Source organism: Paenibacillus sp. NPDC058071, assembly GCF_042885235.1.
In the GTDB taxonomy this organism is placed as follows: Bacteria; Bacillota; Bacilli; order Paenibacillales; family Paenibacillaceae; genus Pristimantibacillus.
On record NZ_JBHVSK010000009.1, the window covers coordinates 173014 to 230684 of the forward strand.

Annotated in this window: 59 protein-coding genes (1 of these 59 running past the window's edge); 3 read left to right on the forward strand and 56 right to left on the reverse strand. The window is 52.3% G+C overall.

All coding sequences use genetic code 11. The annotated features are described in order from the left end of the window. The 40 genes from ACFVTB_RS16570 to sucC all read right to left on the reverse strand — a co-directional run. Window positions 1–131: the 5' end (the start) of a hypothetical protein gene (locus ACFVTB_RS16570; RefSeq protein ID WP_387751196.1), read on the reverse strand. Its footprint begins 325 nt before the window's first position; 131 of the gene's 456 nt are visible here — the first part of the coding sequence; its start codon is at window positions 129–131; its stop codon lies beyond the left edge, outside the window. Window positions 132–135: 4 nt separating this feature from the next. After that, on the reverse strand, window positions 136–630 hold the full coding sequence (locus ACFVTB_RS16575) for a chemotaxis protein CheD (RefSeq protein WP_387751199.1): 495 nt from the start codon (window positions 628–630) through the stop codon (window positions 136–138). Further along, window positions 627–1247, reverse strand: coding sequence for a chemotaxis protein CheC (locus ACFVTB_RS16580; protein WP_387751201.1), 621 nt, complete (start codon window positions 1245–1247; stop codon window positions 627–629). Before ACFVTB_RS16580 ends, ACFVTB_RS16575 begins: the two co-directional genes overlap by 4 nt. Before the next feature lie 2 nt (window positions 1248–1249). Continuing rightward, window positions 1250–1711 (reverse strand): chemotaxis protein CheW, encoded by a 462-nt coding sequence (locus tag ACFVTB_RS16585; RefSeq protein WP_387751204.1) that lies wholly within the window; start codon window positions 1709–1711, stop codon window positions 1250–1252. Between the two features lie 16 nt (window positions 1712–1727). After that, window positions 1728–3800, reverse strand: coding sequence for a chemotaxis protein CheW (locus tag ACFVTB_RS16590; RefSeq protein ID WP_387751207.1), 2073 nt, complete (start codon window positions 3798–3800; stop codon window positions 1728–1730). Between the two features lie 30 nt (window positions 3801–3830). After that, the gene (locus ACFVTB_RS16595) at window positions 3831–5207 is read right to left on the reverse strand and encodes a protein-glutamate methylesterase/protein-glutamine glutaminase (protein ID WP_387751210.1); all 1377 of its coding nucleotides are present in this window, start codon (window positions 5205–5207) and stop codon (window positions 3831–3833) included. 25 nt (window positions 5208–5232) lie between these two features. Next, complete coding sequence (locus ACFVTB_RS16600; RefSeq protein ID WP_387751213.1) at window positions 5233–6108, reverse strand: MinD/ParA family protein; 876 nt, start codon at window positions 6106–6108, stop codon at window positions 5233–5235. After that, on the reverse strand, window positions 6105–7349 hold the full coding sequence (flhF, locus tag ACFVTB_RS16605) for a flagellar biosynthesis GTPase FlhF (protein WP_387751216.1): 1245 nt from the start codon (window positions 7347–7349) through the stop codon (window positions 6105–6107). Before flhF ends, ACFVTB_RS16600 begins: the two co-directional genes overlap by 4 nt. Then, window positions 7346–9379 (reverse strand): flagellar biosynthesis protein FlhA, encoded by a 2034-nt coding sequence (gene flhA, locus ACFVTB_RS16610; RefSeq protein ID WP_387751219.1) that lies wholly within the window; start codon window positions 9377–9379, stop codon window positions 7346–7348. The genes flhF and flhA overlap by 4 nt, the downstream gene beginning before the upstream one ends. 20 nt (window positions 9380–9399) lie before the next feature. Then, the gene (gene flhB / locus ACFVTB_RS16615; protein WP_387751222.1) at window positions 9400–10497 is read right to left on the reverse strand and encodes a flagellar biosynthesis protein FlhB; all 1098 of its coding nucleotides are present in this window, start codon (window positions 10495–10497) and stop codon (window positions 9400–9402) included. Window positions 10498–10512: 15 nt separating this feature from the next. Further along, window positions 10513–11304, reverse strand: a complete 792-nt coding sequence (fliR, locus tag ACFVTB_RS16620) for a flagellar biosynthetic protein FliR (protein WP_387751225.1) — start codon at window positions 11302–11304, stop codon at window positions 10513–10515. 16 nt (window positions 11305–11320) lie between these two features. Further along, a complete protein-coding gene (fliQ, locus tag ACFVTB_RS16625) occupies window positions 11321–11590 on the reverse strand; it encodes a flagellar biosynthesis protein FliQ (protein WP_387751228.1) in 270 nt (89 codons plus the stop codon). 21 nt (window positions 11591–11611) lie between these two features. Beyond that, on the reverse strand, window positions 11612–12319 hold the full coding sequence (fliP, locus tag ACFVTB_RS16630; RefSeq protein ID WP_387751439.1) for a flagellar type III secretion system pore protein FliP: 708 nt from the start codon (window positions 12317–12319) through the stop codon (window positions 11612–11614). A gap of 37 nt (window positions 12320–12356) precedes the next feature. Then, window positions 12357–13028: a flagellar biosynthetic protein FliO gene (locus tag ACFVTB_RS16635; protein WP_387751230.1), complete on the reverse strand. Its 672-nt coding sequence runs from the start codon at window positions 13026–13028 to the stop codon at window positions 12357–12359. After that, the gene (locus ACFVTB_RS16640) at window positions 13000–13362 is read right to left on the reverse strand and encodes a response regulator (protein ID WP_156280733.1); all 363 of its coding nucleotides are present in this window, start codon (window positions 13360–13362) and stop codon (window positions 13000–13002) included. The genes ACFVTB_RS16635 and ACFVTB_RS16640 overlap by 29 nt, the downstream gene beginning before the upstream one ends. Window positions 13363–13384: 22 nt before the next feature. Then, complete coding sequence (gene fliY, locus ACFVTB_RS16645; RefSeq protein WP_387751234.1) at window positions 13385–14608, reverse strand: flagellar motor switch phosphatase FliY; 1224 nt, start codon at window positions 14606–14608, stop codon at window positions 13385–13387. Then, window positions 14598–15599 (reverse strand): flagellar motor switch protein FliM, encoded by a 1002-nt coding sequence (gene fliM / locus ACFVTB_RS16650; protein ID WP_387751237.1) that lies wholly within the window; start codon window positions 15597–15599, stop codon window positions 14598–14600. The genes fliY and fliM overlap by 11 nt, the downstream gene beginning before the upstream one ends. A gap of 37 nt (window positions 15600–15636) precedes the next feature. Further along, on the reverse strand, window positions 15637–16107 hold the full coding sequence (locus ACFVTB_RS16655) for a flagellar basal body-associated FliL family protein (protein ID WP_387751240.1): 471 nt from the start codon (window positions 16105–16107) through the stop codon (window positions 15637–15639). Beyond that, complete coding sequence (locus tag ACFVTB_RS16660) at window positions 16104–16331, reverse strand: flagellar FlbD family protein (RefSeq protein WP_387751243.1); 228 nt, start codon at window positions 16329–16331, stop codon at window positions 16104–16106. The genes ACFVTB_RS16655 and ACFVTB_RS16660 overlap by 4 nt, the downstream gene beginning before the upstream one ends. A gap of 59 nt (window positions 16332–16390) precedes the next feature. Then, window positions 16391–17206, reverse strand: a complete 816-nt coding sequence (flgG, locus tag ACFVTB_RS16665) for a flagellar basal body rod protein FlgG (RefSeq protein ID WP_387751246.1) — start codon at window positions 17204–17206, stop codon at window positions 16391–16393. Window positions 17207–17303: 97 nt separating this feature from the next. Further along, window positions 17304–17684, reverse strand: coding sequence for a TIGR02530 family flagellar biosynthesis protein (locus ACFVTB_RS16670; RefSeq protein ID WP_387751248.1), 381 nt, complete (start codon window positions 17682–17684; stop codon window positions 17304–17306). After that, the gene (locus ACFVTB_RS16675) at window positions 17681–18172 is read right to left on the reverse strand and encodes a flagellar hook capping FlgD N-terminal domain-containing protein (protein ID WP_387751251.1); all 492 of its coding nucleotides are present in this window, start codon (window positions 18170–18172) and stop codon (window positions 17681–17683) included. The genes ACFVTB_RS16670 and ACFVTB_RS16675 overlap by 4 nt, the downstream gene beginning before the upstream one ends. A 34-nt stretch (window positions 18173–18206) precedes the next feature. Then, window positions 18207–19550 (reverse strand): flagellar hook-length control protein FliK, encoded by a 1344-nt coding sequence (locus tag ACFVTB_RS16680; protein WP_387751254.1) that lies wholly within the window; start codon window positions 19548–19550, stop codon window positions 18207–18209. Window positions 19551–19602: 52 nt separating this feature from the next. Further along, entirely contained in the window at window positions 19603–20517 is a 915-nt protein-coding gene (locus tag ACFVTB_RS16685; RefSeq protein WP_387751257.1) for a MotE family protein, read from the reverse strand. 40 nt (window positions 20518–20557) lie between these two features. Next, window positions 20558–21004, reverse strand: a complete 447-nt coding sequence (fliJ, locus tag ACFVTB_RS16690) for a flagellar export protein FliJ (protein ID WP_387751260.1) — start codon at window positions 21002–21004, stop codon at window positions 20558–20560. A 7-nt stretch (window positions 21005–21011) separates the two neighbouring features. Next, the gene (fliI, locus tag ACFVTB_RS16695) at window positions 21012–22337 is read right to left on the reverse strand and encodes a flagellar protein export ATPase FliI (RefSeq protein WP_387751262.1); all 1326 of its coding nucleotides are present in this window, start codon (window positions 22335–22337) and stop codon (window positions 21012–21014) included. Next, entirely contained in the window at window positions 22324–23163 is an 840-nt protein-coding gene (locus ACFVTB_RS16700) for a FliH/SctL family protein (RefSeq protein ID WP_387751264.1), read from the reverse strand. The genes fliI and ACFVTB_RS16700 overlap by 14 nt, the downstream gene beginning before the upstream one ends. Next, window positions 23156–24169 carry a flagellar motor switch protein FliG gene (fliG, locus tag ACFVTB_RS16705; RefSeq protein WP_387751267.1) on the reverse strand — a complete coding sequence of 338 codons (1014 nt, stop codon included), beginning with the start codon at window positions 24167–24169 and terminating at the stop codon, window positions 23156–23158. The genes ACFVTB_RS16700 and fliG overlap by 8 nt, the downstream gene beginning before the upstream one ends. A gap of 11 nt (window positions 24170–24180) precedes the next feature. Continuing rightward, window positions 24181–25749 (reverse strand): flagellar basal-body MS-ring/collar protein FliF, encoded by a 1569-nt coding sequence (fliF, locus tag ACFVTB_RS16710; protein ID WP_387751270.1) that lies wholly within the window; start codon window positions 25747–25749, stop codon window positions 24181–24183. 42 nt (window positions 25750–25791) lie between these two features. Beyond that, the gene (gene fliE / locus ACFVTB_RS16715; RefSeq protein WP_387751272.1) at window positions 25792–26103 is read right to left on the reverse strand and encodes a flagellar hook-basal body complex protein FliE; all 312 of its coding nucleotides are present in this window, start codon (window positions 26101–26103) and stop codon (window positions 25792–25794) included. A 28-nt stretch (window positions 26104–26131) separates the two neighbouring features. Continuing rightward, window positions 26132–26581, reverse strand: a complete 450-nt coding sequence (flgC, locus tag ACFVTB_RS16720; RefSeq protein WP_387751275.1) for a flagellar basal body rod protein FlgC — start codon at window positions 26579–26581, stop codon at window positions 26132–26134. 5 nt (window positions 26582–26586) lie between these two features. After that, on the reverse strand, window positions 26587–27000 hold the full coding sequence (gene flgB, locus ACFVTB_RS16725; RefSeq protein WP_387751278.1) for a flagellar basal body rod protein FlgB: 414 nt from the start codon (window positions 26998–27000) through the stop codon (window positions 26587–26589). A 225-nt stretch (window positions 27001–27225) separates the two neighbouring features. Beyond that, window positions 27226–27996, reverse strand: a complete 771-nt coding sequence (gene codY, locus ACFVTB_RS16730) for a GTP-sensing pleiotropic transcriptional regulator CodY (RefSeq protein ID WP_387751281.1) — start codon at window positions 27994–27996, stop codon at window positions 27226–27228. 28 nt (window positions 27997–28024) lie between these two features. Then, on the reverse strand, window positions 28025–29428 hold the full coding sequence (gene hslU / locus ACFVTB_RS16735) for an ATP-dependent protease ATPase subunit HslU (RefSeq protein WP_387751283.1): 1404 nt from the start codon (window positions 29426–29428) through the stop codon (window positions 28025–28027). Window positions 29429–29443: 15 nt separating this feature from the next. Next, the gene (gene hslV / locus ACFVTB_RS16740) at window positions 29444–29989 is read right to left on the reverse strand and encodes an ATP-dependent protease subunit HslV (protein WP_387751286.1); all 546 of its coding nucleotides are present in this window, start codon (window positions 29987–29989) and stop codon (window positions 29444–29446) included. Between the two features lie 132 nt (window positions 29990–30121). Next, window positions 30122–31459: an FADH(2)-oxidizing methylenetetrahydrofolate--tRNA-(uracil(54)-C(5))-methyltransferase TrmFO gene (trmFO, locus tag ACFVTB_RS16745; protein WP_387751289.1), complete on the reverse strand. Its 1338-nt coding sequence runs from the start codon at window positions 31457–31459 to the stop codon at window positions 30122–30124. A gap of 93 nt (window positions 31460–31552) precedes the next feature. Beyond that, on the reverse strand, window positions 31553–33649 hold the full coding sequence (gene topA, locus ACFVTB_RS16750) for a type I DNA topoisomerase (RefSeq protein ID WP_387751291.1): 2097 nt from the start codon (window positions 33647–33649) through the stop codon (window positions 31553–31555). 26 nt (window positions 33650–33675) lie between these two features. Then, complete coding sequence (gene dprA, locus ACFVTB_RS16755; protein ID WP_387751294.1) at window positions 33676–34848, reverse strand: DNA-processing protein DprA; 1173 nt, start codon at window positions 34846–34848, stop codon at window positions 33676–33678. A gap of 173 nt (window positions 34849–35021) precedes the next feature. Continuing rightward, on the reverse strand, window positions 35022–35954 hold the full coding sequence (sucD, locus tag ACFVTB_RS16760) for a succinate--CoA ligase subunit alpha (RefSeq protein ID WP_387751297.1): 933 nt from the start codon (window positions 35952–35954) through the stop codon (window positions 35022–35024). Window positions 35955–35998: 44 nt separating this feature from the next. After that, entirely contained in the window at window positions 35999–37159 is a 1161-nt protein-coding gene (gene sucC, locus ACFVTB_RS16765; protein WP_387751300.1) for an ADP-forming succinate--CoA ligase subunit beta, read from the reverse strand. 340 nt (window positions 37160–37499) lie between these two features. On the opposite strand from sucC, the gene ACFVTB_RS16770 reads away from it, so the two are divergent. Further along, window positions 37500–39059 carry a YifB family Mg chelatase-like AAA ATPase gene (locus ACFVTB_RS16770; protein WP_387751303.1) on the forward strand — a complete coding sequence of 520 codons (1560 nt, stop codon included), beginning with the start codon at window positions 37500–37502 and terminating at the stop codon, window positions 39057–39059. A gap of 219 nt (window positions 39060–39278) precedes the next feature. Here the strand turns inward: ACFVTB_RS16770 and ACFVTB_RS16775 are convergent, their stop codons facing one another. The 8 genes from ACFVTB_RS16775 to rplS all read right to left on the reverse strand — a co-directional run bounded on the left by ACFVTB_RS16775 (window position 39279) and on the right by rplS (window position 46017). After that, window positions 39279–39770: a nucleoside deaminase gene (locus tag ACFVTB_RS16775; RefSeq protein WP_387751305.1), complete on the reverse strand. Its 492-nt coding sequence runs from the start codon at window positions 39768–39770 to the stop codon at window positions 39279–39281. Between the two features lie 543 nt (window positions 39771–40313). Further along, window positions 40314–40709, reverse strand: coding sequence for a YraN family protein (locus ACFVTB_RS16780; RefSeq protein WP_387751308.1), 396 nt, complete (start codon window positions 40707–40709; stop codon window positions 40314–40316). Next, window positions 40702–41007 (reverse strand): EscU/YscU/HrcU family type III secretion system export apparatus switch protein, encoded by a 306-nt coding sequence (locus ACFVTB_RS16785; RefSeq protein ID WP_387751311.1) that lies wholly within the window; start codon window positions 41005–41007, stop codon window positions 40702–40704. The genes ACFVTB_RS16780 and ACFVTB_RS16785 overlap by 8 nt, the downstream gene beginning before the upstream one ends. After that, window positions 41004–43094: a hypothetical protein gene (locus tag ACFVTB_RS16790; RefSeq protein WP_387751314.1), complete on the reverse strand. Its 2091-nt coding sequence runs from the start codon at window positions 43092–43094 to the stop codon at window positions 41004–41006. The genes ACFVTB_RS16785 and ACFVTB_RS16790 overlap by 4 nt, the downstream gene beginning before the upstream one ends. 227 nt (window positions 43095–43321) lie before the next feature. After that, complete coding sequence (locus tag ACFVTB_RS16795; protein ID WP_387751441.1) at window positions 43322–43933, reverse strand: ribonuclease HII; 612 nt, start codon at window positions 43931–43933, stop codon at window positions 43322–43324. Between the two features lie 67 nt (window positions 43934–44000). Continuing rightward, window positions 44001–44879: a ribosome biogenesis GTPase YlqF gene (gene ylqF, locus ACFVTB_RS16800; RefSeq protein ID WP_387751317.1), complete on the reverse strand. Its 879-nt coding sequence runs from the start codon at window positions 44877–44879 to the stop codon at window positions 44001–44003. A 19-nt stretch (window positions 44880–44898) separates the two neighbouring features. Then, window positions 44899–45573, reverse strand: a complete 675-nt coding sequence (gene lepB / locus ACFVTB_RS16805) for a signal peptidase I (protein ID WP_387751319.1) — start codon at window positions 45571–45573, stop codon at window positions 44899–44901. A gap of 102 nt (window positions 45574–45675) precedes the next feature. After that, window positions 45676–46017 (reverse strand): 50S ribosomal protein L19, encoded by a 342-nt coding sequence (gene rplS, locus ACFVTB_RS16810; RefSeq protein WP_387751322.1) that lies wholly within the window; start codon window positions 46015–46017, stop codon window positions 45676–45678. A 211-nt stretch (window positions 46018–46228) separates the two neighbouring features. Between rplS and ACFVTB_RS16815 the strand changes: the two genes are divergently transcribed. Further along, entirely contained in the window at window positions 46229–47671 is a 1443-nt protein-coding gene (locus ACFVTB_RS16815; RefSeq protein WP_387751325.1) for an S-layer homology domain-containing protein, read from the forward strand. A gap of 231 nt (window positions 47672–47902) precedes the next feature. On the opposite strand, the gene trmD is transcribed toward ACFVTB_RS16815, so the two are convergent. The 8 genes from trmD to smc form a co-directional block, all read right to left on the reverse strand. After that, complete coding sequence (gene trmD / locus ACFVTB_RS16820) at window positions 47903–48682, reverse strand: tRNA (guanosine(37)-N1)-methyltransferase TrmD (RefSeq protein WP_387751443.1); 780 nt, start codon at window positions 48680–48682, stop codon at window positions 47903–47905. A gap of 10 nt (window positions 48683–48692) precedes the next feature. Then, window positions 48693–49214, reverse strand: a complete 522-nt coding sequence (rimM, locus tag ACFVTB_RS16825; protein ID WP_387751328.1) for a ribosome maturation factor RimM — start codon at window positions 49212–49214, stop codon at window positions 48693–48695. Between the two features lie 96 nt (window positions 49215–49310). Then, a complete protein-coding gene (locus ACFVTB_RS16830; protein ID WP_387751330.1) occupies window positions 49311–49541 on the reverse strand; it encodes a KH domain-containing protein in 231 nt (76 codons plus the stop codon). Between the two features lie 25 nt (window positions 49542–49566). Then, window positions 49567–49839 (reverse strand): 30S ribosomal protein S16, encoded by a 273-nt coding sequence (gene rpsP, locus ACFVTB_RS16835; protein WP_387751333.1) that lies wholly within the window; start codon window positions 49837–49839, stop codon window positions 49567–49569. 82 nt (window positions 49840–49921) lie between these two features. Beyond that, the gene (gene ffh, locus ACFVTB_RS16840; RefSeq protein ID WP_387751335.1) at window positions 49922–51298 is read right to left on the reverse strand and encodes a signal recognition particle protein; all 1377 of its coding nucleotides are present in this window, start codon (window positions 51296–51298) and stop codon (window positions 49922–49924) included. Further along, window positions 51285–51635, reverse strand: coding sequence for a YlxM family DNA-binding protein (gene ylxM / locus ACFVTB_RS16845; RefSeq protein WP_387751445.1), 351 nt, complete (start codon window positions 51633–51635; stop codon window positions 51285–51287). The genes ffh and ylxM overlap by 14 nt, the downstream gene beginning before the upstream one ends. A gap of 228 nt (window positions 51636–51863) precedes the next feature. Next, window positions 51864–52862, reverse strand: a complete 999-nt coding sequence (ftsY, locus tag ACFVTB_RS16850; protein ID WP_387751338.1) for a signal recognition particle-docking protein FtsY — start codon at window positions 52860–52862, stop codon at window positions 51864–51866. Window positions 52863–52954: 92 nt separating this feature from the next. Next, window positions 52955–56536 (reverse strand): chromosome segregation protein SMC, encoded by a 3582-nt coding sequence (gene smc, locus ACFVTB_RS16855; RefSeq protein ID WP_387751341.1) that lies wholly within the window; start codon window positions 56534–56536, stop codon window positions 52955–52957. 157 nt (window positions 56537–56693) lie between these two features. On the opposite strand from smc, the gene ACFVTB_RS16860 reads away from it, so the two are divergent. After that, complete coding sequence (locus ACFVTB_RS16860; protein ID WP_387751344.1) at window positions 56694–57245, forward strand: DoxX family protein; 552 nt, start codon at window positions 56694–56696, stop codon at window positions 57243–57245. Window positions 57246–57671: the final 426 nt, after the last annotated feature.

A 57671-nucleotide genomic window follows, 5' to 3' on the forward strand; every position in this document is an offset into this window, starting at 1 on the left:
GCAAAGGCGATGAATGCGTATAAGCTGCGCAGCAGCATTACGTCAAGCGGGTTTTTCCCCAAAGAGAACAAGATCGTCAAAAGTGCGCCAACTATTCCCAAGCCTAAATTCCATCGCCAGTTTCCTATCATTGTTTCAAATCTCCTTTACTCCAAGCTGCACGCTTCTAATCGTTAAAATGCCGCTCCTGCTGTCTATTTCGATCGTGCGTCCATAGTTGCCGCCTACATCCTGCGCAATAATAGGAAGTGAGTATCGCGTTGCCATCGCCAGGCAGGATTCGACGTTACGGGGACCGATGCGCAAGGAATCGGATTGCCCGGAAAAGGCGAACATCTGAGCGCCGCCTGCCATTTTGACGACGGACCGTCTCAGGACCGCACCCACTCCGGCCATCCGCTCAATAAGCTCTGGTATGGCCGTATCCGCATACTTCGCGATATTAATCGTCGTTTCCCGGGCGATTTCCGAGGATGGCAGCATGACATGCGCCATACCGGCAACTTTTGCGATGGGATCGTAAATCGTCATGCCGACGCAAGAGCCAAGCCCTGTCGTTTTCAAAATATTCCCGTCTGTTGCTATGTTCAGATCTGCCATGCCTACCTTGATCACGGTTTGCTCATTCATTCTGTAACTACTCCTAGAGCCTTGAAAATTTTATTGAATGATTCCGGATCCGGAATAAGAAAGAAGTGCCCCTCCAAATCTTGTCGGTCCTCCAAGAACGTCGTCTCGATCAACAAAGCGGAATCGCCCATTTCACCGTATTGCACAATCCCATAGCTCAGAATGGCTCCGGCCATATCCATCACCGCAGAAGGAACGGACGGCGTCATCGACAATCTCGTAAAATCGGCAAGCGAGGACAGATAGGAACCGGCCAAAATATTGCCGATCTCACAGAGGGTCGACCATTCGAGCTCGGTGTAACCAACCCTCCCCGCGTCCGGGACGGACAGCAGCTGCCCAAGAAGATTTCTCGCCGAATGCTCTTGAATGATAAAAAACATATTGCCCGGCGCATCGCCCTCCACCCTTAAAAACACGGCAATGACGACCTGCTCCGAGCCGCCTACGCGTTCGGCGATTTCCTCGAAGGGCAGTAAACTAACCTTCGGCACGGCCATATCGACCGGCTTGTCCAGCAGTCTCGATAAGGCGGTCGCGGCGTTTCCGGCCCCTATGTTGCCTACTTCTTTCAATACATCAAGTTCGAATTCTTCAAATCTACCGAATGAGCTCACTGCTATACCTCAAGCTGCTCAAGCTGAATAATTTCGTTCTTGTTAAGCACTTCGTTCAGGTTAAGCATAACGAGCAGCCGGTTCTCGCCAAGCTTCGCGATGCCATGCAAATATTTCGCTTTAATGCCGCCTACGATTTCAGGAGGGCTGTCGATCTTATCCGTATCGATATCGATAACGTCATTGGCTGCGTCTACGATAAAGCCGACTTCTAGATCCGCTACCGCAACGACGATAATGCGGGTGTTCTCGGTAGGAGCCGCTTCGGCCAATCCAAACCGGCCGCGCAAATCGATAATCGGAACGACGATGCCGCGCAGATTGATAACGCCTTTAATGAAACCCGGCGTTTTCGGAACGCGAGTGATCGGGGACAGCCGTTCGATGGTCCGGACTTTGTCCACCTCGATGCCGTATTCTTCATCTCCAAGACCAAATACAATTACTTTCAATTCTTCTCCCATCTTGAAACCCTCCCTATTATTTAATTAGTGCGTTTGTATCGATAATCAAAGCCACTTGCCCGTCGCCTAGAATAGTCGCGCCAGAGATCGCTTCGATGTTCGTTAAATATTTACCCAGCGATTTCAGCACGATTTCGCTTTGGCCGATAAATTCGTCGACCGTCAGCGCCGCCCATTTGTCTCCCTTGCGGATAACGACGATTTCCGTCTCTTCCTCGTCCTTCTCGCTATAGTCCGGCGATTCGAACACGCGGCTGAGCGAAATGAGCGGAATAACCGAACCGCGGAACTCGATCATCCGATTGCCGTGCACGTTCAATATTTGTTCCTTACGGACAATACCCGTCTCGATAATCGAAGAGAGCGGAATCGCATATTTCTCGGAGCCCAGCTTGATGAGCATTGCCGAAATGATCGACAGCGTCAACGGCAGCTGAACCGAAAACTTCGTCCCTTTACCAAGCGCCGAATCGACGGTAACGTTGCCGCCGAGCGACGTGATTTTGGAACGAACAACATCAAGACCTACGCCACGACCTGAAATATCCGAAATTTTATCCGCCGTACTGAAGCCAGCCGCGAAAATAAGCATATGAATCTCGTCATTGCTCAGTCTCTTCGCTTCCTCTTCGGTCACGACTCCGTTCTTGATAGCCGTCTTTAGCACTTTCTCGCGGTTGATACCGGCGCCATCCTCTTCCACTTCGATAAACACATGATTGCCGCTGTGGAATGCTCTCAGATGAATCGTGCCGTTTTCCGGTTTGCCCGCCGCGAGCCGATCCTGCACTGTCTCAATGCCGTGATCGACCGAATTGCGAAGCAAGTGGACGAGCGGATCGCCGATCTCGTCGATGACGGTACGATCAAGCTCCGTATCCGCGCCTGTAATAATGAGATCGATTTTCTTGTCGAGCGACTTGGCCAAATCGCGAACCATCCGCGGGAAGCGGTTGAATACGGTGTCGACCGGTACCATTCGAAGCTTCAGTACGATGCTTTGCAGATCCGAGGTGACGCGAGACATATGCTCAACCGTTTCTGATAGTTCGCTGCGCTTGATTTCGCTGGAAAGTTGTTCCAAGCGGCCGCGATCGATGACAAGCTCGCTGAATAAATTCATGAGCGTGTCAAGCCGATCAATGTCGACGCGAATCGTTCTGGACACGGGAGCCGATGCTCCGGCAGCAGCGGTCTGGCTGCGCGCCGCGGCCGCTTGTGCGACAGGTGCTTCGCTTGCCGCAGCCGATACTGCAGTCGCAGGTTTCTCGGCCGGCGCTTCCGGTTCTTTCGGTTTCGTGCCTAGCAATGTGAGAGACTCCTCATCCAGCAGCGTCACCGCAGCCGATTCAATCTCGGACACCGACAAAATTTGCTTTTGCAGTTCCTCCGAAGAAAGCTTCGAAATCGTAAAGACGACGAAGGAACGGTCAAATTTCTCTTGCTCCAGGTCCTGTACCGAAGGCTCGGACTTGACAATCTCTCCCGCTCGCTCCAGTAAATCGAACACCATATAAGAGCGCGCCGCTTTCAGGACGCAATCCTCGTTAATATGAACTTGAATATGGTAAGCTTGCAGGCCGCTCTCGATCGATTGCAGCAAAATCGACATTTGGAATTCATCCAAGTCGACCGCGCCGCCGCTCTGAGACGTTCCTTTGCTTGGCGTGCCGGCTGCTGTTGCTGCAGCGCCCCCGCCCGTTTTGTACTCGCCTTTAAAAATCGATTGCAGCGAAGCGACGATCGCCGTAACATCGGCCTTGCCCGTCCCGCCGCCAACAATGTCCTGCACCATCGCTTCCAGCGCGTCCAATCCTTTGAACAACGTATCGAAAATAAAGCTGTCCATCTTCAGCTTGCTGTTCCGCACAAGATCGAGCACGTTCTCCATCTCGTGCGTCAGCGAAGCCAAATCCTCGAAGCCCATCGTTGCCGACATGCCTTTCAGCGTATGGGCCGAACGGAAGATAGACTGTACAATCGTCAAATCTTCCGGCTCGCCTTCCAGTCGCAGTAAGTTTTCATTCAAAGCTTGCAAATGATCGTTGGACTCGTCGATAAACATCGACAGATAAGCATTCATATCCATGGTGCTGCACCTCCTGTTTCGACTTTGGCTTTACGATTTCGTTACGAGCTGACCGAGTTCGGAAGCGATTCGGTTCAGCGGCAAAACGACGCTTGCAGCTCCGGCTTCCACCGCGCAGCGCGGCATGCCGTAGACGACGCAAGTTTCTTCCGACTCCGCAATTGTCGATTCCGCCCCGCTCTCGGCAAGCAACTTCATTCCTTTAGCGCCGTCACTGCCCATGCCGGTCATAATAACGGCATGACGCTTCAGCTCCTGATAAGGAACGAGTGATTCGAACAGCACATCCACCGAAGGCCGGTGTCCATTGCGCGGCGGCTGCTGGTTCAACTGAACGCTGTAACCGTTCGCGTCCCGCGCGACCTCCAAGTGATAGCCGCCTGGCGCAACATAGACAACTCCCGGCTGCAGCCGCTCTCCTTGCGTCGCCTCGACGACCTGCAAAGCGCTAAAGCTGTCGAGCCGCTGCGCGAGGGACTTTGTAAACTTAGGCGGCATATGCTGGACAACAAGCACCGGCGCCGGCAATCCGGCCGGCAGAGAGCTGATTACCTCATGCAAAGCGCGCGGGCCGCCTGTCGACGTGCCAATGGCAATAATATGGCGGAAGTCGCCGGCACGGACAGATGCGACCTCGCTTGGCGGTGCAAGCTTCTTTCCTTGCTTTTGCCGCTCGGTCCGTGCCGGAGGTAAAGCTTCGGCCGGCCGTTTGAGCGCGCGCTCCGGCAGCGGCTTGAACGTTGCTTCCCCGCCAGTTAACGGCGTTGTCGTATCCCGTTTCCTCGACTTCGACTCCCCTTGCTTGTCTGCCTGCTTGTCCAGCGGCCCAGTCTGTGGCTTCGAAAGCGGCTTCGCTGCCGGCTTCACAGGCTTCTCCACCGCTTCCTTCGCCTGCTCGAGCGCCTCGCCAAGCGCTTGCAGCCGCTGTTCCTGTTGCTCGCGCTTCAGTCTCAGCAACTGCTGATCCGGATCGGGCTCGCGCGTTTCGAAGGACGAAGCGTGACGCTTCGTCAGCACGGCTATGGTCAGCTTCTCAAGCAGCAGCTCGCTGACTTGCACGATATCGTTGGAGTTCGCGCCGGACGGCTTTCGAATAAAGTCGAAAGCACCGTACTGAAGCGCTTTGATTGTCTCCCGGGTGTTCTCTTCGCTGATGCCGGACAGCATGATAACGGGAAGCGGATACCGCTTCATGATGATCTGGAGCGCGTCGATACCGTTCATCTCTGGCATCTCCAAGTCGAGCGTGATCGCATCCGGCTTTAGCGTCTCTACCGCCTGGATCGCTTCAAGACCGTTCGCTGCGGTGCCCGCTATCGTAAACTGCTCGTCTTGTAAAATGAAATCGCTAAAAATTTTTCGCATGAACGGTGAATCGTCCACGACGAGAATGCGATAAGGAGCCATTGTTTTCCCCCTTGTTGGCAAAGGACTATCTCGATAGCCTGAACATTTTATGTAAAAATCCTTTGACGCCTCCGGTTGTCTCGGAGACATCGGAAGCCGCTGAAACATCCGATTCCAGATAACGTTTCGCAATGTCTTCGATCGCTCTTGCTGCATCCGTTCCGGGATAGGCGATCGTAAAAGGCACTTGCCGTTTGACCGCTTTGGACACGTTCGGATCGTCCGGCACGATGCCGAGAGAAGGCAATTCCGAGTGGAGAAAACGCTGCGCCACCATAGCGATCTTATCGATCGTCTGTTTGCCCTCTTTCCGGTCAACCGCCCGATTGACTACGAGCTTAAAGCTTGCATCAATGCCCATGCCCTTCACCATCTTGATCAGTGCGTATGCATCCGTGATCGATGTCGGCTCCGGCGTCGTCACGACAATGGCCTCCTGCGCCGCCGCAATGAACCTTGCCGTTTCCTTCGACAGCCCTGCTCCCGTATCGAACAGGATGACATCGTACATGCCGTGAAGCTTGCCTATCTGATCCATAAACTTATGCAGCTCTTCGTCGGACAAATCTAGTAAATCATTGAAGCCCGATCCTCCAGCGATAAAATGAAGTCCGTTTGGTCCGAGCTGGATAATGTCCCAGATCGTTTTGTCCAGCTTGAGCAAATGATAGAGATGGTAGGGAGAGCTGACGCCAAGCAGCACGTCGATATTCGCCATCCCGATGTCAGCGTCAAAGAGGAGAACCTTTTGCCCTAGCCGCTGCAGCGACAATGCAAAATTAAGGCTGAAATTCGATTTGCCGACGCCGCCTTTACCGCTTGTTACTGTGACGATGCGCGTCGCTCTGCTGTTGCCCGATTGCTTGACGAGGTTGCGTAGCGCTTCGGCTTGATCATTCATGGCCCTGGCGCTCCCAACAGCTCGCTCACATATCCGGCCAGCTCGAACGGAGCAATGTCATCCGGCACATTCTGACCGCGTCCGACATAGGTCGGCTTCAGTCCGTACTGCAGCGTCAAATTTAAAATGGAACCAAAAACCGACGTTTCATCGAGCTTCGTATAGAGCGCTTTGCCTACTCCGTATTTAACGAAATTGTCCGCAACCGCCGTCATGTCCTTCGTTTTGCCGGTCAAGCTGAGCACCAGCACCGTTTCGCTTGCTTCGCTCGTTTGGAGCAGGCTGTACGCTTCCGAAACATGCAGCTCATTTCGGAAATTTCGTCCCGCCGTGTCCATATAGATGAGCTCGCGGTCTTCCAGTTGAACAAATGCTTTCGGTAAATCCATCGGTGAAAATACGACTTCGATCGGTACGTTCAAGATGTTGGCGTATGTCCGCAACTGATCGACGGCCGCAATTCGGTAAGTGTCAGAAGTAACGAAACCGACGCGACGGCCCAGCTTGATCGTCTGTTCGGCCGCCAGCTTGGCGATCGTCGTCGTCTTGCCGACGCCGGTAGGTCCGACGAAATGAACGACTCTGGCATCCGCTTTCAGCAACTCGCCGCAATACGGCGTCATCCATTCTGTGATGAGCTCGCGCGCGCCGTTCCATGCCGCCACCTCGTCGAAGGAATCCGGCTGTTCCTGTCTCCTCAATTCCAGCTCGTCCAACAAGCGGCGTATCAAGTCAGGCTCTACTTCCTGCTCGGTCAATCGTTCGTACAGCGCCTTCAAAGGCACTGGCATTTCTTGTCCCGGTTGTTTCGTCTGCAACTGCAGCAGCGATTGCTTAATAACTCGTATCTCATCCATCAATTCGTCATTAATCCGATTAAGCGCCTGCGACGGCAACGGGCGGTCCATGACCGCCGTCGCCGCTGCCGACGCATTCGGAACGGGCTCTGTAATTGGTTGGGCGGAAGCAGCTGAGCTCTGCTTCCGGACCGTTTCGTTGATGGCGCTTATGACCGCCTCATATTCAGCGGGAGGCTGCTTCCGCGGCTGCGCCGCTTTCTCCTGCCGGCCGTTCGATTCGACGGCGGCGATCACTTCCATCTTCTTCTTTTTGAACATTCCAAGAAATCCGCCTACGCGAATTTCCTTCGTGTTCAAAATAACGGCATCCTTGCCGAGCTCGCTGCGAATCATCGGCAAAGCTTCCGGCAAAGCATTAACGATGTATCGTTTCACCCTCATAAGTTCACCACCCCAACGCTTTGAACTTCAATGTTAGGCTCCAGCTCGCTGTAGGAAATAACCGGTACGTCCTGCATCGTGCGCTCGACAATTTGCCGCAAGTACATCCGTATAGTCGGCGAAGTTAATACGACAGGCTGCTGGCCGGTTTGAATTTGCTTCATCACCTGCTCGTTTAATCTGGAGTAGATTTGCTGCGTCACGATCGGATCGAGAGCGATATAGGTTCCCTGTTCCGATTGCTGCACCGATTCGGCGATTTTCTTCTCCAGCGCCGGGCCGACTGTAATGACACGAAGCGTATCTCCCGCAGCAGAGAATTGCTGGGTGATTTGACGAGACAACGCTTGACGCACATACTCGGTCAATATATCCGTATCCTTCGTATAGGCGCCTTGATCGGCTAGCGATTCGAAGATCGTTACCAGATCCCGGATCGACACTTTCTCGCGAAGCAGCTTTGCCAGCACCTTCTGTAAATCGCCGATTGTTAGTATGGAAGGAATCAATTCTTCGATCAAAGCCGGATACGAATCCTTCACGTTCTCGACAAGCGCTTTCGTTTCCTGGCGGCCAATCAGCTCATGCGCATGGCGCTTAATAATTTCCGTCAAATGGGTCGCCACGACCGAAGGCGGATCGACAACCGTATAGCCCGAAAGCTCGGCTCGTTCCTTCATGGCCTCGTCGATCCAAACGGCAGGCAGGCCGAAGGCCGGCTCTGTCGTCTCGATGCCGATAATCGAATCATCTTCGATACCTGGGCTCATCGCGAGGTAATGGTTCAGCAGTAACTCGCCGCGAGCAACGACGTTGCCTTTAATTTTAATGACGTATTCGTTCGGCTTGAGCTGAATGTTATCGCGTATCCGGATGACCGGCACGATAAGACCGAGCTCAAGCGCGCATTGCCTCCTGATCATAATGATCCGGTCTAGCAAATCGCCGCCCTGCTGCGTATCTGCGAGCGGGATAAGTCCGTAGCCAAACTCGAATTCGATCGGGTCGACCTGAAGCAAGGACACGACGCTCTCAGGGCTTCGAACCTCTTCGATTTGCTGCTCCTCGACAAGCATTTCTTCCTGTTCCTGCTGCTTGTCGAGCGACTTCTGCATTCTCCATCCGCCATAGGCGAGCAGCGCCGAGAACGGAAGCGTGCGAAGCAGGCCGATCGGCGTGAACAATCCCAGCATCAGAATCGTTCCAGCAACGATATACAGCAGCTTTGGATATTTAAACAGCTGACTGGTTAGATCGTCGGCCATGTTGCCATCAGAAGCGGCTCTCGTTACGATTAGGCCGGCCGCTGTGGAAATAAGCAGCGCCGGAATTTGGCTGACGAGACCGTCACCGATCGTCAAGATCGAATAAGTTGACAACGCCTCTTGGAAGCCAAATCCATGTACGGCCATACCGATAATGAAACCGCCGATCAAGTTGATTAACAAGATGATGATTGACGCAATGGCATCGCCTTTTACGAACTTGCTCGCGCCGTCCATTGCGCCGTAGAAATCCGCTTCCCGCTCGATTTTAGAGCGGCGCTCGCGCGCTTGCTGCTCATTAATGAGGCCGGCGTTCAAATCAGCATCGATACTCATCTGTTTGCCGGGCATCGCGTCGAGCGTAAATCTCGCCGCAACTTCGGCTACGCGCTCGGAGCCTTTCGTAATGACGATAAACTGAACGACGACCAGAATGAGGAAGACGATAAAGCCGATGGCCACCTGTCCTCCGGCAACCCAGTCGCCAAACGTCTTTACGACCTCGCCCGCATGGGCATGAAGCAAAATATTGCGGGTCGTCGAGACGTTCAGCGCCAGCCGGAATAAGGTCGTGATAAGCAATATAGCCGGGAAGATCGAGAAATCGAGCGCTTCCTTCGTATTCATGGCGATAAGCAGAATAACCAACGCGATCGATATATTCAAAATAAGCAATATATCTAGCAGGAGAGGCGGGATGGGAATTACCATCATGAGTACGATACCGATGATCCCGAGCAGGATAGTTAGATCTTTTATTTTCATGATGCTGCCTCCTCCCTTTCTTAAGATGATTTCGTACGGCCTTTCAATTTGTATACATATGCGAGCACTTCCGCCACAGCCTGGAACAGATCTGCAGGTATGGAGTCTCCGATGTCAGCCCGTTCATACAGCGCTCTGGCCAGCGGTTTGTTTTCCATTGTCACAACGCCGTGCTCCTTCGCGACCTCTTTAATTTTGAGCGCCACATGATCCATCCCTTTAGCGAGAATGATCGGCGCCTCCATTTTTGTCGCGTCGTACTGTATGGCAATTGCAAAGTGCGTTGGGTTCGTAATTACGACATCCGCTTTTGGAACCTCCTGCATCATCCGCTGCATCGCCATACGGCGCTGCCGATCGCGAATCCGCCCTTTGATCAGCGGATTGCCCTCGGTTTTCTTGAATTCATCTTTTATGTCCTGTTTGGACATCCGCAAGCTTTTCGCATGCGAGTAGCGCTGGTACATGTAATCGGCAAATGCGATGACGACCAGTACTGCGCCAATCTGAATGCCGAGCTTGACGGTGACGCTTGCCGCGAAGCTGAATATTTGCTGAAGAGGCAAGCTGGAGAGTACCATCACGCGCTCCCAATCGGAGGCAATCGCCTGATAGACGAGTATTCCGATGATAAGCAACTTGGTGATGCTCTTTAGAAATTCCACTAACGAACGAGTGGAGAAAATTTGCTTGAAACCATTAATCGGATTCAGCTTGTTAAGCTTCATCTTGAGCGGCTCTCCCGTTAAGAGAAAACCAAATTGCATTACATTTCCGACTATTGCGACGATTACAGCTACCGCAAAAATCGGGACGAGCATAAGCAGCATATCGATGAGTAAATTATTGAACAGGACAAATACCGTGCTTCCGTTCAAATCCATCGTCAGCCAGTTATGAAACAACAGATCGAAAATAGCCATGATCCGTTCCTTGTAATAGTTACCGAGCATGGCGAAGGTCATGAAGACAAACAGCAGGATAAAGGCGCCCGGCAGCTCTGCCGATTTCGACACCTGGCCCTTTTTTCTTGCCTCCTGCACTTTCTTCGGCGTCGCTTTTTCCGTCTTTTCTTGGTTAAACAGCTGCAAGTCGAGCTTGAAACGATAGTTATGCACCGGTTGCAGCCTCCCCTATTGACTATCCGCTCCCCGAATAATGCCAAGCAGCTGATTCAAATTGTCGAACATAATGCCGAGCAATCGTTCGAACAGCATGGCCATTCCAGGCATCATCAGAAAGAGAACGAACAGACCGACAATAATTTTAAGCGGAATACCGACGACGAATACGTTGTATTGCGGCGCCGTTTTGGCGAGAAACCCAAGCCCAACGTCCGTCAGGAACAGCGCGATGACGATTGGAGAAGCCATCTGAAGCGCCAGCACGAACGTATTGCCTAATGCTCTCGTCAAATATTCGGTTAAGTTTCCTTCGGCGAACCTTCCGAACAACTCATTGCTTAACGGCACCCATTGATAGCTGTCCATCAGCGCCGTTAATAAGTAGTGATGACCGTTCATTAGAAGGAATACCATAATGAGCAGCATGTATTTGAAGTTGCCTAGCATTGGCGACGAAATGCCCGTCATCGGATCGACGATATTAGCCATCGCAAATCCGATTTGCAAATCCATCAGCGCCCCCGCCGTTTGTACGACGGTAAAAAACAGATAGACCAGAAAGCCCATCAGTAAGCCTAGCAGCACTTCACGTATAACAAATAGTATGTATTGCGCATCCGCCGGAATCGATTGGTTCACCCCGTACGTCAGAAAGACGATAAGGGAAATGAAAAAACCGAGGCCGATCTTGAAGGTGTTCGGTACTCCGCGCAATGAAAACGGAGGCACGACTACAAAAAATGCGGTAATGCGGCAAAAAATCAACAGAAATACAGGAAAACTTTGCAAAAACTGCTCCATCGCTCCGATTCACAGCCTATCCGATGTATTTATGCAAATTATTCAGCAGATTGTAAGTGAAATCGACGATCGTATTCAAAACCCATGGACCGAAAACGAGGAGAGAAATAAATACCGCTACGATTTTGGGCACAAAAGCTAACGTCTGCTCCTGGATTTGCGTGGTCGCTTGAAATATACTGACGATCAGACCGACGACCAAAGCAAGAATGAGCATAGGCGCGCTGGCTTTCAATACCGTATAGACGGCTTGTCCGGCCAAACCGATGATGAAATCAACACTCATTCCGTTCCTCCCTCTCTGCCGTCAAGTGTTAAAGCTGAGCAGCAGCGATTTGACGATTAAGTACCAGCCGTCTACCAGGACGAACAGAAGCAGCTTGAACGGCAGCGATATCATAACCGGCGGAAGCATCATCATCCCCATCGCCATCAGTGTACTGGATACGATCATGTCGATGACGAGAAACGGAATAAAGATCATAAAGCCCATCTGAAACGCTGTTTTCAGCTCGCTTATCGCATAAGCGGGGACGAGCACCGTCAGCGGTATGTCTTCATACGTTTCCGGCTTCTCCGTCTTCGTATAATTCATGAACAGCAGCAGGTCTTTCTCGCGAGTATGGGAAAACATAAACTTTTTCATCGGCACGGCGGCCTTCTCGAACGCTTCCGTCTGCGAGATTTCTCCCTTCATATAAGGCTGAAGCGCAACCTCGTTCACTTGCGAAAATGTCGGCGCCATAATAAAAAAGGTTAGAAAAAGAGCCAGGCCGATCAACACTTGGTTGGGCGGCATTTGCTGTGTACCGATTGACGTGCGGACGAAGCCGAGCACGACCACGATGCGGGTAAAGCTGGTCATCAGAACAAGAATTGCCGGCGCGATGCTAAGTACTGTAATTAACAGCAGAATCGACAGCGTACTCGTTCCCGAGCCTTCCGCGCCGTCTCCGATATTAATCTCCACATTCGGCAGCGGTTCGGCGTATGCATGCGGCAGGAAAAGCAGCATGACGGCCAACTGTACGACGGCAATCGAGATCCACCATTTATTTTTCATTGTCATCCATCAACCGTTCATTAAGTTTGTCGTCTTTAAACAGCGACTCCAGCTGCTGCTTACGATCCGCTTGCCGATACAGGTTATCGTTCAGCATCGATTGAAACGAAGACGCCTCCTGATTCCACTGTTCGTTGGACGGCTCCTTGCCGTCGCGCTTGCGAAACTTGCTGAGCAGATCCGTGAAGGCGGCAGGCGACCATCCGTTTCCAGCCGGTCGGTCCATGGCCTCCAGAATGGCTTGCACTTGTTCGGCATCTTCGACTTTGTCGAGCAGCGTCACATTTTCGCCGACGCCGACGACGTAGATTTTGCCGGCAAGCTCCACGACTTGCAAAGAATTGTTTTGTCCAAGCGCAACACCGCCGAGCGAACGGACCGAACGGTTCGTTCCCCATACCCGGTTGCGCTGAGACAACCATTTCATTACGAAAACAATAAGTACGATTACGATTGCCAACGAGAAGAAAACCCATATTAAATTGCTTGTAATATTGCTTGGACCGCTATAAGGAAGCGGATCGGAGCTATCGTTTATCGCTTCGGCGGCCGCAAGGGCCGGCCAAGACGCGATACCCGCCGAAGACAGCATAAGAAGCTTGGCAATCGGTTTTAAGCGGAAGCTCATGCCACTACCCGAGCGTTTTCTTAATCGCTTCAATCACTCGGTCCGCTTGGAAAGGCTTAACGATGAAATCTTTCGCACCCGCTTGAATCGCGTCGATGACCATCGCTTGCTGTCCCATCGCGGAGCACATTATCACTTTGGCGTTGCCGTCGAGCTTTTTGATCTCTTTCAGAGCGGATATTCCGTCCATCTCCGGCATCGTAATGTCCATTGTGATCAAGTCCGGCTTTAATTCCTTGTACTTCTCCACCGCTTGCGCGCCGTCTTGCGCCTCACCGACGACTTCGTAGCCGTTCTTGGATAAAATGTCTCGGATCATCATGCGCATAAAAGCTGCGTCGTCAACGATTAGAATGCGGTTTGCCATCTTCTTTTTTCCTCCTAGGGTGTTATTGTAATTTTTGAATACGGTCCCATTGGCTTACGATATCCGTTACCCGAACGCCGAAGTTCTCGTCGATGACGACAACCTCGCCTTTGGCAATCAGCTTGTTGTTCACCAATATATCAACAGGCTCGCCAGCCAGCTTGTCCAGCTCGATAATCGAACCTTGCGACAATTCCAAAATATCCTTAATTTGCTTCTGGGTCCTTCCTAATTCTACGGTAACCTTGAGCGGTATGTCGAGAAGTAAATTAAGATTTGTGTCATTTGTTGGCATAAATTGCGGTTGATTGAAATTCGAGAACTGAACCGGCTGCACATTAACGTTTCGCCCTACCGGATTGCCGTAAGTTTGCGGTCCTTGAGGACCTTGCGGCGCTGCCGGCATTTCATAGTAGGCTTGCGGAGCTGGCTGCTGGTGCGACTGCGCCGCAGCTGCCGTCTGGGCTTGCGCTTGAATTGGCTCTTGAACGGCTGCCGCGTAAGGAGCAGCCTGCTCTTGCACAGGTTCAGCCGGCGCCGCTAGCTCCTCTGCTCCTCCGCCCATCAGCGTGGATACCATTTGCTTGGCAAACGTGACCGGAAGCAGTTGCATAATGGTAGAGTCAATAAGATCGCCAATCATCAAACGGAACGAAATTTTAATAAAAACGTCGACCGGAGGCAGCTGTGCCATGCCGTTTCCGTTATCAACATCCAGAATGTCGATTCCTGGCGGAGAAATATTGACCAACCGGTTGAAGATCGTCGACATGGATGTCGCCGACGAACCCATCATCTGGTTCATCGCCTCTTGTACCGCACTAATATGTATTTCGTTCAATTCCTCGGAAGTGACGTTGCCTTCTCCGCCAAGCATAAGATCGGCGATCACTTGCGCGTCTTTCGTCTTGATGACCAGCGAGTTAATGCCCTCAAAACCGTCTACGTACTGTACACTGACCGCTACATGCGGCTTCGGAAACTCGTCGGAAAGCTGATCGCGCTTAATAAACGTCACTTGCGGCGTCGTAATGTCGACTTTTTTGCCGAGCAGTGTCGAAAGAGCCGTTGCGGCGCTTCCGAACGTAATGTTGCCGATCTCGCCCAAAGCGTCTTGTTCGATCGAGGTGAGCAGGTCGGACAGTTCAAGCGCGTCGCTCTGCTGAACGCTTGCATCCGAGTCGCCTGCAGACTGGTTCAACAACGCATCGATTTCCTCTTGCGATAAATAATCTTTACTCGTCATATTCTTCTTCCGCCCCTTCGCTGACAACTTGATCCACTTGAACGGCTAACCGATCTTTGACCGAGCCGGCGCTGCCGATAAATTTCAACTTCTCTCCCACTTTGATCTGCAATCCATCATTGATCGGTTTATTTAATGAAATAACGTCGCCGACGGACAAGCCCAGAAACTCTTGAATCGTAAGCGAGGATTCGCCAAGCTCAGCCACAATTGGCAGCTTCGCTCTACTGACCCGATGCTCCAGCATTTCCACTTCCTCTTGAATCCGTTCCTTCTTCTGGGATACGAACCAATGGTGAGCGGATAAATGCGGCATGATCGGCTCCAGCACGACATGAGGAATACAAAGGTTGATCATCCCCGTCGTATCGCCGATTTTCGTGCTAAGCGAGATAAGCGCGATCGTCTCGTTTGGAGAAACGATTTGCATAAATTGCGGATTCGTTTCCAGCGAATCTAACCGAGGAGAAAGATCGATGACCGTCTTCCAAGCCTCTTGCAAGCTTTCGAACGTTCCTCTAAAAATGCGTTCCATAACGATCGTTTCTATTTCCGTCAAACTGTTGATTTTTGCAGGCGCGATGCCTTGTCCGCCCAATAACCGGTCCACCATCGCATAAGCGACGTTCGGGTGCACTTCGAGCACCATGCGGCCCTCTAGCGGCTCGGCTTCGAAAATGTTCAAAATGGTCATTTTCGGAATAGAACGGATAAACTCGTCGTACGGCAGCTGTTCGACCTGCACGACGCTAATTTGGACAAATGTGCGAAGCTGCGCTGAGAAATAGGTTGTTAGATATCGCGCGAAGTTCTCGTGTATGCGCGTCAAGCTTCGGATATGATCCTTCGAAAAACGAACGGCGCGCTTAAAATCGTAAATTCTGACCTTTTTCGTGACTTCTTCCTTCTTCAGTTCGTCAGCATCCATTTCACCGGATGATAACGCGGCCAGCAGCGCGTCAATCTCATTCTGCGATAGTACGTCAACCAACTTTCTCACCCCCTTCAAGGCATGTCGGCATCAAGTTTTAAATCTGCGTAATAATAAAGTTCGTTATTTCCACCTTGATCAGCTTCTTGCCTTCAGGCAAAATCGGATTGATCAGATTCAACAGCTTCGATTCGAGCATGTCCTCGCCTTCGGATCCTTGCAAGTCCTCGGCTGACATATCAGCAATCGTACGGTTAATAATCGGTCTGATTTCAATATCGAGCAGTTTGTCGAATTGTTCTTTCGTTTTTTTGCTGTCTAATTGGAAAGCGAAGCTCATCAAAACGACGTACTCCGGATCGCGCAAATTACGCTTGAAGTCCTTCAGTTCGGAAGTAACCTCCACCCGCTTCTCCGCCGAGAGCTTTTTGACGGCTACCGGCTTTGTATCTGTACCTTTATCGCTACCGATGCCTTCAATAACTGGCTTAATCAAAATAATTGCTACGATGACAATCAGCGTGATCGCCAGCAAAGTAGAAACCAACCATGGCAACATTTTTCTCATGACAATGGACCCTCCGTTTGTTCGCTCTTCTGGGTCGCCGCGTAAACGCCGATCGTGCGCAAATAACTCGAGACCAACAGCTGAAGTTCGGACGATTTTTCCGCCACTATGATTTTTTTGCCTGTCGTTAACGTAATGATCGTATCAGGCGTCTCCTCGACCATTTCGATCAGAAGAGCATTAATCATCACTTTCGTGCCATTTAACCGAGTTACGGTGATCATAAGCTGCCCCCTCACATCTTTGGGAGGCGTTGCGCCTCCCGCGGATTAATTAGAAGCGATTATCGCTTCAGGTTTACAACTTCTTGCAGGATTTCGTCAGACGTTGTGATGATACGGGAGTTCGCTTGGAAGCCGCGCTGCGCGACGATCATCTCAGTAAACTCCGCCGTCAGGTCGACGTTCGACATTTCAAGCTGACCGGAAATGATAGCGCCCGTTCCCAGGTCAGGATCATTTGCGGTTACAATGTCAAATGCGCCGTCTGGATTGGCATTCGGTGTAATTTGGTACATATTGCTGCCCACTTTAAGCAAACCGCTAGGATTGACTACCTTCACCAAGCCGATTTGCGCGATTTCTACAACTTCGTCCTCGCCAGTGATGCCGCGAATCCAGCCGTCTTGGCCGACGCTGAAGGAAACAACGTCTTCAGGAATCTCAATAAGTCCCCCGCCCGCTTCAAGCACAAACATACCCTCGTTCGTTACGAGTTGTCTCGCCGCATCCACGGTGAAATTGCCTGCGCGAGTGAAAAATTGAGGAGCGCCGTCGCCCTGGCTGACGACAAAAAAGCCGTCGCCGTCAATCCGGAAGTCACGAGGATTGTTCGTCGTCATCGCGCTGCCGGGCGTATGCATCGTGTCGATAGATGCGACCGACACGCCGAGACCGATTTGCTTCGCATTGACGCCTGCCGTTTCGCCTTGAACCGCGCCGGTAACACCGGCTGTCGTCTGGCTGAGAACGTCGCTGAACATAACGCGGCCGCCTTTAAAGCCAACCGTATTTACGTTTGCAATGTTGTTGCCGATCACGTCAAGCTTAGTTTGAAAACCGCGCATGCCGGACACGCCGGAATACATCGATCTTAACATGGGTAAATCCCCCTCTTGGTTTTTGATTCCGCTATCCGCGGATAAAAGGCTGCTTCAGTCGGTCCGCAGCTCTAGGGCTTCCTGTCGGTCCGGCCCTTTAATTGATAATGACCGCGCTGTCGATTTGAGTGAAAACGTTGCTGTGAAGTTGAGTACCATCCATCGCCGTTACTACGGTTCGACTAGGCACGTTGACGATCATCGCAACATCTTTCAACACGATTAACGAATCTACCGCGCCTTTCGTTTCCGCCTCCTTCACCGCGTCCATAATTTTGGACAACGCTTCCGGCTGCAGTTGAATGCCTCTTTGCTTCATACGCGTCTCCGCATGGTGGCTAAAATTCAGCTCCGACGCCTTCAACAGCTTATTGAACTCGCTGGCGGGGGCGGTGTTTGCCGTTTGCGCCTTCTGCTGGTTCTGCAGCAGCGAAGCTTTGACCGGTAAAATATGACCGATTCTCATGCTCTCACTCATTCGGCTTCGCCTCCGCTTCCGGAAGAGTCCGAAGGCTTCTCGCCCGGTTCAGAAATGGAAATCAAATGATCGATTAGAACCATCGTGTCATCGCCAAACTTCGCGTATTGCTCGCCATTCTTGATAACGATGCCTTGCACTACCGCCGATTGAATGACAGCTTCACCCTTATCGTTCATTTCGTTCCACTGTACTTCCTTACCAATCATGCTGGAAGCCGAACCGAGATTTTGCCTGAGCAGCGTCAACTGTTTCGACACGTTCATCATTTGTTCTACCGAAGTAAATTGCGCCATTTGAGCAATGAATTCACGGTCCTGCAAAGGCTGCGTCGGATCCTGATTTTGAAGCTGAGTAATTAAGATTTTAAAGAAATCGTCCTTGTCCAATTGCTGATTTTCTTCAGCCGTTTTTTGCGGCTTGTTCGCCGTGTCGTAATCGGGCCATCTTAATCTCGAAGAAACGCCTGCAGTTGCCACTTCATTCACCCCCGTCCTACTCTCGCACCGTCTTATGGCTTATCTAGGCAGTTGCGTTGACCGCGCGGCCAAAGCCCAAATCCTGAATTGCAATTTGCTCGGTTACGTCCTCTTCGAAGCTGCCGTCGTCACCAACCCAATCGCCCTTCGACTGTTCGCGGTTGGAGAACGATTGCCTGCTGTCGCCTTGGCCCAAATAACCGTTCGAAAGCTGAGAAGCCGTTTCGCTGTGCGTTACTTCAAGCTTGTCCACCGATAGACCTTGCGCCTGAAGCGAAGCTCTCAATTGCGCCATTTGATTGTCCAGCATGTCCTTTGCGCTTGCTGAGTCAGCTCGGAATACAGCTGTCAAAATACCGTTCTGCACCGAAATGCGAACGTCGACTTGACCAAGCTGTTCCGGGAACAGCTGCAGCTTCGCTTCCGATAACCCATCTCCCAATATGCTGAAGTTAAGCTTTTGTACGAAGCTGGTCATCTTATCGGCAAATGCATCGACTTGCACATAAGGTTGCAGCAACGCTTTTGCTGCCTGATGAATGGACGAGTGACGCGCCGTATCAGCTAGAATTACGGCTGGTTGCTGCACCGTTTGCGATTCTTCGCCGGTTAACGCAGTCAGACGGCCGGTTAATTCCGTTTCAGTCGACTCTACAGCCGCAAGCAGTACGGACGGATGTCCCGCCTTATCGCTTAAGCGCTGAAGCCATGCCGATTGCGATGCGGTTGGAGCAGCTGTCGTTTCGACTGCTTGTGTAAGCTTTGCCTCCGCGCCAGCCTCCTTGCGAGTTTGGAGCGCTTCGCCAAGCGTTTGCAACTGTTTGAGTACCAATTGCGTAGGTTCTTGCTGCTGTACGCGCTTCATCGTGCCGTCTTGAAGCAGTTCTTGGAGTTGGAACAGCGACGTTTGCAGATGCTGTTTTACTGATTCCAGTTTGCCTCCGCCATTCTCTGGGTCTTGCTCGCCTTGACCTGCCGCTGTGTTTGACGGATTCATGGCCGGAGCGCCAAGCAGCGCAAGAAGCGCTTGCAATTGCTCCAGCATCGCTTGCAGCTCTTCGGCTGCCGCATCCTGCTCGTCTTGATTTGGCGCCTGCTCTTGGACTGCCGTTAACTCAGCAATCAAATGATCGATAATAGCGAGCAAATCGGTAGCTTCGGCCGATCCAAGCGTTGTGCCTACAGCGGTTGGAGCGATGGACGACAGTATTGTAGCGGACGCCGAACCCGCTTTATCGGTTTGCGCCGATGCGGATCCGTTCATCTGTCCAGATAGCGTTTGCTGAAATTGTCCTGCGTTCGCTTTCGTCTGGCCTCCTCCGGTTGTGGAGGATGCGGCGGACGTTGTAGTCTGACTTGTTGTTGCGCCGGAAATACCCATTTCCATGATTTTCACCTCCTTTCCATACAAGGCGATGGAAGAACGGTCGTACTTTGGTCTATTTGCCTGGCATGAGATTGGATATAATTTTGGCTGTCAGTTTCTCGTTGACCGTGGACATTTCCGCCAGTATCGCGGAACGCGTCGTGTTGTCAACGGCGTTCAAGATGCGGTGCACTTTACTTGGGCTGACCTCTGCCATCGAAACGAGCAGCTTGCCGGCACTCTTGGCATCCATCGCTTTGAAAGTTGCGCTCAACTGATCGTTATCGAGCAAGGCCGATTGATCTTTTTCCTTCGTGGTCGCTGCAAGGAGTTTCTTCTTTTCCGCTTGCAGAGCCGCTATCTGACGATCCTTAGCCGACTTTGTATCTTTCAATTGAACAGTCGCGTCGGCTGCGATTTTTGGATTCATCTTCTCCATCACGCGAACGCGATCATCGGGACGCATTGCCTCTAGCACAAGCACCATATCCTCAAGCGTCATCGCTTGCAGGATCGGCGCCGCCTTGCTTGGCGTTATTTTGCCATACATGGAGGCAAGCTCTTGTATTTTGGCATCATATTCTTCGTTCTCTAGCGCTTTTTTGGCATTAGATTGATTGAGCTGCTCGATTTCAGTCTCCAGCTTTTTTATTTCCTGCTCCTGCTGTGTCTTGAGATTGGCCGTACTGGCCAGCTCGTTTTCTTTCTCCGTCAGTTGAGCCTGCAAGTCCGCAATTTTGCGTCCCATGTTTTCCGACCTGATTTTGTTATCATCGGTGGCCGCACTGCCCGTGCTTTTTTCATCGGGAAGCAGTTCCTTCAGCAGCGGAACCTTGTTGCCGTAATGAAGCACCTGATTGCGGATATCGCCGTTAAACAAGATGATCAGAACGCCCAGCATGACGACGGCAAACAAAATCGGCGTCAAAATAAACATCAGCCGCTCGAAGCCGCTGTAACTCTCCTTTTCCGTTTCCAAGTCTGCCACTATTCATTCACTCCCTCTAGCCTTCGCGCAAAAAACAGCCTTAAGGGCCTGTTGCGGCGAACCTCACGGTAGCCATTTCGTCCAGCTCGTTTTGCTCTCTATGCTGCATTACTTGCCGGAACCGGTCATGCGCATGCTCCTTCGCCTTCATCCAAACCTTCTCGTCCTTCATTCGATCAGCGAGCAGCGACCGGTTCTGGTCCACCTTATGTTGAGCGCGTCTTATATCACCGAGCTTTCTCTCGATGCATGCGTCCAAATAATCGATATAATGCTGCATGATTTGCAGCTCTGCAAGCGAAACAGCTTGCTCGGAAGCACCGAGCTGCTTGAGCTCCCACTCTTCCCTCTTACCCCGAAGCTCCGACAACGTCAGCTCCTCAGCTTGCAGTACGCCGATCGCAGACGAAAGCAGCCATTCCGCCTGCGTCTTCTCGCTCGTTTTCAGATCGACGATTTTTTGATACGAATAACGAAAGGATGCCATTTACAGATCAACTCCTGTGGAAATCGCTAATTAACTGCTGTTGGGCCTCTTCCAGGACGACCTTTTCATTCGTTTTTTGTCTCGTAAACCGATTGATCGTATCGATATAATCGATGGCTGCATCAATTTCTTTATTGGAACCGTGCTGGTACGCCCCTATATTGATAAGGTCCTCCGAATCTTTATAAACAGCTAATAACCGTTTCAATTCGTTGGCGGCGTCCTGCTGTTCTTCGGTGACAATTTCCTTCATTACGCGGCTAATCGAAGCCAGTACATCGATAGCGGGAAAATGTCCTTTATGCGCCAGCTGTCGACTGAGTACGATGTGACCGTCCAAGATGCCGCGCACCGCGTCGGCGATTGGCTCGTTCATATCGTCGCCGTCTACCAATACAGTGTAGAAGGCGGTAATCGATCCGGTCGGTCCCGTGCCCGCCCTTTCGAGCAGTTTCGGCAGTGTAGCGAAAACCGAAGGCGTGTAACCGCGCGTTGCCGGCGGCTCGCCAATGGCAAGCCCAACCTCGCGCTGGGCCATCGCATAACGGGTGACGGAGTCCATCATCAGCATGACGTTCAGCCCTCGATCCCGGAAGTATTCGGCAATCGAGGTTGCGATGAGCGCGCCCTTGATTCGAATTAATGCCGGTTGATCCGAAGTCGCCACGATGACGACGGAACGGGCCAGTCCTTCTGGACCGAGATCCTTCTCGATAAACTCGAGCACCTCTCGTCCGCGCTCGCCGATCAGTGCGATAACATTCACATCCGCTGACGTATTGCGGGCTATCATGCCAAGCAGCGTACTCTTCCCTACCCCGGAACCGGCGAATATACCTACCCGCTGTCCCTGTCCGACGGTCAGCAAGCCGTCGATAGCGCGAACGCCGATACTAAGCGGTTCGGTAACTCGCGGTCTTTGCAGCGGATTGCTCGGTTCGTTGTGGGTCGAATATTGCTGCATCCGGCTTGGCAATAAGGAACCGTCGAGCGGCTGACCCAGGCCATCCAACACTTTGCCGAGCAACTCGGAGCCCACTTGTACCGTGAGCGGTTTGCCGGTGCCTACGACGTCGCAGCCCGGGCTGATTGCATGCAAATCGCCGAGCGGCATGAGAATGACTTTGTTTTCACGGAACCCGACGACTTCCGCTTTAATCGGTTTAGCGTTTTTGGCAGGGTAGATGTAGCATACGTCTCCGATGCTGGCATCCGGTCCTTCTGATTCAACCGTCAATCCGATGACTTGCGAAACTTTTCCATTTACCCGAACTGGATCGATCGGCTGTAAATGTTCAATGTATTTCGAAACATCCAGCTTAATTCCGTTCATCCGCCAAACCTCGCTCTTCGTTGCTGTGATGCGCAAGTTGGATGAGCTCGCGCTTGATCTCGGTCAACTGTGTATCGATACGAGCGTCGACGCTGCCGAAGCTGGAACGGATGACACAGCCGAAATCTTTCACTTTCGCATCCGGCAAGATTTGCAATTCAGCTTGCGAATCGATGGCCAGATTGAGTTCCTCGCGGGCAGCCTGCACAAAAGCAAAGTGCTCCGGAGCGACACAAAGCGTAATGACGCCTTGCTCTCTTCTTCGGGAAAGCGATTTGCCAATTAGTTCTAGCGAGATGGCCGGCGTATCGGCCAATTGCCGCCCGATCACTTTCTCGGAAATAGCGCAGCTCAGTTCGACCAGAAAAGGCTCCGATTCCTGAATGATTTGCTCGCGCATTTCATAGGCCGCCTTCAGAATGGCGCTCGCTTCCTCGAGCTTTTGCTGCCATTCCTGCTGCAATTGCTGACGCGCTTGCTCGCTGCCTTCTGCGATGCCTTGGGCAAAGCCTTCTTCTTTGGAAGCTTGAAGAGCCTCCTCGTCCTGCAGCCGTTTTTCAAGCCACCAGGCGTCGATTTGTTCCTCTGCTTCGGCCAGCATTTGCTCGCTCTGGCGTCCTGCTTCGCGAACTTGCTCCTCGGCGAATGCTTTGGCATCCGTCAATATTTGGTCGCGCAGCGAGACCGTTTCCTGATCGGGACCTTGAGGCTCGTCCGCCTCTATCGTTCCCGGCTCTTCTGAATGGAGCACATAACTGTGCAAAGTCATCAATGATTTATGTTGTCCAAGCGAAATCACACTGCCGGATTTGATCAGATTAGACAATGATATCGTCTCCTCCGCCGCGAGCGATAATGATCTCTCCGGATTCTTCTAGCCTGCGAATCGTAGCGACGATACGGGTCTGCGCTTCCTCGACGTCGCGCAACCGAACGGGACCCATAAACTCCATTTCTTCCTTGAAGGATTCGGACATCCGTTTGGACATGTTGCGGAAGATCGCTTCGCGTACTTCCTCGCTCGCCACTTTAAGCGCAAGCTGCAAGTCCGCTGTTTCGATATCGCGGATGATGCGCTGAATGGAACGATTGTCGATGTTGACGATGTCTTCGAAGACGAACATCCGTTTTTTGATCTCTTCGGCCAGCTCTGGATCTTGAATCTCCAAAGCGTCGAGAATGGTACGTTCCGTTCCTCGGTCGACGCCGTTCAAAATCTGAACGATAGAATCGATGCCGCCGGCATTCGTGTAATCCTGTGTAACGGTCGCGGACAGCTTCTGTTCGAGCACACGCTCGACCTGATTGATTACTTCCGGAGACGTACTGTCCATGAGCGCGACTCTACGTGCAACTTCCGCCTGCTTCTCCTGCGGCAATGAAGACAGGATATGCGACGATTGCTCCGACTGCAAATAAGAGAGTACGAGAGCGATCGTTTGCGAGTTTTCGTTTTGGATAAAGTTTAAAATTTGCATCGGATCAGCTTTGCGGGCAAAGTCGAACGGCCGCACTTGAAGTGTTGCAGTTAAGCGGTTGATAACTTCCACCGCGCGCTGCTCGCCGAGCGCCTTTTCCAATATTTCTTTGGCGTAATTGATGCCGCCTTGTGTAATGTATTCCTGCGCGAGACAGATTTGATGGAACTCGCTGATGATTGTTTCGCGTTCGGAGCTGTCAACCTTGCGTACGTTTGCAATCTCCAGCGTCAACTGCTCGATCTCTTCTTCACGCAAATGCTTGAAGATTTGAGCCGAAACCTCAGGTCCCAGCGTAATAAGTAAGATAGCAGCCTTTTGCCTGCCGGAGAGTCCGGTTGCCGCTCTTGCCATTTGAACCACCTCTATTCTTCCGCGAGCCAGGTGCGAAGAAGATTAACGAACTCTTCCGGTTTGCGTTTGGCCAGAGTTTCAAGATTTTTCCGCGCTTGGCTGTCGTTCGTAATATCAAGATCCAGCGACGGGTATTCTACGTTAGCCGGCGGTTCCATAGCGAATTGCTCTTCCACCGCTTGCCGTTGTTTCCGTCTGCGGACAAGCATGATGGACAATGCTGCGATAATAGCCAAAGCCGCTGCACCGATACCGATCATCCAACCGGTCGATAAGAAGCCATTCGATTGAGCCGCACCGCCGTTTGCTGCAAACGTTTGTGTAATAATTGAAACTTTTTTGTCAATTAGAACGTCATCATTTACATCCTGACCCGAATCGGCGAGCTGTGCTCTAACGAGTGAAGCGAGATACGCTTTCACATTGTCGATACCGTTCTGGTCCAGCTTGTCTTGATCGATGCCGATGGAGACCGACAGGTCTTTGATTGTATACGGACCGGATTCAATTAAATTATTGATCCGACTTGGCTCGTAGTTCGTCACTCGCGAGCTGTTCTCCGACTCGCCGCTGCCGCCCTGTCCGGCCGTATAGCCCGGAACGTCCGTATCGCCCGTACCCGCAACCCCGCCAGATCCGTTATTTGTTGAACTCGACGTATCGACTTGCTCGCTAATGATGATGCCGTTGTTATTGTTGTTGTCCAGCGGCTTCACAAGCTGTTCTTCCGATTTTTTCTTATCGAAATTGAAACTGCTTGCTACGCTAATGACCAAGTTGTCGCCGACAATAGGTCCTAGGAACGATTGAATGCTTTTTCTCAGCTCCGCTTCGTATTTACGCTGAATTTGGAACTGCGTTTCGGCCGCTTCCGTCGTTCCCATTCCCGCTTGGCCTCCGGCCTGCGAAGAGCTAAACTCGCCCTGCGGACTGGTGATCGTAATATCTTCCAGTGCAAGCTTCGGAACCGCTGTTTTTACGAGGTTGTAGTAACCGTCGATTTCTTTCTGCGACGGACGATAACCCGATAAAAAATTCATCATAATCGAGGCCGAAGCCTTTTCTTTATCTACAGGACTTAAAAATACCGACTCCTCCGGAAGGTTTACAAGCACCTTCGTGGACTCGACGCCTTGCATGCCGTTCAGCAATTGCTGAATCTCGCCGTTCAATGCATTTAAGTATTTGACGTTGAACTCGTTCTCCGTGCTTCCGAACGCAGACGAGCCCTTCGAGAACGCTTCGAATCCCATCGATCCATTCTTAACGAGTCCTTGCGAACCGACCTCAAGTTTGATGCGGGTCGCTACCGCGCTTGGAACAGAGATGCTCTTTCCATTCGGGCTAAGCTCGTAGCTGATGCCGCTGCCTTCTAAGTAGTTGACAATAGCCGCAGCATCCGTTGAATCCAGGTTTTGAAATGCCAATTCGTAATCCGTTCTCGTGAATATGTAAGTTAACAGAATTATGGACAAAAGCAGTACACCAATCGATGCCCCCAGCCCAATTTTTTGTTTTCTGCCCATTTGGCCCCAAAATTGCTTGAGCCTTTGCGATGACTGGGCGATTTTTTCGTTCACGTTGTCACCTCACCCAATTTCTATGCTTGGTCCTAAGCCGGATTACACTTGCATCCTCATAATTTCCTGATAGGCCTCGACCACTTTGTTGCGGACTTGTGAGGTTAGACTCAAGCCCAATTGGGCCTGGGACGCGGCAATCAACACCTCGGAAGCGTCAACTTCGCCGATCATAAATTTATCATTCAACGTATGTACATTCTTTTCTTGCGCGCTAACGCTATTCAGCGCTTGCTCTAAGTATTGGCCGAAAGATTGCGTAAATTCGGCGGGCGTCGCAGCCTGCTTGGCCGCATTCGTTTCGAACGGCTTGCTGACAAGCTGAACTTGATTAAGCTGCAAAGGTTGAATCATATCAGTACCTCCGAATGTCTAGTCTCGTTTATTTGCCAATCTCCAGAGCCTTCATAAACATGGCTTTCGAAGCATTCAACGCCGTTATATTGGCGTCGTACGAACGTGTTGCAGCAATCAGGTCGACCATTTCCTTTAGTGGGTCTACATTAGGCATGCTTACGTAGCCGTCAGCGTTGGCGTCGGGGTGGCTCGGGTTGTACACCAACTTGTTCGGAGCCTCATCCTCGATGATTTTCGCGACCCTTACGCCTTGCTGCGACTTGCTTCCAGCAAGCTTGCCGTTCAGCATATCGGCGAAACTTTGCTGCGCTGGCTCCAGAACGACCATTTTTCTTTTATAAGGGACGAATTGCCCATTGACAAACCCTGCTCTGGTCGTTTCGGCGTTCGCCATATTGGATGCGATAACGTCCAGCCGCATGCGCTGCGCGGTAAGTCCAGATGCGCTTGCGTTAAATCCGTTCGAAATCTTCAACTCATTTATCTCCCTTCTATCGCCAGCCGCATCATCGAAACGTCATGATTGATTTGTCCGATATAATAGTTGTAGGCCATTTGATTTTTGGCAAGCAACGACATTTCTCTTTCCTGATCGACGTTATTTCCATTATTATTCATAAACGTCTGATCCTCCGTCGTCAACTTGGGAGCGGGATTGCTGAGCGTTGATTTGCCGATCGGGATATGCTTGGAATCCGTTCGTTTTCCCGCAAGTTTTACTGTCGAATGCTGTCCTATTTGCTGCTCCAGCAGCTCCTCGAACAAGATTTCCGATCTCTTGAAGCCCGGTGTTTCCGCATTTGCGATATTGTTCGACAGTATCGTATTTCGCAATTCCGCAGCCTTCACCCCGCTCTCCAATCTCTGAAATGATGCGCTGTTCAACAGTTTCAAGTTATATCACCACTTTCAATTTAGAAGATCTTACCTGTACTATTCAACAGATTGTATACCAATCCTTCTTTCTTCGACACATTATTATGAAAAAAATGAGACGAAGCTGTCGATATTTGCCGACAAGATAATATTCAACAATTCCCTAAAATATTACAATAAGAAAAAAGCCCTATCTTTAACAAAAGATAGGGCTTAAATGGGCTGTTTGTCCCAAATGGGATATTATGCTTTCACTTTCTCCAGTTCCAGCAGCAGCTGTGCGTTGAGAATCTTAATATAGGTGCCTTTCATCCCGAGCGATCTTGTCTCGATTACGCCCGCGCTCTCCAACTTGCGCAGCGCATTCACGATGACCGAACGAGTGATGCCGACACGATCGGCAATCTTCGACGCGACGAGCAAACCTTCCTTGCCGTCCAGCTCTTCGAAAATATGCTCAACCGCTTCAAGCTCGCTAAACGATAATGAACCGATCGCAACCGAGACGACTGCGCGGCTGCGCACCTCCTGCTCCACCTCGTCCACCCGCTCACGGACGATCTCCATTCCGACAATCGTCGAACCGTACTCTGCCAGCACGAGATCGTCGTCGTCAAACGTTCCGCTTTTGCGCGTCAAAACAAGCGTTCCGAGTCGATCTCCGCCTCCCATAATTGGGACTACCGTCATGATCTCCTGCTCGCCTAGCGCTGGAAACGCTTCATAGACGCTTTTATCCGGAGCAACGTTCGTTACCGGCTCCAGCATGTCCAAAAAAACGCTGTTGCTTTCCATCGAGAAGCGAAGCTCCTCGACAGGCAGCGCGCGCAGCGCATCGTGATCGTAAGGGTTGACGGCAGCGCAGCCGAGCACCTTCCCTTTGCGGCTGACGACAAATACGTTCGTTTGGATCGTGCTGCAAAGCACCTCTGCCATCTCTCGGAAATTAACCGCCTTACCGGCCGCTCGTTGGAGCAGCCGGTTCAACGTTCTTGTTTTTGTTAATAAAGTCATGCTTACTTCCTCCCAAAGCTCTTGCCAACTACAATATATATTGACTTAAATCGCGGTTTTGCGCAATGCCTCCTACTTTTTCCTTCACATACTCCGGCGTAATCGTCATCCGGTCGAGGGTGATGTCCGGCGCTTCAAACGACAAATCTTCCAGCAGCTTCTCCAGAATGGTATGCAGTCTGCGCGCGCCGATATTCTCCGTATTACGATTGACCTCGGCGGCAATCGACGCCAATTCGCGAATCGCGTCGTCGGAAAAGTCGATCGAAATGCCTTCCGTTTCAAGAAGGGCGGCATATTGCTTGGTAAGAGCGTTTTTCGGCTCCTTCAAAATGCTGACGAAATCGTCCAGACTTAACGACGTCAGTTCCACCCGAATCGGGAAGCGGCCTTGCAACTCCGGAATCAGATCCGAAGGCTTCGCGATATGAAACGCTCCAGCTGCAATAAATAAAATATAGTCCGTTTTGACCGGGCCATACTTAGTCATGACCGTTGAACCTTCTACGATTGGCAAAATGTCGCGCTGTACGCCCTCGCGGGAAACATCAGGCCCCGAGCCTCTTGACGGACTGGCGATCTTATCGATTTCATCAATAAAGATAATACCAGACTGTTCTGCCCGCGTCACGGATTCTCCAATAACTTCATCCATATTAATCAGTTTATTGGCTTCTTCCTGCGTTAATATTTTGCGTGCTTCTTTTACCGGGAGCTTCCGTTTCTTCGTTCTTTTCGGCAGCAGCTGACCGAACAGCTCCTGCATATTCATACCCATGCCTTCCTGCCCTTGACCGCCCAGCATATCAAGCACATTCGGCGCAGCATCCTCAACCTCGATTTCGACAAGCTCGTTCTCCAGCTTGCCTGCGGCTAGGTCTTCCTTCACTTGCGAACGTTTAGCGACGATGTTCTGATCCTGCTCAGGCTCTTGATCTGTCTCGTTTTGATCGTTTTGCCCGCCGCCAAAGAGCATTTCAAACGGATTTTTGCCCTGCTTCTCCTTGGTCTTCGAAGGTACAAGAAGTTGAACAAGCCGTTCGTTAGCCTGTTTCTCCGCTTTATCCTTCACCTGCTCGGTTTTCTCCGCTTTGACCATGCGAATAGCGGTTTCCACCAAATCGCGGACCATGGACTCCACGTCACGGCCGACATAGCCGACTTCCGTGAACTTTGTCGCTTCCAGCTTGACGAAAGGCGCTTTGACCAATTTCGCCAAACGGCGAGCGATCTCGGTTTTACCGACGCCAGTCGGTCCGATCATCAAAATATTTTTCGGCACAATCTCATCGCGAATATTATCATCCAGCTTGCTTCTCCGATAACGGTTGCGCAGCGCGATAGCGACTGAACGCTTGGCTTGCTTCTGACCGACGATATATTTATCCAGTTCGGCAACGATTTGTCTTGGTGTTAATGCATCATTGACCATTTGAATTCCCTCCGATCAGCCGATTTCTTCTACAATTATATTATGATTCGTATAGACGCATATGTCGGCAGCTACTTCCAAAGAAGCGCGAGCGATCTCCTTGGCTTCCAACTGCGGAGCGTGCTTGAACAGCGCCCTTGCCGCAGACAGCGCATAATTGCCGCCCGATCCGATCGCCAAAATGCCGTCGTCAGGCTCAATAATTTCCCCGTTGCCGGAAATAAGCAGCAGTCCAGTACTGTCCATGACAATCATCAACGCTTCCAGCTTGCGGAGAACGCGGTCGGATCTCCACTCCTTCGCCAGTTCTACGGCGGCCCGCTGCAGATTGCCCTGATGCTCCTCCAGCTTCGCTTCGAACTTTTCGAATAACGTAATAGCGTCGGCAACCGAGCCGGCAAAACCAGCGATCACTTGCCCGCGGTACAGCCTGCGTACCTTTTTCGCTTTATTTTTCATGACGACGCTGTTGCCGAACGTCACTTGACCGTCGCCTGCAATCGCGCCCTTGCCTTCGTGTCTGACCGCGCATATGGTCGTTGCGTGAAATTCCATTTCCATGGTCGCACTCTCCTAAAAAGTTTAACAGAACGGCAACTCACCGCTCCGTCTTACACATACGTTTCAAACGAAACGGCGTTTCTTTCCGTGCTTGCTCCACACAAAAGAAAAGCGAAAAATCGCTCCTCTTGTTTACTTTACGGCTAAATGCTCGAAGTATTCCTGCTTAAAAGCTGCGATGCCCTCAAGTGCGCGGTTCGCAATCGCCTCGTTTTTCTCTTTTTTGTTGCGGATGCGGCTTTCAAGCGGCGGGAACAAGCCAAAGTTGGCGTTCATCGGCTGAAAATGTTTGAAGTCGGCAGTTGTAATATAGTTCGCCATACTTCCAAGCGTCGTATCGACAGGGAGCACGACCGGCTCCAGTCCTTTTGCAAGCCGAGCGGCGTTGAAACCGGCGATTAGGCCGGAAGCGGCCGACTCGACGTATCCTTCTACGCCCGTCATTTGACCGGCGAAAAACAGCGTGCTGCGATTTTTTAATTGATACGTCGGTTGCATGACGCGCGGCGAGTTGATAAACGTATTGCGGTGCATGACGCCGTAACGGACGAACTCGGCGTTTTCCAGTCCAGGAATGAGCTGGAACACGCGCTTCTGCTCGCCCCATTTCAAATGTGTCTGGAAGCCGACCATGTTGTACAGCGTGCCTGCCGCATTGTCTTGACGCAGCTGGATAACGGCATGAGGCAGCTTTCCTGTATGCGGATTGACGAGACCGACCGGCTTCATAGGACCGAACAGCACCGTCTGCTTGCCTCTGCCTGCCATGACTTCGATTGGCATGCAGCCCTCAAAGTAGACCTCTTTCTCAAATTCTTTCAACTCGGCCTTTTCGGCCGTCGTCAGTGCTTCATGAAAACGGTCGAATTCCTCTTCCGTCATCGGGCAATTCAAATAAGCAGCTTCTCCCTTGTCGTAACGGGATGCTAAGTATACTTTACTCATATCGATCGAATCTTTCTCGATAATCGGCGCAGCTGCGTCGTAGAAGTAGAAATACTCCTCTCCCAGCAAATCGCGGATTTGCGTCGATAGCGAAGGCGCCGTAAGCGGTCCGGTCGCAATGACGACGATGCCGTCCTGCGGAATCTCGGTTACTTCCTCATTGCGTACTTCAATGAGCGGATGCTCGCGAAGCAAGCGCGTCACTTCACCCGAGAAACCGTCGCGGTCGACAGCCAGCGCCCCGCCCGCCGGCACAGCGTTGCGGTCTGCACTGCCGATAACAAGCGAATCGAGCTGACGCATTTCTTCTTTGAGAACGCCGACGGCGTTCGTTAGACCGTTAGCGCGCAGGCTGTTGCTGCACACAAGCTCGGCGAATTGATTCGTATGGTGGGCCGGCGTTTTTGTGACCGGACGCATTTCATATAAGATAACGGGAACGCCTTGCGACGCGATTTGCCAAGCGGCTTCGCTGCCCGCCAGACCCGCGCCGATGACGGTTACGGTTGCATTCGTTTGAGACAATGTAAGTACCTCCAGTATATGGATCAATTGGCGGAATAAACAGAGCCGTCCTCCCTGTTAGAGGAGGACCGGTGTCTGTGCCATGAGCCTTTTTTATGCTTGTTCTTGTTCGTCGTCCGCGATCTCTTCTGAATAGTCGCAGGATGGACATTGCAAACGGGCGCCGTTGCGGTTCCGTTTCTCGACGAGCATCGTTTCGCATTTCGGACAAGGCTTGCCCGACGGTTTATCCCAAGAGACGTAATCGCATGCCGGATATGTATCGCAGCCGTAAAAAATCCGTCCCTTTTTGCTTCTTCTTTCAATAATCTTACCTTCGTGGCATTTCGGGCAAGTAACGCCGATATCTTTGACGATTGGCTTTGTGTTGCGGCATTCCGGAAAGCCCGAGCAAGCGAGAAATTTTCCGAAGCGCCCCATCTTGTATACCATGTGGCGTCCGCATTTTTCGCAAATCTCGTCCGACACCTCGTCTTGAATCTCGACTTCCTTCATTTCCTCTTCAGCGACTTCCAGCCTCTTCTCGAAGGAATCGTAGAAGGACGCTAGCACCTTGACCCAATCCTGGCTGCCTTCTTCGACATGGTCAAGGTCGCCTTCCATATTAGCCGTAAATTCCGCATCGAGGATTTCCGGGAAAAACTCCTCCATTAGCTGGATAACCAGATCCCCAAGCTCGGTCGGAATAAACTTTTTCTCTTCGATCGCCACGTAGCCGCGCTTCTGAATCGTCTCTAGCGTCGGTGCGTACGTACTCGGGCGGCCGATACCCAGCTCTTCCAGCGTTTTGACTAGTCTTGCCTCGCTGTAACGCGGCGGCGGCTGTGTGAAATGCTGCTTCGGCTCAATCGACTCAGACTTGACGGTGTCGCCAATGGCGAACGGAGGCAAAAACTTATGTTCTTCTTCCGCACCGTCGTCGTTGCCTTCTACATAGACCTTCATAAAGCCAGGGAACTTGATTTTCGAGCCGTTCGCACGGAACATCGCATCACCCGACGAGAGATCGACGGTCATCGTATCCAGCACCGCAGACGACATTTGACTCGAAACGAAACGCTCCCAAACAAGCTTATACAGCCTCAGCTGATCGCGGCTTAAAAATGGCTTCATCGTCTCTGGATCGCGCAATACCGATGTCGGACGAATCGCTTCGTGAGCATCCTGTGCATTGCTGTTCTTTTTCGTATACACGCGCGGCTGCTCAGGGAAAAATTCCGGGCCGTATTTGCCGGAGATGAATTCCTTTGCTTCTTCCTGGGCAATCGGCGATATACGTGTCGAGTCGGTTCTCATGTAGGTAATTAAACCGACAGTGCCTTCTTTGCCGAGCTCGACGCCTTCATACAGCTGCTGCGCAACGGACATCGTCTTCGATGCGCGGAAGCCAAGCTTACGGGCCGCCTCCTGCTGCAGTGAGCTTGTAATGAACGGAGGAGCCGGATTGCGCAGCCTTTCCTTCTCCTTCACCTCAGCGACGGTAAATCCGTCCTTAGACAGCGCTGCAAGCACTGCTTGCATTTCCTGCTCGTTGCCAAGCTCCTTCTTCTCGCCGCCGATCGAATAATATTTCGCCTCGAACGGAACGCCGTTTTGGAGCAGCTTAGCAGTAATCGACCAGTATTCTTCTGGAACAAAGGCGTCGATCTCGTTTTCGCGGTCGATAATCAGCTTGACGCAAACCGATTGTACGCGGCCTGCCGACAAGCCTTTCTTGACCTTTTTCCATAAAAGCGGACTGATTTTATATCCGACAAGGCGATCCAAAATACGTCTCGCCTGCTGGGCGTTGACCAAATCCATATTAATTTTGCGCGGCGTCTTAAATGCGTCCTTAACCGCCTGCTTCGTAATTTCGTTGAATACGACGCGGCAAGTGTCCTTCTCGTCCAATTCGAGATAGTGAGCCAAATGCCAAGCGATCGCTTCGCCTTCGCGATCCGGATCGGCCGCGAGATAGACGTTTTTCACTTTTTTGCTTGCATCCTTCAATTCCTTGAGGACTGCACCTTTGCCGCGTATCGTAATATATTTCGGCTGAAAATCATTGTCGACCTCGACGCCAATTTGACTTTTTGGCAAATCGCGAATGTGGCCCATCGATGCTTTGACAATATATTTGCTGCCTAAATATTTGCCGATGGTTTTGGCTTTGGCCGGTGATTCGACGATTACGAGTGAATCTGCCATGGTAGGCGCCCCCTCTCTACAACTAGTTACAATCCTATATAAAATGATCCTGATTGCTGCTCTATTTTCCGTTTTATACATAAATTTATCAGAAGTGCGCTCAAATGTCCAAACGGGATTCCCGTCAGCCGATGCAAATCATCCACCGACAGCGGCGAATCGCGCAGTAGCTCAACGACTCGACGCTCTTCCGCATCGGTTCCATTCCGCTCTGCAGCAGCCTCTTCTACCGCCGTCGACCGCTCGTGCCGCCTAACGATTCTAAGCAGTTCGGGGATTCGATAACGAAACTCTTCTATTATATGTTCGGCATGGCTGACCAGTTTCGCGCCGTGTACGATCAGTTCGTTCGTACCCGCGCTCTTCGGAGATGAAATGGGACCGGGTACCGCAAAAACCTCCCTTGACATGTCTAGCGCCTGATGCGCCGTAATTAACGACCCGCTCTTAACCGCAGCTTCGACGACAAGTGTGCCGATTGAGAGACCTGCAATAATCCGGTTTCGGAGCGGAAACATGCCTGGATGCAGCTTTGCGCCTATCGGCGTTTCGGACAGCAGCAGTCCCCGCCTTTCAATCTCGCGATATAACTGCCTATTCTCTGAAGGATAACAAGTATCGACCCCGCATGCAAGCACGGCGACCGTAGAGCCCGGACCCTTCAGGGCAGCCTCGTGAGCGATTCCGTCTACACCGCGTGCTAGTCCGCTGATCACGGTTACCCCGCGCGCTGAAAGCTGTTCGGCAAAGGAGGCAGCCGAATGCCTTCCGTAGGCGGTAGGATGGCGCGTCCCGACGACCGCTATCGCTGGTCGTTGCAGCAATTCGATCTGACCAAGCGCATATAGTACCCAAGGCGGCTGCGGAATTCCCTTCAAGTAACGGGGATATCGTTCGTCAAATGGCGTTATAACGGCCGCACCGCGCTCCTGCGCCTTCATATAAGACGATCCCGGCGCCGCCAGCGGCTGGCGCATGCGAGCGGCAGCAGCCTGCGCCTGGGCTTTCTGAAAGCCTGCAGCGGCAAAATGCTTTTCCTCAACCTGCTCACCCAGCCTCCATAGCTCGCCGTCAATCGCTTTACGTATCGAGTGCCAGCCAACCCCAGGCACCTCGTGCAGCCGGATAGCCATCGATCTGTATTGCTCCAAATCGGATTTCGATCTCAATCCCGCTTCGCTACCGCTTTCCATTTCCATTAGACTCTCTCCCTCGAGGTCTGCCGGCATCCTTTCCTATTTTGCGTTACCGGAAGGTAGAATGCAAGCGGACTAATTATTTTCATAGCCGAAATGTAAAAAAAAGCAACCTTCCAAGCCCCGATAGGGGATCGAAAGGTTGCTTACCTTTTACGCATACTGATATGCGATTATTATTTCACGTTCGTGCATTTCTCAAGCAAGCCTTGCTCTTCCAGAACAGCAACGAGCGTCGAGCCCATTTCGGAAGGCGTTGGCGCTACGCGAATGCCGCAAGCTTCAAGCGTTTCGATTTTTTCAGCCGCTGTACCTTTGCCGCCGGAAATGATCGCGCCTGCGTGACCCATGCGTTTGCCCGGAGGCGCCGTTGCGCCGCCGATGAAGCCGACAACCGGCTTCTTCATGTTCGCTTTAACCCATTGAGCTGCTTCTTCTTCCGCCGTACCGCCGATTTCGCCGATCATAATAACGGCATAAGTGTCGGGGTCGTCGTTGAATTGGCTCAAAATATCGATAAACTCGGAGCCTTTAACCGGGTCGCCGCCAATGCCTACGGCCGACGATTGGCCGATTCCGCGAGTTGTCAGTTGGTGAACCGCTTCGTACGTCAGCGTACCGGAGCGGGAAACAACGCCCACATGGCCTTTCGCATGAATGTAGCCCGGCATAATGCCGATCTTGCATTCGCCCGGCGTAATAACGCCCGGACAGTTAGGTCCGATCAGTGTTGTTTTCTTGCCTTCCATATAACGCTTCACTTTGACCATATCCAGTACCGGAATGCCTTCCGTGATGCAGATGACCAGATCAAGCTCCGCGTCTACCGCTTCCAAAATGGAGTCGGCAGCGAAAGCCGGCGGTACGTAAATAACGGATGCGGTAGCGCCTGTAGCAGCAACCGCTTGTCCTACCGTGTTGAATACCGGAAGTGAAACAACTGTTCCGTTCTCGAGTGTAATATCGACGTTTGTGCCGCCTTTGCCCGGCGTAACGCCGCCAACCATTTGCGTGCCATATTCCAATGCGCCTTTTGTATGGAACAAGCCTGTTGCGCCTGTGATCCCTTGCGTGATGACTTTTGTATCTTTATTGACCAAAATGCTCATCGAATTTCACATCCCCGTTAATGAATTCTCGTACGCGTCGTACCTTATTTCACGAGAGCGACAATTTTTTGCGCGCCGTCTGCCATGGAGTCCGCGGCTACAATGTTCAATCCCGATTCGTTCAACATTTTTTTGCCAAGCTCGACGTTCGTGCCTTCCAGTCTAACGACGAGAGGACGATCCAGACCAAGCTCTTTCGCTGCTGCGATTACGCCTTCGGCAATAACGTCGCAACGCATGATGCCGCCGAAAATATTAACGAAAATGCCTTTCACGTTCTCATCGGAAAGGATGATTTTGAACGCTTCCGTTACTTTCTCTTTCGTAGCGCCGCCCCCTACGTCCAGGAAGTTGGCAGGGTCGCCGCCGTAGTATTTAATGATGTCCATTGTCGCCATTGCAAGACCGGCGCCGTTAACCATACAGCCGATGTTGCCTTCGAGGGCGATGTAGCTCAGATCGTATTTGGAAGCTTCGATTTCTTTCGCGTCTTCCTCTTCCAAGTCACGCAGCGCCACGATGTCTTTGCGGCGATACAGAGCATTGGAATCGAAGTTCAGCTTGGCGTCGAGCGCCATAACGTTGCCGTCGCCCGTCACAACGAGAGGATTGATCTCGGCGATCGAGCAATCTTTTTCCACGAATGCCGTATACAGCGCGATCATGAATTTAACCGCTTTGTTGACCAGCTCATTCGGAATGTTGATCGCATAAGCGAGCTTGCGAGCTTGGAATACTTGCAGGCCGATCGCTGGATCGATCACTTCTTTAAAAATTTTCTCAGGCGTATGAGCCGCCACTTCTTCGATCTCCGTGCCGCCTTCTTCGGAAGCCATCATAACGACGCGTCCCGTCTCGCGGTCTACGACTACACCGATATAATATTCCTTTTTAATGTCGCAGCCTTGCTCGATAAGCAAGCGCTTAACTTCTTTGCCTTCAGGACCCGTTTGATGGGTTACGAGCACTTTGCCCAAAATTTCGCTGGCATAGGTGCGAACCTCGTCCAGGTTTTTAGCTACTTTAACGCCGCCGGCTTTACCGCGTCCGCCCGCATGAATTTGCGCTTTCACGACAACGACTGGCGTGCCCAGCGATTGTGCCGCTTCGACCGCTTCGTCTACGGAAAAAGCAACTTTGCCTTCCGGCACCGCGACACCATACTGTTTCAGCAATTCTTTACTTTGATACTCATGGATATTCATTGTTGAAATCCTCCATTTCATAGACTGAACCCAGTCATATGTAAATAACCAACAAACCTTAACTATTGTAGCATCTTTCCTGCCAGATTTCGACCCTTCCAGTTTTGGTTTTTTGATATGGATTTCATCTCAAAATGAGATGATATACGGCTGATCCGCAAACTACGGAGCATAGTATGCACATATTCCGGCGAATAATGCTTGCCCTTTCCATCGTTGACAGCCGCCTCCAATATCCGCTATGATAGCCCTAATTAGAAAGCGGCTCCGAGCCGCAACATTATCGTTCTGGAACGAAAGGAAGCACCTTCATCCGGCTATTTGGAGGTGCTTCTTTTTTATGTTCAGTATTATGCGCAGCAGCAGTGTGCACGGCGTTGACGGCAACGATATTTCGGTCGAAGTAGACATCTCAAACGGACTTCCGCAGATTAGCGTTGTCGGCCTTCCCGATCCCGCCGTCCGGGAATCTGTAGAGCGGGTGCGGGCCGCCATTAAGAACAGCGGCTTTTCATTTCCAATGGACAGGATTACGGTCAATCTGGCGCCTGCCGATTTGCGGAAAGAAGGCACCGCCTTTGATCTAGCGATTGCGGCCGGTATACTAGCCGCTAGTGGGCAAATCGAAGGAAGTGCGTTTGCTGATGCGGTGCTGATCGGCGAGCTGTCGCTGAACGGCATGCTCCGCCCCGTTCCAGGCGTCCTCGCTATGATCGATCGAGCGAAACGAAACGGCGTCCGGAAGGTGCTTCTTCCTGTAGCTAACGCAAGAGAAGCGGCATGGATTGAGGATATGGAGCTCTTCGTCCTGTCGCAGCTTGGTGATCTGCGCGACTGCAAGGAAGGTGGCTGGGGATCGCTTCGCTATACGGGAGGAATCGAAAGCGGAACCGCTAACGGCGGCGAACAGGCGATCGATGACGAAGAATGCGGCGATTACAGCGACGTAATCGGCCAGCAGCATGCGAAGCGTGCGCTGTTAATTGCGGCAGCCGGGCGGCACAACCTGTTATTTACAGGACCGCCCGGCACGGGCAAAACGATGATGATCCGGCGTTTGCCGGGCATACTGCCACCGCTTACCGAAGCCGAGTCGCTGGAAGTCACCAAAATATACAGCGCTGCCGGCAAGCTGAGCACCGAAGCGCGTGGATTGATGAGGCTCTCTCCGTTTCGCGCCCCGCATCATACGATTTCGGCCGGCGGGCTGGTAGGAGCAGGCTCAGTTCCGAAGCCGGGCGAAGTGACGCTGGCGCACCGCGGCGTGCTCTACTTGGATGAACTGCCGGAATTTTCGCGGCAGGTGCTGGAGGCGCTGCGGCAGCCAGTGGAGGACGGAATTGTTACGATCGCAAGAGCGAGAGCCGTATTTCGCTTCCCGGCTGCGCTAATGCTCGCCGTTTCTTTCAATCCATGTCCTTGCGGCTATTACGGCCACGATACGGCGGAGAAGCGCTGCACTTGCAGCGACACGGCCGTAACCCGCTACCGTTCGAAGCTCTCTGGCCCGCTTCTCGACCGAATCGATATTCAGCTCGAGGTGCCGAGGCCAGCTCTCAAAGGCCTTCAGACGGAGACGGATCCTCGCTCCTCCCTCACCTCCGCGCAGATGCGCGGAATCGTTCAAACCGCAAGAGACAGACTGCGGCGCCGGAACGCCGAGCTCGGCATCACTGGCAGCGTTTCCCGTCTATCCGGCCAATCGCTTCGTCGGGCCGTGCTGCTACGTCCCGGCGCGCATACGCTGCTGGACAACGCGTTGGAGGCGCTGGGCATCAGTATGCGCGCGTACGACCGCATTTTAAGATTATCGCGAACAATCGCCGACATCGAAGGCTCCGAAATGGTAGAGGAGGAGCATATCGCCGAAGCGATTCAGTATCGGCGGCTGCAGCTCTAACAGGTCAATAGAGCTGAAAAGGAAGTAGGATGTCCTCTTCGTTTTCTTATTTTGATATATCCGCTTGCTTAATGAACAGAAGGCGAAAATGAAGAAATGGCGGTTCTAGGGGTATGTTTGGAACATCCCTTATCATTATCGAGAAACCCGATGTCAGGGTTTCTTTTTCATCTCGCTGTTTTCGTATATTTTATAAAATTGGTTCATTTGAGTATCCATTTATACAATGTCACTCACTACATATTTTAATCCGCGCTGTTCGTCCCATTTTCGATGAAGCTCTTGAGAACGTATAGCTAAGTCCTTAAATGGCATAGCCGTTACAGAAACTTTATCGAATTTATGTCTGAAGTGGCTACCTTCCTTCATGGTCCTCATAGCACCTAAGTAATCATCGCTTAGCGCCCAAACCGCCCTACAAATATCAGATAATATTATTGCCCCTGAACACATTGGGCAAGGCTCGACTGTCGAATATAACGTGCATTTATTTTTGTATACGGGGTCCAACAACTTTTTGCCAGCCTGACGAATTACATCTACTTCAGCATGACAAGTCGGGTCAAAATTAGTAAAAATTCTATTTCTGCCTTTGCTAAGAACATTGCCATCTGGGTCTACTAAAACTACACCAATTGGAACAGTGCCTTCCTGAAAAGCTATTTCCGCCTCGTCTAGCGCCATCTCTAGAAAATATCGGTCTTTGTCCATGCTGCTGCACCCCACTCTTTATTAAATTAGTATCCAAATACTTTCGTTTTATTGTGGTAAAATCCTTTAAATGTAGACAAAGGACGTGCAGATAGTATTCAACCTGTAAGAAGCTTACTTTTCAATGGAATAACTGCTAAAACGCAGTTATTTCCCCTTCTCACAGCCAGAATCGAGGATTAGATGCAAAAAGGCAGTTATTGACCGCGGTATGAAAGCTAATGGCAGGCGGGTACTTAAAATAACTGCCAAAGTGCATTTATTCCCCTTTTTTCCAACCAGAATCGAAGAAATAAATGCAAAAGAGCAGTTATTCCAAAGAATACGTTTCGGCTTTAGGGGCGACCAATCGTATCACCAGAATCCCTCAGCCCCTCAACTTCACCTCACCTCTCCGTCATGTAGGATTAAAGTTTGTGCCGTGTTTAAATCCAAATAAATATCCCGCTTCACATTAAACCGTGAAACGGGATGTCATTCCTGCTATATTGGATTCCAATTCGTTCAGTACTGCCACTCTCAGACAACTCTCGTTATTTTATACTAGAACGCGCCCGCGTAATGCTTCAACTCGACGATTTCGTCTCCTCGGCCGAGGAGTACGGCAACGACGTCGAAGCGGACTGGAACTTCCCCCAGCCTCCGCTCGCGCATATAATATTGCGATAGTAGGGCCACTTTGCGCTGCTTTCGAATATCTACCGATTCAGCTGCCGTTCCGTAGCGGCCGCCTTCCCTTCGCGTACGTATCTCCACGAATACGAGCTTGTCGTCCCAGCTTGCGATTGCATCGATTTCACCAGAACGGCAGCGCCAGTTGCGCTCGACGATCGTATAACCTGCATCCGTCAGTGCCCGGCAGGCCGCATCTTCGCCGATCCGGCCGGTTCGCTTCCGACCGTCCTCCCGTTTGCCGTTATCCGTCCGCCCCTCATTCATTCAAGTCCCTCGCTTTACGATCCGCCCGGTAGACGAAGCTTAATACTTCCGCCACTAACGTGTACAGCTCCGGCGGGATAGTCTGATCGATATCAAGCTTGGACAACACCTCAACAAGCGAGGGATCCTCCTGCACAGGAACTCCGTGCTCCTGCGCCCGCTCCAGAATCCGGTCGGCTAAATGGCCGGTACCTTTCGCCTTAACGACAGGCGCTTGATTTTCTCCCGGCTCGTACTTTAATGCAACGGCTTTTCGCTGCCGAGTCGTATGCCTTCCTTTCACCGGTTCCTTGCTCATATGCGAAAGTCGACTCCTTTGTAGCGCGGGCTGCCGAGCCCGGCAGGCGGACCGGCCAGCGGCTCGGCACCGCTAGCATCGCCACCCGGCGCTTGAAAGCCAGAAGCCGTTTTTAACGAGGAAAGCTGGAAGCCCGCGGCATTCAACTGTTCCGCCACTTCTTCTCTTCCCGCCTGCGTCAGCGCTTCGATTGCTGGATGATCGTTCCATAATGTCAGGCTGACGATTTTATCGACGACCTGCACGTCGACGACAGTATCACCAAGCGTCCTCATGGACAGATTGAACAGCAAGCGGCAATTGTCAGCGTCCAGCTCACCCTTGCGGCCGCGCCTCGTCTGTATTTGTACGGAAGCCGTTTGAGCGCCGTCCGAGCCTTGAAGCGGGATCATTAGCGTCAGATGCGAAAACATCGCGCCGTTGCGCTCCGGCGCAAGCAGCAGTTGCTGGCCAGTAATCTGCTGAACGAGCTGCTGCGCCGTGTCTCTTAGCACTGCCGGGGCGTCGTTCGACGAAGCCAATGCGAGCAGCGCGCTTTTAAGCGTATCGTGTACGCCAGGTCTTGCATCATTCACCTGAGCTCCATCCATCGCAGCAAGCGGAATTGCCGACGCAGCCGCTTGTCCAGGACGAAGAATCGACTCCGTTGTTCGCGCTGACGCATCTGTTCGAGCTCCCTGCTCAACAACAGCCTGCTGAGGCGCGGCTGCCGCTGTTGCTGCAGCCGGCTGCGGCGGCGTTTGAACGGCGCGAGCGGCTGCTCCGTCCGTCCGTGCAGTAGAAGAAGCAGCCTGCTCAGGTTGCCCATTCACCAAAGCAGGAGGAGTTCCCCCTCTTTCCGTCCCTGCCCCTGCCTGGGCCTGCGGGCCGCTCTGCCTTGCTGTCGCCTCCTGTCCTTGCGGCAGCTGCTTCAGCAGCTGATTCTCATAATCGACGCCCAGCCATTTCATCATCTGCCCGATCCAATTGCCGGACGCAGAGGCAGGAGCTGTCTGGCCTGCCGTCCTCGACAAGCCCCCGGCTGCAAGCTCGGAGCCGCCTTTAGCCGCCGCGTCGCCGCTTGCTCCACCTGCTGCAGCTCCGCCCGGAGCTTGCGGTACAAGCTTTTCTGATGGCTGAGCATGGCCTGCAAGCTGCGCTCCAGACGGCCCGCCGCCGGAAGCTTGGGCGGCAATGGCAGCGGCGGACGGCTGGGCCGACGTGCCAACGCCTGCCTGCGCGGAAGCCGCAGCTCCGCCCGCAGATGTCTGCGCACTGGATCCAGCGCCGGTCTGTACTGCCGCTCCACCCGCGTTTCCGCCGACTGCCGAACCTGTGGCTGGGGCCGTTTTACCGGCCGCCGCGCCGTCCGGACTGCCGGACGTCTTCATCAACGCTTCACCGTCTCCAATCAGCGCCATGAGCCGCGCAGCAAGCTGCTGCAGCTTTTGCTCGGGCGGATTGCCACCGGCCTCGTCCGTTCCTGAACCGCCTGCAGTAAATGCAGCAAGCTGCAGCTTCAGCGTCTCCAGCAGTTGGTCGGCTTGCTGTCCAAACATAACCTGCTGCAGCGCTGAAATCGTCGCCCCGGTCATTGGAAGGCCGCGTTTGAAAGCGGCAGCCGCCGCCTGCATCCATTGCTCGGCGCTGACTCCCTTCGGCATCGCTTCCGCTGCCTGCTGGAACGCCTTTATCGTATCACGGTTCAGTGGAATGCCTTCTTGACGAAGGCCCTTGACGATCTCGTAAGCCCATTTTTGATCCGGAAGGCCGAGCTGCTTCGCCATATCCTTCAACATCGCCTCTGACGCTTGTCCGGCAACTGCAGGGTCCGCCTGCTTCAACACGATCAGGCTGCCAGTCGATTCAGGCTGCACCTGCAGCATCGCCGCCTGTCCAGCCTGTAAAGGCGCATCCAGCTTAGCGCGAACCTGTACACCGTTAATCGATACGATACTCTCGTTATTGTCCAACACCTGCATGACGACGCCCCGAACGGTCTGCCCCGGCTTCAATTCCAAAGCGCGCACATCGCCCGCCTTCGTCTCGCCCAGCAGCCCTCTCACCATTTGACTGATATTCACGATCGCATACACCCGCTTCCCCATTGCAATTCCATGCTATCCGATTCGTCGCAACCCTCTTAGGCCCAACTCTGTCTTTTCGCCATTTACCTTATTTATCGGCTGCAACGCGCTTCGAATAAAGGGATGCGTTGCATTCGTCCCCTCCTTTCGCGAGACTAGCCGTCAAGCATAAAAAAAAGGACAACGCCTGCTTCACACAGTGCGCTGTCCTGCCCGGACGCGGCTAAGCGGCGAATAACGCCATTCCTCTAAAATAGCATCTGCTGCTCCGAAAATATTTTACCTAAAAAGGATTGCCGATGCAGCGGCGAGGCGCCGTAAGTCAGCAAATTTTCGCGATGCTGCTTCGTCGCGTAGCCTTTATGTATAGCAATGCCGTACTCGGGATACATTTGATCCCACTCGGTCACGCATAATCGGTCTCTGGTCACTTTCGCGATAATCGACGCGGCCGCAATCGATTGGCTTGTCGCATCGCCTTTAATAATGGCGAGCTGCGGCTGCGGCAAATCTACCTTCTCGGCATCGACCAACAAATAATCGGCGCCGATTTGAAGCGATTCTACCGCCAGCTTCATTGCAAGGCGGGAAGCCTGCTTTATATTGATCCGATCGATCGTCTCCACGTCCACTCTAGCGACGGCCCATGCCAAGCTTTGGCGCGTAATCGTGTCGTAAAGCAATTCCCGCTTCTTCTCGGACAGCTTCTTCGAATCGTTCACGCCTTCGAGCAGCAGCTGCGGCGGCAAAATAACGGCCGCAGCTACGACGTCGCCGAACAGACAGCCTCTCCCTACTTCGTCAACGCCTGCAATCGCCGCGTAGCCTTCTTCCCATAGCTTGCGCTCGTATTCCAGCATATGCAGTTGTTCCCCCGGTTCCATTCTCATCCCGTCATTTCCTTATACCGTATCGCCGTTTTTCGAATTATTCCGCATGATCGGGAAAAGGAGCTTCGTACGTAATGCGTCCCAGCTTACCCGCCCGCATTTCGCGTAAAATAATGCCGGCCGTCTTCTCCAAATTAACAACGCCTCCGCTTAGCAGGCACCCTCTTTTACGGCCGATCGCTTCCATCAACTGCACAATGTCGTCGGAATTGGCCGGATCAATCGAAGTAATGTCCAATTCGAACCGTTCCTGCAGCGCAGGCAAGTACCGCTCCGCCAAATCGCGAAGCGCGAAAAAGGCGATATCCTCGACGTTCAGTACCTGTTCGCGAATGGCGCCGGTCATCGCAAGACGATAGCCGACGAGCTCGTCCTCAAACTTCGGCCATAAAATACCCGGCGTATCGAGCAGCTCCATTTCCGTTCCGACTTTAATCCATTGCTGTCCCTTTGTCACGCCGGGCCGATCACCCGTGATCGCAATGTTGCGCCCGGCCAGCCGATTGATGAGCGTCGACTTGCCAACATTCGGAATACCGACAATCAGCCCCCGAACCGCGCGTGGATTAATCCCTTTGGATAGCTGACGCTCAATCTTCTCTCGCAGCAGCTCGCGGGCTTTCTCCGGGATTTCGTTCACCTTTGTGCCGGTCGACGAATCGACAGCGATAACTTCATGTCCCTCATATTTGAAATACGTAATCCATTGCTCGGTTATCCGCGGATCGGCCAAATCCGATTTGTTCAATATAATCAGACGAGGCTTACCCGCCAATATTTCATCAACCATCGGATTGCGACTCGATAGCGGCACCCTTGCATCGAGCAATTCAATCGTAATATCGATCAGCTTTAATTTTTCTTGAATTTGTCTTTTCGCCCGGGTCATATGCCCTGGGAACCATTGTATCGTCATGCATTCACCTCATGTTTCGTTACCCGTGCTTGATAAAGCTCAGCTTGTTCAGCGGCCAGAAAATAAAATCGGCCCGGCCGATCAATTCTTTTTCCGAAACGAAGCCGATATCGCGGCTGTCCTGGCTGTTGTCACGATGATCGCCCATGGCGAATATCATGCCTTCCGGCACGGTAGCCTCCGGATTTTTATCGTTAGGGAAGTTCGAGGTCATCCCTTGGTTTGTATTATACAGCTTGCCCTCGGCATGCGCTTTTTCAATCGCTTCTTTAATATACGCCTCTTCGACTTTCACGTCGTTTACATAGACGTCGTCACCTTCTACACGAACCGTCTCTCCCGGCAGCGCAATGACACGCTTAATGAAATCTCTGCCTTGATCCGGCACGTGGAAAACGACAACTTCACCGTGCTTCGGCTCGCGTACTTTATACAAAATTTTATTAACGATGAGTCTTTCGCCAGTTTCAAAGTTCGGCTGCATGGAAGGTCCCTCCACAATAAAAGGAGAGAAAAGAAAGGTTCGAATGACGAAGACGAGAATAACGGCGATCGCCAGCGCTTTGATCCATTCGAATATTTCCTTTGCGGCACGGCCGCCTTTGTCATTGGACGATCTTCCGTTCAGAACCACCGTGTTGTCCGCGTTTGCTCTATCGTCTACAATATCTTCATTCCGCTGCTGTGAATCCATCCGTTACGCCTTCCTTCTATGCGTAGTCTGTCTTACGCGACCCATTTGCACATAAATAACGAAAAGGGGCTTGTTTGCGCAAGCCCCTCTTGTCGTTTCATCTTAACGAATTTCTTTAATTCTTGCAGCTTTACCGCGCAGGTTGCGAAGATAGTACAGTTTCGCGCGACGCACTTTACCACGGCGTGCCACTTCGATTTTGTCGAGTTTAGGCGAATGCAGCGGGAATGTTCTTTCCACACCTACACCGTAAGAAATTTTGCGTACCGTAAACGTTTCGCTAATGCCTCCGCCGCGACGCTTAATAACGACGCCTTCGAAAAGCTGGATCCGCTCGCGGGATCCCTCGATAACTTTAACGTAAACTTTCAACGTGTCACCGGGACGAAAGTTAGGAAGGTCTTTGCGAAGCTGCTCTTGCGTAATCGCTTGTACGAGATTCATCTTGGATTCACTCCTTCCACCATAGACGTTCTTAATGGCTCGCCTTACTTCCTTGAGCAAGGGTCTTCGCGATTAGCGGACCGCCCGATTAATACAAACAACATTTGAAATTTTATCATATTGGGATATAAAATTCAACCTCATCTTAGCCGTTATACTCTAGTATAATAAAAAAATATTTAATAGCTTCCCAAACAGAAAGGATGAAGTAATGACTACAGCTAAGAAAAAAATAGCGATGCGTAAAAAAGCGACCATCTTATTACCGGTGGCGCTGTCCGCTTCTCTGTTAATCTCCTCCGTCGTTGCACCATTTCCGCAGGCGAAAGCATTCGCCTCCGTTTCGTTTTCCGACACAAGCAAGCACTGGGCCGAATCCTATATCACATGGGCTGTTGAAGCCAAACTGGCGACCGGCTATGAAGACGGCACCTTCAAACCGAACCGGACGATTACAGAACCCGAGTTTCTGGCGCTGCTGCTTCGCGCATACGGCTTGGAGCAGCCGGCCATCGCTGGCAAGCCGTGGCACCAGCCCTATTATGCTTATGCTGCGCAGCAAGGCTGGCCGACCGGTTCCACTGCCGACGCCAAGTTCAGCCGGGGAAAAGCCGCTCGTCTAATTGTAACTGCCGTAACGGCTCAACCCTTTTCCGAGCATGCGGCCATTCAATGGCTGCTTGACAACAAGCTGACCAATGGACGCACCTCGGCAACTGTCGCTGGCTACGAGCCGAACGGCACTCTTACCCGCGCAGAAGCGTTGGCTTTCCTGAATCGTATTCTTGCCGAGATTCCGTCACTGCCGAAAGAACCCGTCATTGGCGCGGTCAACGATGAGAGCGCCTTGAACGGCATTCATATTGGCGATACAGCGGACAAGCTGCAAGAACGCTGGGGAAAGGCAAATCGCACCGACGCCTCGCCGTACAGCTTCAATTGGCAAGTGTATAATGCGGATTACGCTTCCTTTGCTATGGCGGGCGTGCAAAATGGCCGAGTTGTCGCTCTCTTCACCAACGCCGTTGGCGAATGGAACGCTTCAAACACAGCCGCGATCGGCATGACACTGTCCGATGCCAAACAAAAGCTGGGCAAAAAAACAACAGGGAAAGAAACGGACGATTCCTTCACCTATGAACAAGACGGCTTGACGACCACATGGTTTATCGACCGTCTGGACAAAAATCGTATCATCGGTATTTTACAGTCGAACAAAGGGTCATTGAGCCCGGCTTCCGGCAAATCGGCTGGAAACAAAGAACTGCGGACCGCCCTGGAGCGTCAAAGCTACGATCTGGCCAATGCGGAGCGAATGAGACGAGGCATTGCTGTACTGAGCTGGGATGATAAGGCTGCCTCATCGGCAAGAGCCCACAGCGAGGACATGGCGGCGCGATCATTCTTTTCCCATGAAAATCCGGATGGGGCATCGCCATTTGACCGTATGAAAAAGCAGTCCATCGTCTATCACCTTGCTGCGGAAAACATTGCGGCTGGCTACTCAGACAGCCTATACACCCATTTCGGCTGGGTAAACTCGGAAGGTCATCGCAGCAGCTTATTGAATCCTGAGTTGACTAAGCTCGGCGCAGGCGTCGCTTTCGGCGGTTCATACGGTATTTATTATACCCATAATTTTTATACGCCATAATTGAAGCTATTATAAAAAAAAAGACCGGGCATGCCGATGATGTTCTACTCATCGGCATGTTCGGTCTTTTTTCGGCTCAAAACCGAAATCAGTGCATAAATTCAAGACGAGCGAACGCTGCGTGACAGAAGGTTCATCCGATCGCTGTTAAAGCCCGATTCCTGATGAAAGTCTACGATAGGAATCGGGCTTTAACGGCGAGCGCTATCGTTTCCCCAGAATCCCTCTGCGCTATTTGTTCCCGTCATCCTGGGCTGCGCCTTCCTCCTCCAACTGAAGCGGAAGCGATTCCAGCCATTTCCGTTCCTTTTCCGTCAGTTCGGCTGACGAAAGCAAGTCCGGCCGGCGATTGAACGTGCGCAGCAGCGATTGCTCTCTTCTCCACGCCTCAATACGGCTGTGATGACCGGATAGAAGCACCTCCGGCACTTCCCAGTCTCGGAAGACGGCCGGTCGTGTATAGTGCGGATATTCCAGCAGGCCGGTGCTATACGAGTCAGTGACGGCAGAAGTCTCGTTGCCAAGCACGCCGGGCAGCAGCCGCACGACGCTGTCGATGACCGTCATTGCCGGGATTTCGCCGCCAGTCAGCACATAATCGCCAATCGATAGCTCATCCGTCACCAAGTATTGCCGAATTCGTTCGTCGTAGCCCTCGTAATGGCCGCAAATCAGCACTAAATGCTCCTCTTGAGACAGCTCCTCCGCTTTCTTCTGCGTGAACGGCTCGCCCTGCGGGCACATCAGAATGACGCGCGGCTTCCTGCCGCCTTCTGCGGCTTCCTGCATTAAATCCTCAACTGCAGCGAATACAGGCTCGGCCTTCAGCACCATGCCGCCTCCGCCCCCGTAAGGATAATCGTCCACCGTATTATGCTTATTGTTCGCATATTCACGGAAGTTGACCGCCGCAAGCTCGACGATGCCTTTCTCCTTCGCTTTGCCCAAAATGCTCGCACCGAACACGCCGTCGAACATTTCGGGAAACAGCGTCAGCACATCGATCTTCATCGCTTTCACTTTAAATCAATCCTTCCAGAAGCCGTACAAGCACCTTTTTGTTTACAATATCGACATCCAGAATGACATCGTCGATGACCGGAAGCAGCAGTTGCTTACCCTTCGGCTGAATGCGGTCCACGACCCAGACATGGTTGGCGCCGGGGCTCAATATTTCCGAAATGACGCCGAGCTCCTCGCCCTCTTCCGTTACCGCTTTGCAGCCGATAATTTCATGGTAGTAGTATTCGCCTTCTTCCAGCTCGCCCTGCTCCTCCTCGGAAATTTTCACGAGCCAACCCTTGAACTTCTCGACGTCGTTAATGTGATCGAAGCCTTTCAGCTTCACGATATAAAAGCCTTTCTGCTCCCGGGAGCTTACGATTTCAATCGTCGTCATGCTCCCCGACCGCTCGTCCTGCAGCGCGAGTTTGCTGCCTATCGCAAACCGCTGCTCGGCAAAGTCGGTGCTTGGCACAATTTTCACTTCGCCGCGCAAGCCGTGCGTGTTGGACAGCTTGCCGACCGTATACCATTTGCTCATCTATGTACCGTCCCTTTATTTTCGTTCTTATCCCTATTTCCTTATATTTTGAAAAAGGGTTAGGACGCATTCATCCTAACCCTAATTCTTATGCAATTACGATATGATGTCAACGATCACGCGTTTCTGCGATTTGACGGCGGCGGATGTAACGACGGTCCGCATCGCTTTCGCAATGCGACCCTGCTTGCCGATAATTTTACCGATATCCTCGGTATGAACCGAAAGCTCGTACACCGTGCCCCGCTCGTCATCCTTCACATTGACGCGCACGTCCTCCGGATGATCCACCAATGCCTTTGCGATGACAAGAATCAAATCTTTCATTTCAAGGCCCTCCGCTATTCAACAGTTATTTCTGTTGCTTCAGCTCATGGAACTTTTTCAGGACACCTGCTTTGGAAAGCAAGTCGCGAACCGTATCAGAAGCTTGCGCGCCGGTTTGCAGCCATTTCAACGCTTTCTCTTCGTCGATCGATACTTGAGCCGGTTGAGCAACCGGGTTGTAAGTACCGATTTCTTCGATGAAGCGACCGTCACGTGGGGAACGGGAGTTGGAAACAACTACGCGATAGAATGGAGCTTTGTGGGCACCAATGCGTTTCAAACGAATACGTACTGCCATTTGTAATTCACCTCCTTCGAATAATAAACGTTTCTATTGATTAACGGACGAACGGTAGCCGCTAGTCGTTAAGGAAGACGCACTAGAACGGGAATTTCATCCCTTTGCCGATCAGACCCTTCAGCCCTTTTTTGCCGCCCTTCGGACCTTTCGGCCCCATCATCGACGAGAACTGCTTCATCATTTTGCGCATGTCGTCAAACTGCTTGATGAGCCGGTTCACTTCCGCAACCGACGTTCCGCTGCCTGCGGCGACGCGTTTGCGGCGACTGTGGTTCAAAATTTCAGGCTTTTGCTTCTCTTCCTTCGTCATCGAACGGACAATAGCTTCGACACGATCGATTTGCTTCTCGTCGACCTTCATGTCCTTCAGCCCTTTAACCTTGCTCATGCCCGGCAACATATCCATCAGCTGATCAAGCGGACCAAGGTTGCGGACCTGCGCCATCTGCTCAAGGAAATCGTCGAACGTGAATTCGGCGGTGCGCATTTTGCGCTCCATTTCTTTCGCTTTCTCCGTATCGATGTTCTGCTGCGCTTTCTCGATCAGCGACAACATGTCGCCCATGCCGAGAATCCGCGAAGCCATCCGGTCTGGATAAAACGGCTCGAGCGAATCGATCTTCTCGCCCATCGCCGCGAACTTAATCGGACGTCCGGTGACGGCTTTAACCGACAGCGCGGCGCCGCCCCGTGTATCGCCGTCGAGCTTCGTCAGCACGACGCCGGTCAGTTCCAGCTGTTCGTGGAAGCTTTGCGCAACATTGACCGCGTCTTGACCGGTCATTGCATCAACGACGAGGAGCACTTCGTCCGGGGCAGAGAGAGCATGAATCTGCTTCAGCTCATCCATCAGCTCCTGATCGATGTGCAAACGGCCCGCCGTATCGATAATAACGTAGTCGTTGCCGTTTTCCTTCGCATGTTGCAAGCCTTGGCGGGCGATTTCAACCGGAGATGTTTTGTCTCCAAGCGAGAAGACCGGGGCTTGAATTTGCTCCCCGAGCACCTGCAGCTGCTTGATCGCCGCCGGTCGATAAATATCGGCCGCAACGAGCAACGGCTTATTGTTGCTCTTCTGAAGCAGTCTCGCCAGCTTGCCGGTCGTCGTCGTTTTACCTGCGCCTTGCAAGCCGACCATCATAATGACGGTTGGAGGCTTGTTCGACTTCGCCAGCTTGCTTTGCGTGCCGCCCATCAGCTCGGTCATTTCTTTATTAACGATGTCGATAATAACCATGCCGGGCGTGAAGCTCTTCGACACTTCAAGGCCGAGTGCTTTTTCCTTCACCTTGGCGATAAAATCTTTGACGACTTTAAAGTTAACGTCGGCCTCCAACAGCGCCAGACGCACTTCCCTCATCGCTTCGTTAATATCGTCTTCGGTTACTTTGCCTTTGCCTCTCAGCTTGCCGAACACGTTCTGTAAACGGTTCGTTAAGCTCTCAAATGCCGCCATGATCGATCACCTCCATCTTCTCATCTTCATTCTTTGTCATTCGTTCAATTATGGCGTAAAGCTTCTGTTTCTCGCTCTCTGTCACTGAAAGCGAGCCGATGTCGATCACAAGCTCCGCCGCAGCCTTCATGGCCGCTTCGTGCTTTTCCAGCAGCTTAAGCTTGCTTTCGTAGCTCTCCAGCACCTGCTCCGCCCGCTTTACGTGCTCGTAGACCGCTTGCCGGCTAATGCCTGATTCGGCGGCAATTTCGCCAAGCGAATAATCGTCGTGAAAATAATATTTGAGGAACATACGCTGCTTATCGGTAAGCAGCGGCTCATAGAAATCGAACAGCATATTGATACGGGTTGTTTTGGCCAGGGCGTCCGGTTCATTTGCTATCGTCACCTTGATCCCCTCCCCGTTTTCTAAGCCGTTGCGCTGTCAGTCCGTTAGCGGATTCGCCCGCGACGGCTTTTTGCCGTCAAGGATAAATCCTTTACACCTGAGCAACGTCTCCTATCTTACATGACGGAGACGTCTCTGTCAAGCTCTTGTCCTTGTCACCTTAACGGCCAGGAAAAGCTACTCTTTCTCCTGCTCTTCCTCGCGCTGAATGAGTCCCGCGAACAGCGCGTGAACGAATTGCTCGGAATCAAATTCCTGCAAATCGGTCATTTTCTCGCCAAGGCCGACCAGCTTCACCGGCAGATTCAGCTCGTTGCGGATCGCGATAACGATGCCGCCCTTCGCCGTCCCGTCCAGTTTCGTCAAGACAAGACCGGTTACGCCGCTCTTCTCGCCGAAGAGCTTCGCCTGGCTGAGCGCGTTCTGACCCGTCGTAGCGTCAAGAACGAGCAGCACCTCGTGAGGAGCGTCCGGAATTTCGCGCTGAATGACGCGGAAAATTTTGTTCAGCTCCTCCATCAGGTTCGTTTTGTTCTGCAGCCGTCCCGCCGTGTCGCACAACAATACGTCTACGTTGCGCTGCTTGGCAGCTTGCACGGCGTCAAACATAACAGCTGCCGGATCGGAGCCAGAATGCTGTTTAATAACATCTACGCCGACCCGCTCGCCCCATACTTCAAGCTGCTCGATCGCCCCGGCACGGAATGTATCGCCCGCCGCGAGCAGGACGCTTTTGCCTTCGCTTTTGAACTTATGCGCAAGCTTGCCGATCGTCGTCGTCTTGCCGACACCGTTCACGCCGACGAACAGGATGACCGTAATGCCGCCATTCTTCGACATTTGCAGACCCGGATTGCTTTCGCCCTTAAGCAGGCCAACCAGCTTCTCCGACAATACTGGCTGCAGTTCGGCCGCGTCTTCGATCTTCCGCTTTTTCACCTCGGCCCGCAAATCGTCGATCAGTTGCATAACCGTGTTGACGCCAACGTCGGCGCCGATCAAAATCTCTTCCAGCTCCTCGTAAAACTCTTCGTCGATTTTTTTGCGGCGCGTAATCAGCTCTTCCACTTTTTCAACGATCGCCGTACGCGTTTTCGTCAAGCCTTCTTTAAAAATATTTGTGACTGCTTCCGTTTTGGAAGCAATGCTTTCTTTCAGTTTCTTAAAAAAACTCATCGTTATTCCGTCCTCCTACCGTTCCGCCTAAGCGAAGCGACCTTTCGTTTCCTCTTGAATACAGTTTCTTCTATTACTTATATGACTCGGCTTTAAGCAGAGTAAGACTCATGTTCATCCTCTTCTAGACGGACGGAGACGAGCTTCGACACGCCGCCCTCTTCCATCGTTACCCCGTACAGCACATCAGCTTCCTCCATCGTGCCTTTCCGGTGAGTAACAACGATAAACTGCGTTAGTTCCGAGAATTCCCGCAAATATTGGGCGAAACGCGAGACGTTAGCTTCATCAAGCGCCGCTTCGACCTCATCGAGTACGCAGAACGGAACCGGCTTCACCTGCAAAATCGCAAATAACAGGGCGATTGCGGTCAGCGCGCGCTCGCCGCCCGAGAGCAGCTGCAAGTTTTGCAGTTTTTTGCCCGGCGGCTGCGCGACGATATCGATGCCCGTATCGAGCACATTCGTCGGATCCACGAGAACCAGATCGGCGCGCCCGCCGCCGAACAATTTGGCGAAGACAACGACGAAGTGGCCGCGAATCGCTTCAAATGTCGTTCTAAACCGCTTCGACATCTCTTCATCCATTTCACGGATGACTTGGTAAAGCGTCGTTTTCGCTTCGACCAGATCATCCTTCTGTTCGGTCAGAAACTCAAACCGTTCCTTCACGCGCTCGTATTCTTCGATGGCGCCAAGATTGACGTCGCCGAGCGCTGTAATTTGCCGTTTCAAGTCTCTTACGGCGTTTTGCGTACCGATAATATCTTCCGGCACTGGGTACATTTCCTTCGCCAGCTCGAAGCTAAGCTCGTAATCCTCGCTCAGTTTGCGCAGCAAGTTGTCCAGTTCGACGTCGAGGCGATTCGCTGCGATCTCGGTCTGCCTCATCTGCTCTTCTACGGATCGAAGCTGCACCCGTTGCTCCTTGGTTTCACTTTCGCCATTCTCGAGCTCTTGCGTCCGTTCCGCTTTGGCCGCACGTTTCAAATCAGTCTGTTCCGCGCACTCCTGTTTCTTCAGCCGCAAATGATTCAACTGCTCGATTTGCGTGACCGTCTCTGCGCCATGCCGCTCGATTTCCTCTTCTTGCTGCGCATACAGCGTCCGGTAACCCGCCAGCTCCTGCTTCGCACGCTGAATGTCGGTCCGCACGCGAGACGCCTGATCCTCGAACGATTGCTTTTCCTGATCGGTTTTGGCAACCGCTATTTTCAGATCGGTCAGCTGCCCTTGCAGCTCTTCCTTAGCCGTTTCACTCGCTTTACGCCGTTCCTCGGCCAGTTTAATCGCATCCTGCAGCCTACTCTCGTCGTCGGTCAGCTTGACGAGCTTCTGCTCTGCTTCCGTCGCATTTTGCTGCAGCGTTTTCTGTTCGGTCAAATGGCTGCTGCGGTCGGCCGTAAACAGCTGCTCCTGCTCACCCAAGTGCTTCGCTTCGTTTTGCAATTGCTGCAGCTCCGCTCGAACTTGCTGTTCCTCGATCCGGCTCTGCTCAGCTGCCGCCCGCAGTTCTTCCATCTTATGTGATCGAATCGACTGCTCCTTGCGCAGATCGCTCAGCTTATCCCGCAAATGCGTGATGGTGCCTTCCGCTTCCTTAATTTCTTTGTCGAGCGCCTCAATCTGGCGCTGTCTTCCGAGCAGGCTGGCCCCTTTTTTCTGCAAGCTGCCCCCCGTCATCGAACCGCCGGCGTTAACGACATCGCCTTCCAGCGTTACGACGCGATAGCGATACTGGCATTTCGAGGCGATCCGATTCGCCTGCTCCAGCGTCTCGGCCAACAGCACGTTACCGAGCAGGTTGTTTACGATCGATTCATACCTCGGCTCGCTGGACACCAGATCGGCCGCCACGCCGACGAATCCTTCCGCGCCTGCGGCCAGCCGCTTGTCATGCTCGGGCACTTGTCGTCCGCGAATAACGTCCAGCGGCAGGAAAGTCGCCCGGCCCAGCTGACGCTGCTTCAGAAAGCTGATGGCGGTTCTCGCCGCTTTCTCGTCCTCCATAACGACATGCTGCATCGCACCGCCAAGCGCCGTCTCGATGGCCGTTTCCAGCCGCTCCGGCACACGAATGAGCTCGGCAACGGCGCCGTGGACGCCGGAAATGCCGCCGTTCGCTCTACGCGAAGCCTTCAGCACCTCTCGTACGCCATGCATAAAGCCGTCCAGCGCATCCTGCATCTCTTTCATCGTGTCGCGCCGCGAAATTTGCGATTCCAGCTTCTGTTCCCATTTGCGGACGGCCGACGACGCGTCATCGATAATTTGACCGGCTTCCTTCGCCTGCTCCGCCTCCGTCACATAACGGTTGCGCGTCGTATCGATCGCCTTAAGCGTCGCTTCCAACTGCGATTGCAGCTCGCGCTTGCGCGCCTCGAGCTTCTTGTGCTGCTCCGACCACTTCGTTTCTTCATCCGTCAATCTTTCCATTCGCCGCTGAACCGCTTCTTGCTGCTGAGCGGCGTAGCGGATCTCGTTGCGAAGCTGCGCCATCGCGCTGAGCACCTCAAGCAGCTCGCCCTTGAGCGTCTCCTCGGCGTCAATCGCCGTACCGCCGGCCACGCCGATCAGATTGGCTTCCTCCACCGTAAGCTTCGCCTTGAGATCGGCTAATTGCAATTCGAGAGCCGCAGCTTTGCTGCGGAACTCCGCCTCTTCGCCGGTGAGCGTCGAGATGCGCTCGTCCTGCGTCGCGATCGTCTCCTCCAGCTGCCGCTTGTTCTGCTCCAGATTGCGCTTGCGCTCCTTGAGCACCTCTCCGTAGCCCTCGCACTTCTCATACTCCTCGCTGTATTGGAGCATCGCCATGTGCAGTCCGTCGAGTTCTTCCTCAAGCTCCCGCAGCATGAGCCGGTCTTTCTCGAGCAGAGCGTCATGCTTGCTGACGACGGTAGACAGCTCCATCTGCTGACGCTTCAATGCATCGAGCTTCTCGTTGGCTTGCGCCCACGAGCTGTGGACATTCTCAATGTTATGTACGTACATCGATATTTCTTGCGTCTTCAGTTGCTCTTTCAATTGCTTGAAATGGATCGCTTTCTCCGACTGCTCGCGCAGCGGTCCGACCTGATCCTCCAATTCGGACACCAAATCGTGAATACGCAGCAGGTTGTTTTCAGTCTCCTCCAGCTTCTTCTGCGCCTCACGCTTGCGGGACTTATATTTAACAATGCCGGAGGCTTCCTCGAATATGCCTCTTCTGTCCTCGGAACGGGTACTTAAAATTTCTTCGATCCGGCCTTGCCCGATAATCGAATAGGCTTCCTTGCCAATGCCCGTATCCATGAACAGCTCGGTAATATCCTTAAGTCTGCACGGCTGCTTGTTGATCATATACTCGCTGTCGCCGCTCCGGTGAACGCGCCTCGTAACGGTTACCTCATTGTATTCCAGCGGCAAAGCGCCGTCGCTGTTGTCTAGCGTCAGCGACACTTCCCCGTAATTGACCGCCTTGCGCGCGTCGCTTCCGGCAAAAATAATGTCTTCCATCTTGCCACCGCGCAAGCTCTTCGCGCTTTGTTCTCCGAGCACCCAGCGAATGCCGTCGGAAATATTGCTTTTACCGCTGCCGTTCGGTCCAACGACAGCCGTTATGCCGGTCACGAACTCCATCTCCGTTTTGTCGGCAAATGATTTAAACCCTGATAATTCGATCCGTTTCAGGAACATAGCTTGGCTTTCACCTCATCGCTTATTGTACCACATCTGTCGACAGCTCGTTAACCATTTTGACATAGTTTGAGCGCTTACTTGTGAAATAAATCACATTCTTTACGTCGATCCCATCCTATACTGATATCAAGAAAAAGAAAAGGAGTCGATGAAAATGATGAAGTGGTGGAGAGAACAAAAATGGGCGGCCGGTATCGTACTAGTCATTCGCCTTCTGCTCGGTTGGCAATGGATGACGGCGGGGTTTCATAAATTGACGGACGGCTTTAATGCCGGAGGCTTTCTGAACAACGCAGTCGCAAATCCAGTGTTGGATAAAGGGACGGGGGAGCTCGTATACCCGACTTTCACCGCATTTGTTGAACATTTCGCCCTCCCGAACGTCAAGCTGATTAACTTTATGATCCCTCTTGGAGAGTTTTTAGTCGGAGTCGGTCTTATTGTCGGAGCGCTGACAACGGCCGCCGCCTTCTTCGGACTATTAATGAACTTCATGTTCATGTTCGCCGGAACGGTAAGCACGAACCCTTGGCTGATGCTGCTGGGCATGCTCGTCCTCACTGCTGGCGCTAATGGCGGCGCGTACGGTCTGGACCGCTACATTCGGCCTTTCACCCGCAAGCTGATCGATCGGATTCGTCATACAAAACCGAAAGAACCGAAAGCGGGCGACAAACCCAATATTAAAATGACGCCGCAGCACTAAGCTGATCAAAAGCGACACCCGGGCCAGATTGGCCCGGGTGTCGCTTTTGATTTTTCATGCTGAAGAAATGCCGAGACGCACCGCCTTAGCCTCACTATGCACTTGAGAAGCGCTAGATGAGGAAACTCGCGGTCATGGATGGAGTTCGCGGTTCGCATCCATTCAGTTGAACAATCACTTTACCCAGTTCTCTGTGAATGTAGTCGAACTGTATTGTCCCTTGTCTCAAACCTGTGCGTACTGACAAACAAACAACTAGCTTTGGCTAGAACTTTTGCGCACTGTCGAACTTAACTAACCTTAGCTCGAACCTGTGCCTGCTGGCGAACTAAACTAACCTTATTTCCGATTTGCGCCTACTGTCTAACTAAACTAGCTTTGCTCGAACTTGTGCCCACTGCCGAACTTAACTAGTCTTGTTTCGGA

Excerpts from the sequence above, each read along its gene's own strand:
- ACFVTB_RS16785 (WP_387751311.1), bottom strand. The coding sequence starts at position 41,007 with ATGAGCAAGGAACCGGTGAAAGGAAGGCATACGACTCGGCAGCGAAAA.
- fliR (WP_387751225.1), bottom strand. The coding sequence starts at position 11,304 with ATGGAGCAGTTTTTGCAAAGTTTTCCTGTATTTCTGTTGATTTTTTGC.
- rplS (WP_387751322.1), bottom strand. The coding sequence starts at position 46,017 with ATGAATCTCGTACAAGCGATTACGCAAGAGCAGCTTCGCAAAGACCTT.
- fliG (WP_387751267.1), bottom strand. The coding sequence starts at position 24,169 with ATGGCAAGAGCGGCAACCGGACTCTCCGGCAGGCAAAAGGCTGCTATC.
- ACFVTB_RS16790 (WP_387751314.1), bottom strand. The coding sequence starts at position 43,094 with ATGGGGAAGCGGGTGTATGCGATCGTGAATATCAGTCAAATGGTGAGA.
- ACFVTB_RS16795 (WP_387751441.1), bottom strand. The coding sequence starts at position 43,933 with ATGCTGGAATACGAGCGCAAGCTATGGGAAGAAGGCTACGCGGCGATT.
- ACFVTB_RS16575 (WP_387751199.1), bottom strand. The coding sequence starts at position 630 with ATGAATGAGCAAACCGTGATCAAGGTAGGCATGGCAGATCTGAACATA.
- ACFVTB_RS16830 (WP_387751330.1), bottom strand. The coding sequence starts at position 49,541 with ATGAAAGATTTGATTCTTGTCATCGCAAAGGCATTGGTGGATCATCCG.
- ylqF (WP_387751317.1), bottom strand. The coding sequence starts at position 44,879 with ATGACGATACAATGGTTCCCAGGGCATATGACCCGGGCGAAAAGACAA.
- ACFVTB_RS16775 (WP_387751305.1), bottom strand. The coding sequence starts at position 39,770 with ATGGACAAAGACCGATATTTTCTAGAGATGGCGCTAGACGAGGCGGAA.
- flhA (WP_387751219.1), bottom strand. The coding sequence starts at position 9,379 with ATGAAAATAAAAGATCTAACTATCCTGCTCGGGATCATCGGTATCGTA.
- fliE (WP_387751272.1), bottom strand. The coding sequence starts at position 26,103 with ATGATTCAACCTTTGCAGCTTAATCAAGTTCAGCTTGTCAGCAAGCCG.
- ACFVTB_RS16770 (WP_387751303.1), top strand. The coding sequence starts at position 37,500 with ATGTTCAGTATTATGCGCAGCAGCAGTGTGCACGGCGTTGACGGCAAC.
- hslU (WP_387751283.1), bottom strand. The coding sequence starts at position 29,428 with ATGGTCAATGATGCATTAACACCAAGACAAATCGTTGCCGAACTGGAT.
- dprA (WP_387751294.1), bottom strand. The coding sequence starts at position 34,848 with ATGGAAATGGAAAGCGGTAGCGAAGCGGGATTGAGATCGAAATCCGAT.
- smc (WP_387751341.1), bottom strand. The coding sequence starts at position 56,536 with ATGTTCCTGAAACGGATCGAATTATCAGGGTTTAAATCATTTGCCGAC.
- sucC (WP_387751300.1), bottom strand. The coding sequence starts at position 37,159 with ATGAATATCCATGAGTATCAAAGTAAAGAATTGCTGAAACAGTATGGT.
- codY (WP_387751281.1), bottom strand. The coding sequence starts at position 27,996 with ATGACTTTATTAACAAAAACAAGAACGTTGAACCGGCTGCTCCAACGA.
- ffh (WP_387751335.1), bottom strand. The coding sequence starts at position 51,298 with ATGGCGGCATTTGAGAGCTTAACGAACCGTTTACAGAACGTGTTCGGC.
- trmD (WP_387751443.1), bottom strand. The coding sequence starts at position 48,682 with ATGAAGATCGATGTGCTGACGCTGTTTCCCGAAATGTTCGACGGCGTG.
- fliY (WP_387751234.1), bottom strand. The coding sequence starts at position 14,608 with ATGACGAGTAAAGATTATTTATCGCAAGAGGAAATCGATGCGTTGTTG.
- topA (WP_387751291.1), bottom strand. The coding sequence starts at position 33,649 with ATGGCAGATTCACTCGTAATCGTCGAATCACCGGCCAAAGCCAAAACC.
- sucD (WP_387751297.1), bottom strand. The coding sequence starts at position 35,954 with ATGAGCATTTTGGTCAATAAAGATACAAAAGTCATCACGCAAGGGATC.
- fliP (WP_387751439.1), bottom strand. The coding sequence starts at position 12,319 with ATGCTGCTTTTCCTGCCGCATGCATACGCCGAACCGCTGCCGAATGTG.
- ACFVTB_RS16815 (WP_387751325.1), top strand. The coding sequence starts at position 46,229 with ATGACTACAGCTAAGAAAAAAATAGCGATGCGTAAAAAAGCGACCATC.
- ftsY (WP_387751338.1), bottom strand. The coding sequence starts at position 52,862 with ATGAGTTTTTTTAAGAAACTGAAAGAAAGCATTGCTTCCAAAACGGAA.
- rpsP (WP_387751333.1), bottom strand. The coding sequence starts at position 49,839 with ATGGCAGTACGTATTCGTTTGAAACGCATTGGTGCCCACAAAGCTCCA.
- ACFVTB_RS16860 (WP_387751344.1), top strand. The coding sequence starts at position 56,694 with ATGATGAAGTGGTGGAGAGAACAAAAATGGGCGGCCGGTATCGTACTA.
- ACFVTB_RS16585 (WP_387751204.1), bottom strand. The coding sequence starts at position 1,711 with ATGGGAGAAGAATTGAAAGTAATTGTATTTGGTCTTGGAGATGAAGAA.
- fliQ (WP_387751228.1), bottom strand. The coding sequence starts at position 11,590 with ATGAGTGTTGATTTCATCATCGGTTTGGCCGGACAAGCCGTCTATACG.
- flgG (WP_387751246.1), bottom strand. The coding sequence starts at position 17,206 with ATGTTAAGATCGATGTATTCCGGCGTGTCCGGCATGCGCGGTTTTCAA.
- ACFVTB_RS16660 (WP_387751243.1), bottom strand. The coding sequence starts at position 16,331 with ATGATCACCGTAACTCGGTTAAATGGCACGAAAGTGATGATTAATGCT.
- flhF (WP_387751216.1), bottom strand. The coding sequence starts at position 7,349 with ATGAGGGTGAAACGATACATCGTTAATGCTTTGCCGGAAGCTTTGCCG.
- rimM (WP_387751328.1), bottom strand. The coding sequence starts at position 49,214 with ATGAGCAAATGGTATACGGTCGGCAAGCTGTCCAACACGCACGGCTTG.
- ACFVTB_RS16780 (WP_387751308.1), bottom strand. The coding sequence starts at position 40,709 with ATGAATGAGGGGCGGACGGATAACGGCAAACGGGAGGACGGTCGGAAG.
- fliJ (WP_387751260.1), bottom strand. The coding sequence starts at position 21,004 with ATGGCATCCTTTCGTTATTCGTATCAAAAAATCGTCGATCTGAAAACG.
- ACFVTB_RS16680 (WP_387751254.1), bottom strand. The coding sequence starts at position 19,550 with ATGGAAATGGGTATTTCCGGCGCAACAACAAGTCAGACTACAACGTCC.
- ACFVTB_RS16600 (WP_387751213.1), bottom strand. The coding sequence starts at position 6,108 with ATGAATGATCAAGCCGAAGCGCTACGCAACCTCGTCAAGCAATCGGGC.
- ACFVTB_RS16670 (WP_387751248.1), bottom strand. The coding sequence starts at position 17,684 with ATGAGTGAGAGCATGAGAATCGGTCATATTTTACCGGTCAAAGCTTCG.
- ylxM (WP_387751445.1), bottom strand. The coding sequence starts at position 51,635 with ATGCTGTTCGATTTCTATGAGCCGCTGCTTACCGATAAGCAGCGTATG.
- ACFVTB_RS16640 (WP_156280733.1), bottom strand. The coding sequence starts at position 13,362 with ATGGCAAACCGCATTCTAATCGTTGACGACGCAGCTTTTATGCGCATG.
- lepB (WP_387751319.1), bottom strand. The coding sequence starts at position 45,573 with ATGGATTCACAGCAGCGGAATGAAGATATTGTAGACGATAGAGCAAAC.
- ACFVTB_RS16655 (WP_387751240.1), bottom strand. The coding sequence starts at position 16,107 with ATGAGAAAAATGTTGCCATGGTTGGTTTCTACTTTGCTGGCGATCACG.
- ACFVTB_RS16595 (WP_387751210.1), bottom strand. The coding sequence starts at position 5,207 with ATGGCTCCTTATCGCATTCTCGTCGTGGACGATTCACCGTTCATGCGA.
- hslV (WP_387751286.1), bottom strand. The coding sequence starts at position 29,989 with ATGGAAATGGAATTTCACGCAACGACCATATGCGCGGTCAGACACGAA.
- ACFVTB_RS16590 (WP_387751207.1), bottom strand. The coding sequence starts at position 3,800 with ATGGATATGAATGCTTATCTGTCGATGTTTATCGACGAGTCCAACGAT.
- fliI (WP_387751262.1), bottom strand. The coding sequence starts at position 22,337 with ATGAACGGAATTAAGCTGGATGTTTCGAAATACATTGAACATTTACAG.